The sequence below is a fragment of the Streptomyces sp. SYP-A7185 genome (assembly GCF_046103685.1).
Lineage (GTDB): Bacteria > Actinomycetota > Actinomycetes > Streptomycetales > Streptomycetaceae > Streptomyces.
Genome location: NZ_CP122310.1, coordinates 1,376,852 through 1,434,522, shown reverse-complemented (window position 1 = coordinate 1,434,522; position 57,671 = coordinate 1,376,852). Strand labels below are relative to the sequence as shown.

Below are 57,671 nucleotides of genomic sequence, written 5' to 3'. Positions count from 1 at the left end.
TGGGAGGAGCAGGCACGGGCATTCAGCGGTCCCTCGGTCCTTGATCGCAGGTGAGCAACGAGCCGACCGATGCGCGCATCGGTCGCGGGCCCGGCGAGAACGTCAAAGAGGACGGCGATCTTCCGGGCCACACATGGCGCCATGCTAGCCATCTCGCGCCGCGCGTAGGACACGGAGTCTCAACCGACCTCCCCGAAGGGGTTTTCGTCGTGATCCGGCCCTTCGAACATGACGTCGTGATAGTAGAGTTCGGCCTCCTCATCGGCGCACGTGTCCGAAGTCGCCGACGCGCCGGATCAGTCGACCGCGGACGTCTCGGCGATCTCGTACGCCTCGATGCCCTCGGTCGCGAGGAGATCCGCGACGCAGGCCGCAGAGCCGCCGACGTACGTGCTCACCAGGTCGACGTCGCCGGCCACGCACCAGGCGCGGTCCTCGGGCCACCACAGGTCGGGGAGCTCGGGCGCCGCCTCGTCGGGATCGCCGGCGGGCGACGCGGGCGAGTCGGCGTCGTCCAGCGGTCCGGAGAGCAGGATCTCGTGGCGGCCGGGCGTGTGGAACACCGGGTACCCGTCCCAGTTGTACTGGCCGTACCCCTCCCAGAGTCCGTACCAGCAGCGGTCGGGGGTGCGGGTGTGCCGGGTGAGCGCGGGGATCAGGGTGCGGGCGACGGCGGCGGGGGTCGGGCCCTCGTCGGGGTGCTCGTCCCAGACGCCGGGGACGGCCGGGGTGTCGTCGTTGCGATAGAGAAGACGCTCGCCGAGGCCGATGAGCTCGTGCCAGCGCGTCTGGGCCGACACGGCACGGCCGTAGACGGCCGCCACCTGGTCCCAGCGCACCGGCGTGGTGCCGAGCCAGGCCGGGTGGAGGATCCGCGCGTATGCCTCGAAGCCGGGCGCGCAGACACCGGCGACCGTGCCGAATCCGTCGTCGTGGGGCGGGCGTTGCTCGAGCCAACGGGCGGGCGAGAGGTCGCCGCGCTCGACGCGAAGACGGCCGTAGACGGCGGGGGGCGGGCACTGGTCGACGAGGTACATGCCCCCAGTGTCGCCCGCGGCGGGCGGCCCGTGGGGCCGGGCGCGGGGGCCGGTTGAGGCGGGTGGTGCGGGGAACCCGGACCGTCGCGGGGTGGCCGGACGACGCGGCCGCCCGTTTCCGTGCCGATCGAAGAGGGGCCCCATGAGTGTGAAGAAGACCGCCGTCCTCGTCCTTGACTGCGCGAAGCCGGAGGAGCTCGCGGAGTTCTACGCGCAGCTGCTCGGCGGCACGGCGGGCATGGGCGACGACCCCGACTACTTCGAGGTGTCCGACGGGCAGGGCATCCGCCTCGCCGTCCACCGCGACCACGGCTACGCGCCGCCGAGCTGGCCGCGACCGGACGACTCCCAGCAGGCGCACCTGCGGATCCTGGTGGACCAGGGCGACATCGACGAGGCGGAGCGCGAGGCCATCGGCCTGGGTGCGCGCCCCGTGGACACCAAGGACAACTCGGGGCCCCGGGACACCCGGACCTACAGCGACCCGGCGGGCCACTCGTTCACCCTCGCCGTGTCCGCCCGGCTGGGGGCCACCCGCTGAGCGTGCGCGGGCACGGGCCCCCGGCGCGGGCCCGGGTGAGGGCCGGTCAGCCCGAGGGCTCGTCCGGCACCGGCTGGTCCGGACGGACGCCGCCCGAGTGGGGCGCGCCGCGCCGGCCGGTGCCGGCCTCGTCCGTGTCCGGCACGTCGTCGTCGGCGTCCGGGGCGTTGCCGGTGGTCGCCGCATCGTCGTCCGGCTCCCAGCGGTCCTCCTCGTCCGACGCCTGCTGATCGGGCAGATCCCTCGGTACGGGTGTCTCGTCCTCGCCCCGGGTCTCGGGAAGCTCGTCGCTCACGGTGGTCCCTCCAGTTCTCGTCACGTCGTTCCCGCTCGGTGTCGCCGCGGTTTCCGATGCGCAGGCGCGGCTACCCGCCGTGCTCGCGGCAACACCTCCTACGGGGCCACGGTGGACCGACGGGGCCGTGTCGGCCACAGGAGAGGGGCCGGTTGCCCGGCCGTGGGCAGGACGTCACGGGCGCCAGTACAGGGCGGGGTCGGGATGCCCGACGAAGCCGAGGTCGCGGTAGAGGGGCTCGCCCTCGGGGGAGGCGTACAGGTCCACGCGGGCCACCTGGCGCTCCCGGAACCAGTCGAGCAGGCCTCGCATCAGCGAGCGGCTGTGCCCGCGCCGCCGGTGCGCCGGGTCGGTGACCACGCCGATCACCAGACCGACCCGGCCGTTGCGCAGATGCGGGCCCGGCAGCCGCTGCTCGACCGAGCCGACGGCGCACGCGGCCAGCCCTTGGTCGCCGTCCACCACCAGGACGTGCAGGGCGCCGGCGGCCAGCTGTTCTTCCAGGACGGCGGCCAGGGCGTCCTGCCAGCCGGTGCCGCCCGCGGGCGGGTTGAAGTAGGCGCCGCCGAGGTTTTCGAACAACAGCGCCCGCAGCCGGACGAGTTCGGGGATGTCGTCGTGTGTCGCCGGGCGTACGGGTGCGGTCGCCGGGCGTGGGGCGAGGGGGTGTGCGGTGCGTTGTGGCATGACGATCAGCCTGATGTAATGGTCCTGTGCACCTCAACCCTTACGGCGAGGAGGTCGTGAATCTGGCCGCCGACCTCGCCAACCGACGCCCGCGGACCGCCGACGAACTCGCCGATCGCTGCCGGGAGGCGGGTCTCGTCCTGGAACGCCCCGTCGCACAGGAGGACTTGGACCGCACCCAGGACGCCCTGGACCGATGGGAGAAGGTCGTCGACGCCACCGACGAGGACGAGCGCGCCGCCCTGCTCAACGGCATGCTCGCGGCCTCCGCCGCGTACCCGCGCCTGACCGATCACGCGGGCTCAGGCTGGCATCTCCACTACCGCGACGACTGGCAGTCGCTCGGCCCCCTGCTCTTCCAGCTGATCTCGGTCGGCACGGCGCTGCATCTGGCGGGGCGGGGCATGCACCGCCTCCGGCGGTGTGCCGTGACCGGGTGCGCCACGATCTTCGCCGACACCTCGCGCACCGGACGGCAGCGCTACTGCTCCCAGCGGTGCGCCAACCGTGACGCGGTGCGCCGCCACCGGGCGCGCACCACGGGCCGGGACGACTGAATCAGCTGCGGCCCGCGGGGCCGGGCCCTGTTTTCCGGCCCGACTTCTGGTATTCACTCCTGGGATCGACCACCGTCCGCACGCTCGCGTTCGCTGCCTGTGGACGCGCTTCGGCGCGCCCGGCACCTGTGCCCGCGGGTGCGCCCAGGTGCCCGCAGGTGTCCCTACGCGACCCAGGAGTCCCCGTGGTCCTCGCCCGCCGTCCGTTCCGCGCCGCCGCGAAGGCCTCGGTGGTCACCCTCGCCGCGGCAGGGCTCCTCGCCCCCGGTGTCGCCGCCGACCGCTACGGGGACACCGCGGCCGCCGCCTCGGCGTCCGCAGCCCCCGGGCCGATCGCCGACTGGCGCCACGACCGCCTCGCGTCCGGGGTCGATCTCTACCAGGGGAGCATCTCGGGACGGCCGGGCGCCGACCACTGGACGGTCACGGTGCGCGCGAACGGCGCCCACCTCAGCGCCGAGCGGGACGCGCGGGCCCTGGCCGGGAAGGTGCGCGGGGCCGGTTTCGGCGCACGGACCGAAGCGGTCGCCTGGCCGCGGGGCTCCGACCGGCGCGGGGTGGTCGGGGTGCGCGTCCGCGTGGGGGAGTACGCCGCGCGGGCCGACGCCGACGCCCGGCGCAAGGCCCTCGCCGACGCCGGGTTCGACGCCGTGAGCGAGTGGACCGGCGCCGACGGCCTGCCCGGCACCGGAATCGCCCGGGTCAAGGTCGCGATCGTCGACCCCGGGCGCTACGGCGGCGCGATGAAGGGCACGTACGGCACGGGCGTCGCCGGCCGCGAGACGGTGAGCGCCATGGCATCGGCGGACGGTGCCCTGCTCGGTGTCAACGCGGGCTTCTTCGTCATGGAGGGCAAGGACGGCGTGCCGGGCGCGGCCGCCGGCATCGCCGCGTACGACGGTGAGGTGCAGAGCGCGGCGACCGGTGGCCGGATCGCGGCGGTGCTGCGCGGCGACGGTCTGCGCCCGGAGTTCGCGAAGCTCAGGACGGACCTGCGGGTCCGCGCGGGCGCCGCGTCGGCGGTCGTGGACGGCGTGAACCGGGTGACGGGCCTGATCCGCAACTGCGGCGGTGTCGGCGGCGACGCGCCGACCGAGCGGCCGCGGCACGACGTGACGTGCACCGACCCCGACGAGATCGTGGAGTTCACCGACGAGCTCGGCGCGCCCACCCCGGCGGGCGACGGCGTGGAGGCGGTGCTCGACGCGAGCGGCCGGGTACGCGAGGTGCGTGCGCGGGGCGGCGCGGTGCCCGAAGGCGGCAGCGTCCTGGCGGGCATCGGCTCGGGCGCCACCTGGCTGCGTACGCACGCGAAGCCGGGCGGCGCCCTGAAGGTGAGCCGGCGGATCCTCGACGAACGGGGCAAGGAGCTGAAGCTCGCCCCGGGGGACGACCTCGTCAACGGCGGCCCCGAGCTGGTGCGCGGCGGCAAGGTCGCGGTGAACTACGCCGCCGACGGCATCGAGCGCCCCGGCGACCCCTCCTTCGCGTACACCTGGGGCATCAAGCGCAACCCGCGCACGCTCCTGGGCGTCGACCGGAAGGGCCGCGTGCTCCTGGTGGCCGCGGACGGGCGGCAGCCCGGTCACAGCGACGGCTTCGGCCTCAACGAAGGCGCGGAGCTGATGAAGTCGCTCGGCGCGGTGCGGGCCATGGCCCTGGACGGCGGTGGCTCGGTCACCATGGCCGTGAACGGCAAGGTGATCAACTCCCCGTCGGACGGTGCGGAGCGCCCGGTGGGCGACGCACTCCTGCTCACCCACTGACCCCCGGTCCGGCTCCCGCACTGACCCACGCTCCGGCTCACGGACCGACCCCGTCGCGCAGGCCGACCGGGACCTGGCGCGGGCCGCGGACCAGCAGGCCCGGCCGGTAGGGGAGCTGCGCCGGGTCGGCCGTCAGGCGCAGGCCCGGGAAGGCCGAGAAGAGCCGGGGCAGGGCGATCGCCGCCTCCAGGCGGGCCAGCCGTGAGCCGACGCAGAAGTGCGGTCCGTGGCCGAAGGCGGTGTGCGGTGCCGGACGGGTTCCGTCGGCCTTGGCCAGGTGGCGCTCCGGGCGGAAGGCGTCCGGGTCCGGGAAGTGCCGGGGGTCGCGGTTGGCTGCGGCGAGCACCGCGAGCACGGAGGCGCCCGCGGGTATGACCACGCCGTCGCCGAGGTCCACCTCCTCGGTCGTGTGCCGCCACGTCGTGCCCTCCAGCGGGCTGGCGTGGCGCAGCGTCTCCTCGACGACGGCGGGCCACCGCGCCGGCTCCCTCCGTGCGGCCGCCGGCTCCTCGGGGTGGGTGAGCAGCAGCAGCGACGCCGAGGCCAGCAGGTTCATCGTGGTCTCGTAGCCCGCGAACAGCAGGAGGAAGGCCATGGCGAGCAGTTCCCCGTCGTCGAGCCCGCCCTCCGTCGCGTCCTGCGTGAGCGCGCTGAACAGATCGGGCCCCGGGGCGCGCCGCTTGCGGGCGATCAGCTCGGTGAAATACGCGTACAGGCCGGTCCACGCCTCGTCCACCGCCCCCGGCTCCAGCGCGTCGGCGGGCGAGCCGACCCGGTAGGTCCAGTCCCGCAGGTCCGCCCGGTCGGCCTCCGGCACCCCGAGCACCTCGCCGACCACCAGGACGGGCAGCGGGAAGGCGAAGGCGTCCACGAGGTCCACGGTCCCCTCCCGCCGCAGCCGCCCCGCCATCTCCGCCAGGAGCCCGGCGGTCAGCTCCTCGATCCGCGGCCGCAGGGCGTCGACGCGGCGCGGGGCGAAAGCCGCCGTCGTCAGTCTGCGCAGCCGGGTGTGGTCGGGGGCGTCGGAGTTGAGCATGTGCCGGGCCAGGCAGGCGCGGGCCCGCTGGGCGGGCGAGTCGCCCTTGGGCCGCCCGGCGCCCCGCGGGGGCACGTTCGAGAAGCGCGGGTCGGCCAGGACGGCCCGCGTCCGCTCGTACCCGGTGACGAGCCAGGCGTACGTCCCGTTGGCGAGCGGCACCCGGACGGCGGGGGCCTGGTCGCGAAGGCGCGCGTAGTACGGGTACGGGTCGCGTGCGAAGGCGGGGTCGGCGGGGTCCAGGGAAGCGATCACCCGCTCATCCTCGGGGCGGCGGCCCCGCCGCGGGGACCGGCCCCCTCGCCAGGAACGCCGACCCGGTCCTGTGGGAACCGGACAGCAACCAAGGCCGCGCCCGCGGAGGCCCCCCCGAGCGTATGACCCACAGGAGCAGTCGACGCGAGCGGTCGACGTGAGCAGTCGGCTGGACGAACCCGCCCGGACCGTTGACCGCTTCCAACAACTCCCGACGACTTCCGTCTCACCCGTCTGCCTCTGCCCGGACCTTGCTCGTGGAACCTGCCTCCGTCGTATTGCTCCCGCTCCGCGACGTTCTCCATACTTCATCCATCGGGGGAGGACGGGCCGTCAGGCCTGCTCGTCGAGGCGTCCGCTCCCGACGGGGGGTGGCGGTCATGAGCGTGCGGACCGGGGCACGGGAAACTCTGGGCACGCTGGCCCGCACGGCCGCCGAAGGCGGTGCGAGCGAGCTCGGCGCGACGCTGGACACGGCGGCGGGGCGGCTCGGCGAGCCGATGCGGCTCGCGGTGGCGGGCCAGCTCAAGCGAGGGAAGTCGACTCTGGTCAACGCGCTGCTCGGGGAAGAGATCGTGGCGGTCGGGCAGTTGGAGACCACGTTCAACGTCACCGAGTTCCACCACGCGCGCCAACCGCGGCTGACCGTGCACTACAAGGGGGACCGGCCACCGCGCGACGTGTCCCCGCAAGAGCTGGCGCGGCTGACGGTGCGGGACGCGGAGTCCCTCGACACCCTGCGCGGCATCCGTAAGCTGGAGGCAGGGCAGCCCAACGAACTCCTCAGGTCGTTCCGGCTCGTCGACACGCCCGGTCTGGCCAGCGTGCACCGCACCGACGCCGCCAACGCGGCTGCCTTCCTGGGCATTCAGGACCCCGCGGCGCAGGCCGAGAGCGAGGCCGTCCTCGACGCCATCGGGCGGGACGCACAAGAGGTGCACGACGACAGCGTGGCCGAACTCGACCGTGCGGACGCCGTGCTCTTCCTCTTCACCCGGGCGCTCGGCAGGGCCGACATCCAGGTCGTCGAGGAGTTCGTCGGCGTGCACCAGAGCGCGGTCAACGGACTGCGGGCTTTCGGCGTCCTCACCCGCTGCGACCAGTTCTGGCCGCCGTCCGCGGACCTGCCGGGCAACCCGGACCCGCTGGACTACGACCCGCTCGACGCCGGACGCGAGATCGTGGCCGGATATCTGGAGCGTCCCGCCCTGCGCGGCGCCTTCCACACCGTGCTCCCGGTGGCCGGACTGACCGGGCTCGGGGCGCAGACTTTGACCGACGACGAGCACGTGTCCCTGGTGAAGCTCGCCGACACCGACGGCCGGGTGCTGGTCAACCGACTGCGCAACGAACGCAGGTTCGCCCAGCAGTCCTACGAGGATCTGACCGTCCCGCCCCAGGAGCGCGCCGCCCTGCTGCGCAGACTCGGTGCCTGGGGAGTGCACCGCGCGTGCGTGCTGATCCGGCAGGGCGCGACACTCACCGACCTACGCGGCGCGCTGCTCGTCGACAGCGGCGTGGCGGCGCTGCGTGACCTGATCGTCCAGCACTTCGGCAACCGGTCCGCGCTGATCAAGCTCGACTCAGCCCTGCGCCAGGCCACCACTTCCGTCCACGCCTCCCGTGCCCTGCACCGCGAACGCAACCGAGGGTCCGCGTTCGGCCGGACGGTGGACGAGGTCGGCGCCGCGCTCGAGCGCTTCCGGCTCACCGATCCGGGGCCCGCCGAGATCGCCCTGCTGACCGGCTTGTACCGGGGCGACTTCGACTTCACGCCCGCGGAGAGCGAAGAGGTGCTGCTGGTCACGGGTGAGCGGGGACGGTCCGCCGCGGCCCGGCTCGCACTCCCCGCCGACGCGTCGCTCTCCGTTTTCCGCTCGGTACTCGCCGAGCGGCGCGCGGCCTGGCGCGTGCGGGTGGACGACCCGTTCCACGCACCGGCCACCGTCCTTGCCGCGCGCACCGTGCTGCGTACGTACGACCGGATCGCCGAACGCGTCGCGTCGGCGGAGCGGCTGCTGTTCCACGATGCCGACTGACCCCGACTGACGCCGATCGGGCTCGGCGCCGCAGGTGTTCCAACGGCCCTTGAAGGAGGCCGAGATGACACGGCAGTACTCGCAGTACTCATGGTGGGATCCACGGGCATGGTGGCGCCGCCTGCGCGGGCGCAAGGCGCCGGATGCTCCTGAGGAGCCGGCCCCTGAGAAGGTTGCGCAGCCGGTGGTGCCTCAACCGCTCACGCCGTTGCCGCTCGCGCCGGAATCGTCCGTGCCTCAGCCGTCCGCGCCCGAGCCTACGACCGCCCCGTCGGCCGAACCGGTCACCGTGGCCGAACCCGAAGGCCCCCTCCTCGTCGTCCCCGCGCTCATCGACATGCTCGACCGGGTGTCCGTCCTGCGCGGGCGGCCTCAGGGGACTCCCCTCGATCCCTCCGTACTCGACTGGCTGGAGCAGTCCCTGCTGCGGGTGCTCGCCGACTGCGAGGTGCGGCCGTACGAAGGGGAGGGCGAACTCGACCCGCTGCGGCACCAGTCGGTCCTCTCCGAGCCCGCGCCGCGACCCGAACTGGTCAACCACGTCGCGACGAATCTCCGTCCCGGCTACCTCTGGCGCGCGGAGCCCGTACGGCCCGCGCAGGTCACCGTCTATGTGGCGGTGAAGGAAGGAGCGGGCGATGGATGACGTCGAGCCGCTGCGGGCCCGCGCCCGGGAACTTTTCGGCCGCGCGGAACGGGCTTTGAGCGCCGACCCGGAGGTAGGACGCGAGCCGCCGCGCCAGCTCGGGGAGCACCGCGCCACGATGGAGGGCCTGCAATACCACGTGGTCGTGTGCGGCGAGTACAAGCGGGGCAAGTCCAGTTTGCTCAACGCGTTGATCGGGCGGCCCGGACTGTTCCCCGTCGACGTGCACGTCGCAACCAACACCGTCTCCACCCTGGCCTACGGTGCCGAGGAGCGGGCCACCGCCTACCTCGCCGTGGAGGGCCACGACGAGGGGGAACTGACGCCGGTCGAAGTCCCGTTGGCCGAGCTGCGTGACTACGTCACCGAGCAGAAGAACGAGGAGAACGTACGCAACGTCCGCCTCGTCCGGATCGAGTTGCCTCTGGAGCAGCTGCGCACCGGCCTCGTCCTGGTCGACACCCCGGGCGTCGGCAGCATGAACCTCGCCCACGACGCCGCCACCCACGCCTTCCTCGGCCAGGCCGACGCCCTCATCTTCGTGGGCGACCTCGTCGTCACCTTCAGTACCGACGAACTGGACTTCCTGGGGCGGGCATTGGCCAAGTGCCCGACCGTGATCTCCGTGCTGACGCGGAGCGATCAGGTGGTCGACCCGGCACCCTCGCTCCAGGCGGCCCGCCAGAAGATCGCCCAGGTCACGGGGCGCGCCGAGGACGAGCTCGTGGTGCTGCCGGTCTCCTCGCCGCTGCGTGCCTCGGCCCGCGAGTCCGGCGATGCCGAGCTGCTCGCGGACTCCGGCTTCGTCGAACTGGAGAAGGAGCTGTGGGAAGGGCTCGTCACGCGCGTGGGACGCCGCCGTGTCGCACGCTGTGTGGCGGGCCTGGCCGACGCCCTGGAGGCCGCCCGCGCCCCGATCGACCTGGCCCTGGAGACCCGTTCCGACCGCGAGATGGAGCGGTTCGACCAGGAGCTGGCCCGCCGCGCCGAACTGGCGGCGGACCTCCAGGCGCGCAGCGCCCACTGGCGCACGGAGCTGCCCCGCGTGTTCCACGACGAGACCCTGCGGATCAAGCACGGCCTCGAAGGCATCTTCGAGGCCGCCCGCCAAGACCTGTCCGCCAACGCGGCCCTCGCGAGCGACCCCGGCCAACTCGACGGCACCGTAAGGGAGATAGGCCGGCTCCTCGTGGACGGGGTCGAGGTGGCGATGAGCCACCTGCACGACGCGGCCCGGCAGGTGCAGCAGGCCTTCGCCGCCCAGACCCAGGTGCCCTACCGGCCCGCCAGCTTCACCGTCGGCGGGTTCACCCCGCAGCTGCGGGACGTCTCGGCGCTCGCGCCGGGGCTCGGGGAGGGCGGCGGGCAGCCCGCGCACCATTTGAGCAACACCTGGCGCTCCGCCCTCGCCGGAGCCGGACTCGGCGGAGTCATCGGCGGCATGATCGGCGTGGTCGGCGGACCTCCGGGCATCGCCGTCGGCGCGGCGCTCGGCGGGCTGCTCGGCAAGGTCGTGGGTGCCATCACGGGCTGGTCCGACTCCCGGCGCGCGGAGCGGGAGCGTGCGGAGCGGCAGCGCAAAGAGTGGACCAAGGAGGCGATCAGCTCCCTGACCTCCAGCACGCTGGCCCAGATCCGCGCGAACGAGGCGCGTGCCCTGGCGGCCTTCGACGACGCGGCCAGGGAGATTGCGCGCCTTCTCGTCGCCGATATCGAGCGGGGCATCGAGGAGGCCCGGGAGACCTTGGAGCGCTCCCGCAGGGAAGTGGAGGAGGAGCGCAGGCGCAGCGAGACGGAGCAGCGCGCACGACGGGCGGAACTGACCGAGCGCAGGGACCGCTACAACCAGCTCATCGCGGCGGCGCGGGAGCTGACCGAACAGGCGGGTGGCACGTGAACGGCTCCACTGCGGGACTGGTGCACGGGATCGACTTCGGCACCTCTACCTCCGCACTCCTGATCGGCCGGCAGGACGGCACGGTGACCGGGGTCAAGGACCCGGCGGCCCCGCACGCCGGCCTGTCGATCCGGACGGCGGTGTGTCCCACGCCGCGCGGTGAACTGGCGGTCGGGCAGGCGGCGTTCGCGATCCGGATGGCCAATCCGGTTGAGTACCACGCAGAGTTCAAACGGCACTTCGGCGAGCCGGTGCCGCTCATGGTGGCAGGCCGCGCGCGGCAGCCGCACGAGCTGACGGCCGACATGCTGTCGTTCCTGCGGGTCCGCGCGCTCGAGCAGGTCCCCGAGGAGCCGCAGGCCGTGGTGATCACGGTGCCGGCGAGCTGGGAGGCGGGCAACCGTGAGCTGATGCTGGAGGTCGCGGAGAGCGCCGGCTACCGGCGCTCGGCCGTGCGCCTGGTCACCGAGCCGGTCGCGGCCCTCGCGCACGCCTTCGCCGAGCACCGGCCCGAGGACGGCCGCGCCTTCCTGGTGTACGACCTGGGCGGCGGCACCTTCGACGTGGCGGTGGCGCACAGCGCGGGGGAGCGGTTCGAACTGGCCGGAGCGCCGGGCGGCCTCGCGGACGTCGGCGGAGGGGCGTTCGACCGGGAGATCCTTCGCTGGCTCGCCGCCCACTTCCCCGAGGTGGTGCGGAGCGCTCTGGACGCCCCGGCGCAGAACGGGTTCGCACTCCTGGAGCGGCTTCAGATGCTGGCCCAGTGCCAGACGCTCAAGCACCAGCTCTCCGTGGTGAACGATCACACCGAGTACTTCACCACGGACGGCGGCTTCGTGCCGGTGACCATGGACAGCAATGAGCTCGCGGGGCTTCTCGGCCCTTTTCTCGCCCGCACCCTCGCCGAGTGCGAGCGCACGCTCGCCGCGGCCGGGCTCGACTGGCCGGACGTCGACGCGGTCGTGCCCGTCGGCGGGAGCAGCCGGCTGCGCTCGGTGGGCGAGGCCCTGGCGGAACGGTCGAAGCGGACCGTAAGGGTCGTAGCTGACCCGGATCTGGCGGTGGCCGGCGGCGCTGTCCTCTTGGCCCGGCGCGTCCTGGCCGAGGGCGATCTCCCGCCGGGGCTTGCCCCCGGCGATCCGGTGGCGCGGCAGCTGCGGGCCGGACTCAACCATGACCTCATCGCGCGGGTGCGCAGGCACGCGCGGTGACCGTGGGTCCGCGGAGCGGACCCACCCAGCGGATCCAAGGACCGGGTCCGTGGAGCGGAACCCATCGAGAGGGAATGTGCCCATGGCCACTTTTAGCGACTCCTGGCGCCAGCTGCTGCATGACTACGCGCGGGAGAAGGACTACCGGTATCAGGTCAGCGGTGACACGCGCCTGCTTCAGTTCGCCGTCGACACCCCCGGCCGCGACAGCGTCACGCTCTTCATCGCGGACATCGGCGAGATGGTGCACTTCTCCATGACCGACAGCGGCTTCATTGCCAAGGACGAGGTGCCCCTGGCCGTAGCCGCGGTGAACCAGTACAACCAGGAACACCTGCTTCCGAAGGCGTACGTCTACGAGAACGAAGAGGGACGCAGCGACCTGCACGGCGCGTGGACGCTGCCGGGAAAGCTGGAACTGGACCGGGAGCAGTTCGCCGAGGTCATGGACTGGGCGCTCAGCTGCTGCCTGGAACTGTTCGGCTGGCTGAACGAGCACTACGGTCTGTGACCGATGTTGCAGGCCGTGACGGCCGGGAAGCGGGGCCGCTTCGTGGGGGGAGGCGATCAGGAGATATCTTGATGTCGAGCAATGTTGCAGACGTGGAGCGGAGCACCCGGTGACTGACTCGACCATCATCTACACCCAGACTGACGAGGCCCCGGCCCTCGCGACGTATTCGTTCTTGCCGGTGGTCAGGGCCTACGCCTCGACGGCGGGGGTCGCCGTGGAGAGCCGTGACATCTCCCTGGCGGGGCGCATCATCGCTCTCTTCCCCGAGTTCCTCGAGGAGAGCCAGCGCATCGACGACGCCCTCGCCGAGCTCGGCGACCTGGCCAAGACGCCCGGCGCGAACATCATCAAGCTGCCGAACATCTCGGCCTCGATCCCGCAGCTGAAGGCGGCCGTCGCCGAGCTCCAGTCGCAGGGCTACGCGCTGCCGAACTACCCGGACGACCCGAAGACCGACGCGGAGAAGGACATCCGCGCGCGGTACGACAAGGTCAAGGGCAGTGCCGTCAACCCGGTCCTGCGCGAGGGCAACTCCGACCGCCGCGCCCCCGCCTCGGTGAAGAACTACGCCAAGGCCCACCCGCACCGCATGGGCGCCTGGACGGCCGACTCGAAGACGAACGTCGCCACCATGGGCGTCGACGACTTCCGCTCCACGGAGAAGTCCACCGTCATCGCCGAGGCCGACACCCTGCGCATCGAGTTCACCGGCGCGGACGGCAGCACCACCGTGCTGCGCGAGTCCGTACCGGTCCTCGCGGGCGAGGTCGTCGACGCCTCCGTGCTGCGCGTGGGTCCGCTGCGTGAATTCCTCACCGCGCAGATCGCCAAGGCCAAGGCCGAGGGCGTGCTGTTCTCCGTGCACCTCAAGGCCACCATGATGAAGGTCTCCGACCCGATCATCTTCGGCCACGTCGTGCGCGCCTTCTTCCCCAAGACGTTCGCCGCGTACGGCGAGGTGCTGGCCGGCGCGGGCCTGAGCCCGAACGACGGTCTGGGCGGCATCCTCAACGGCCTCGGCGCGCTGCCCGAGGGCGAGCAGATCAAGGCGTCCTTCGAGGCCGAGCTCGCCGAGGGCCCGGAGCTCGCGATGGTCGACTCCGACAAGGGCATCACCAACCTGCACGTACCGTCGGACGTCATCGTCGACGCCTCGATGCCCGCGATGATCCGCACCTCCGGCCACATGTGGGGCCCGGACGGCGGCGAGCACGACACCCTCGCGGTCCTGCCGGACTCCAGCTACTCCGGCGTGTACCAGGTCGTCATCGACGACTGCCGCGCCAACGGCGCCTTCGACCCGGCCACGATGGGCTCGGTGCCCAACGTCGGCCTCATGGCGCAGAAGGCCGAGGAGTACGGCAGCCACGACAAGACCTTCGAGATCGCCGCGCCCGGTACCGTGCGCGCGCTCGACAAGGCCGGCAACGTCGTCCTGGAGCAGACCGTCTCCACCGGCGACATCTTCCGGATGTGCCAGGCCAAGGACGCCCCGATCCGCGACTGGGTCAAGCTGGCCGTCAACCGCGCCCGCGCGACCGGTTCGCCGGCCGTGTTCTGGCTCGACGAGACCCGCGCGCACGACGCGCAGCTCATCGAGAAGGTCAAGGCGTACCTGCCCGAGCACGACACCGAGGGCCTGCAGATCGAGATCATGTCGCCGGTGGACGCGACCGCGTTCTCCCTGGAGCGCATCCGCCGCGGCGAGGACACCATCTCGGTCACCGGCAACGTGCTCCGTGACTACCTCACGGACCTGTTCCCGATCCTCGAGCTCGGCACCAGCGCCAAGATGCTCTCGATCGTCCCGCTCATGAACGGCGGCGGCCTCTTCGAGACGGGCGCGGGCGGCTCGGCCCCCAAGCACGTCCAGCAGCTGGTCCGTGAGAACTACCTGCGCTGGGACAGCCTGGGCGAGTTCCTCGCGCTCGCGTCCAGCTTCGAGCACCTCGCGCAGACCACGGACAACGCCAGCGCCCAGGTCCTGGCCGACACCCTCGACCGCGCCACGGCGACCTTCCTGGAGAAGGACAAGTCGCCGACCCGCCGCGTCGGCGGCATCGACAACCGCGGCAGCCACTTCTACCTGGCCATGTACTGGGCCCAGGAGCTGGCCAAGCAGACCGCGGACGCCCAGCTCGCCGAGGCGTTCGCGCCGCTCGCCAAGACCCTGGTCGAGCAGGAGCAGACGATCGTCGACGAACTGAACGCCGTCCAGGGCTCGCCCGCCGACATCGGCGGCTACTACCGGCCCGACGAGGCCAAGGCGGCAGCGGTGATGCGCCCGTCGGCCACCCTGAACAAGGCGCTGGCCCTCCTCGGCTGACCCGCCAGGACCCGACGAAGGCCCGCCCCCGGCAGCACGACGCTGCCGGGGGCGGGCCTTTGCCCGGCCGGGCCCGGGTTCTAGCCGAACGTCACCGAGCTGATCCTGTTGTCGAAGCCGAGGGTCGACAGGTCCGCCACGTCGCCGTTGATGACCTTTGACGTGCCCTTGCAGTCGGGGGACGACCAGAGCTTCATCGAGCCGCTCACGGAGATGGACGACGTCACCTTGGGGCGGGCGACGTTCTGGCAGCCCTCGCCCGCGACGCCCTGCGCGGGTTCGTCGTCCGAGAAGCCCGCCCCGTCGAAGAGGATGGCGCTGCTCGCGGGCGCGGCCTGGGCCTGGTCCGGGGCCTCGGCCGGCTCGTCCTCGGCCGGCGCGCCCGCCTTCTGGCCGTCGGGCCGCACGCCGAACCAGGTGCCGCCCACGCCCTGGCCGTTGGTGTCGCCGGGCTTGAGGTCCTTGCTGAAGCGGTAGACCGGCCAGCCGCCGACGGTCACCTGGCGGGTGCCGTCGTCCCGTCGCACCACGCCGACGTCCGACGCGTTCACGCCGTCGACGAAGATTTTGCTCCCCTTGTCCACCAGGACCGGCGGCCAGGTGGTGGCGCAGGCGTCGTTGCAGGTCGACTTGGAGGGCGATGCCGTGTCCTTGTCGAAGCGGTAGAGGGTGAAGCCGGAGCCGTTGACGACGACCGGATCCAGCTCGCCCGCCCGGGCCGCCGACAGCTGGACCCACTTGCGCTGCACCGGTCGTGACGCCGCCTCGCCGGGCTGATTGGCCCAGTCCCCGGTCCTCGCGGGCGCGTTGTTCTGCCGCGCGGTGCCGGACTTCAGCGCGAGGTCCATGGAGCCGTCGGCGCCCGGCGTGGCGGAGGACGGCGCGGAGTCCGGGGTCCTCGCGGCGCCGACGCCGTCCTCACCGCCGCAGGCGGAGAGCAGCAGGGCCCCCGCCGCGGCGAAGGAGGCGAAGTAGGCGATGTGCTTGCGGAGGGTCGCGGTGCCGCTCGCGCGGCGGTCGGTGCTGAACATCGGAGATCTCCCTATGTCGGCGTACAGATCAGTTCGGATCAGTTCGGATGGCTTCGGATCAATTCGAGTTGCTTTGGTGCGTTCGAAGAGTCCATACGGACGCCGCTCAGCCCGGCACTCATCGATTTGGCGACCGAAACCAAACCGAGACAATGTCTAAACTGGGATCACTTCCGAAGGGCGCGCACGCGCACCTGCGTCACTGCCATTCCCTATTTCTGAAACGCGTTCTACTGTGTGCGCCGTCAAGCCCAAGCCCGGAGAGCCAGCGAAAGCAGGAGGGGCCGTGCACCTCGAATACACGCCTGAGCAGCGGCAGTTGCGCACCGAACTGCGCACGTACTTCGCCGAGCTGGTGCCCGACAACGCGTACGCCCGCTACGCCGACCCCGCCGCGCAGAAGCGGTTCTACCGGGAGACCATCCGCCGCCTCGGCGGTGACGGCTGGCTCGGCGTCGGCTGGCCCAAGGAGTTCGGCGGGCGCGGGCTCTCCCCGATGGAGCAGTTCATCTTCTTCGACGAGGCCGCGCAGGCCAACGTCCCGCTGCCCCTGATGGCCCTGAACACCGTCGGCCCCACCCTGATGCAGTTCGGCACGGACGAGCAGAAGGCGTACTTCCTGCCGAAGATCCTCTCCGGCGAACTCGACTTCGCGATCGGCTACAGCGAGCCGGACGCGGGCACCGACCTCGCGGCGCTGAAGACCAAGGCGGTCAGGGACGGCGACGACTACGTCGTCAACGGGCAGAAGATCTGGACAACCAACGGCGACACCGCCGACTGGGTCTGGCTGGCCGTGCGCACCGACCCGGACGCCCCGCCCCACAAGGGCATCACCATGCTCCTGGTGCCGACGACCGACCCCGGCTACTCCTGCACCCTCATCAACACCCTCGCCTCGCACGACACCACGGCGAGCTACTACGAGAACATCCGCGTCCCGGTCTCGCGCCGCGTGGGCGAGGAGAACAAGGGCTGGCGGCTCATCACCAACCAGCTCAACCACGAACGCGTCACGCTCGCCGCCCACGGCACCATGGCCATCCGCGCCTTCCACAACGTGCAGCGCTGGGCGGCCGACACCAAGCTCGCCGACGGTCGCCGCGTCATCGACCTCGGCTGGGTCCGCCAGCGCCTGGCCCGCACCCACACCCGGCTGGACGCGATGAAGCTCCTCAACTGGCAGATGGTCAACGCCGTCCAGGAGGGCACCCTCACCCCCCAGGACGCCTCCGCCGTGAAGGTCTACGGCTCCGAGGCGCGCAGGGACGCGTACGCCTGGCTCATGGAGGTGGTCGGCTCGGCGGGCTCCCTCAAGGAGGGCTCCGCGGGCGCGGTCCTCCACGGGGAGCTGGAGCGCGGCTACCGCAGCGCCGTCATCTTCACCTTCGGCGGCGGCAACAACGAGATCCAGCGCGAGATCATCTCCTGGATCGGCCTGGGAATGCCACGGGTGCGCCGCTGAGGGCCCACAGGACGGGGCTGAGGGCCCACAGGACGGGGCCTTACCCTGCGGTCATGAATCTGGCCGACAGGCACGGCACGCACGCCCCCGACACTCCGCTGGGCCGCATCGCCGCCGCGTTCCACGGAGTCGTCGTCCGGGACGGGAACGGCCCCGGCGGCGGTGAGATCAGGGACGTGGTCATCGCCGAGCCGGGGGAGACCCTCTCGGACGCCCGCGGGGCGCTCGTGCTCGCCGTCGGGGCGCGCGGTGCCGGGGCGGCCGACGTCGTGGCGGCGGCCGGTGCGGCCGGCGCCGCCGCCGTCGCCGTGAAACTGGGCGGCGACGAAGACGGGCCGTCCGAGGCGATACGGGCCGCCGCCGAGGAGGTGGGCATCGCCGTCTGCGCCGTACCGGCCCGTACGCGCTGGCGCGAGGTCGAGGGCGCCGCACGCGCGGTGTCGCGGCACCCGGGCGCGGGATCGGACACGCGGGGCGACCTGTTCTCCCTCGCGCAGACCGTGGCCACGCTCACCCAGGGCGTGGTCAGCATCGAGGACAGCGCGCACCGCGTCATGGCGTACTCGGACTCCGGCGACCAGGCCGACGAACTGCGCCGCAGGTCGATCCTGGGCCGCAACTGCCCCGAGGCCTATCTCGCGCTGCTGCGCGAAGGAGGCGTCTACCGCCGGGTGCGCTCGGGCGAGGAGATCGTCGAGGTCGAGGCGCGCCCCGACATGGGCACCCGGCGCCGCCTGGTCGTCGGCATCAACGCGGGCACCCGGCCCCTCGGCACGATCTGGGTGCAGGAGGGCGAGCGGCCCCTGGCCGAGCGTTCCGGCGAGGCGATGCGCGGCGCCGCAAGGCTGGCCGCGTCCCAACTGGTCGACCACTACTACCAGGGGGACTCCGCGGCCCGCCTCCCCTCTCGGGCCGACCTCGCCCACGGACTGCTCACGGGGCGCTTCAACTCGGCGGCCGTCGCGGTCCACCTGGGCATCCCGTCCTCCGCGGGCGTCCGTGTCGTCGCCCTCGACCTGCGCGAGCCCACGGACGGCGGCGGCGATCCCATCGGGGAGGACGCGCGCCGGGCCGAAGCCGCCGACATCGTCTCGGTGCACGCCGCCGCCCACTGCGGAAACGCGCTGGTCTCCCAGGCGTGCGGGCAGATCTACGTCATGCTTCCCGAGCCGCATCCCGCGCCCGCGGCGGACGGTGCCGGCGACGACGGGCCGCTGGTGCGCTGGGCCTCCGAGCTGGTGACCGCGCTGCGCCGGCACACCAGGACCCCGGTCCAGGCCGCCGTCGCGGGCACCGCCGAGCGCCTGGACGACATTCCCGCGGTCAAGCTCCGCGGCCACCACGCCCTGCGGCTCATGGCCCGCACGCCCGAGCGGACCGTGGACACCCACCGCCGGCTCACGGCCTCCCTCATGGTGCGTGACCTCGTCGAACTCCTCGGCCGGCACGGGGAGATCCGCCACCCCGCCCTGGCCTCGCTCGCCGCCCGTGACGCCGAGCAGGGCACCGAGCTCGCCCGCTCGCTGCTCCTCTACCTGGACGCCTTCGGCGACGTCACCCAGGTCGCCAAGAACCTGAACGTGCACCCCAACACCCTGCGCTACCGGGTGCGCAGGGCCGCCGCCCTGACCGGACTCGACCTGGAGGACCCGGAGCACCGCCTCGCCGCCATGCTCCAACTGCGCCTGAGCTGCGGGACTCCGGGCGCCGACGCCTTTCCCACGGGCTGAACCGCCGCCGGACCATCGCTGAACCGCCGCCGGACCGCCGTCGAACCACCGCTGAACGGCCGCTGAACCGGGCGTTGTCGGGGCGGACAGCGGGGCGTGGTCAAAGCTGTCCGGACGGACAACTCGGGGGTGCCGGGCACGGGCTTACGTTCACAGCCCGTTCGCGTTCTGCGACGGACGCCCTTCTCCCACTCCCCGGAGCAGACCATGGACACCCCTGCCCGAAACACCCCGGACGAGGCCACGCAGGCCGAAGCCGAGGCGTCCCCGCGCGGCATGCGCCGCATCGCCTCGGCGAGCTTCATCGGGACGGCCATCGAGTTCTACGACTACTACATCTACGGGACCGCGGCCGCCCTCGTCCTGAACGAGGCCTTCTTCCCCGACCTCTCGCCGGCCGCGGGCACGCTGGCCACCCTGTCGACCTTCGCGGTCGGCTTCGCGGCCCGTCCGCTGGGCGCCGCGATCTTCGGTCACTACGGGGACCGGGTCGGCCGCAAGACGGTCCTGGTGGTCTCGCTCCTGATGATGGGCCTGTCCACCGGCCTCATCGGCCTGCTGCCCGGCTACGACACCCTCGGTGTGGCCGCCCCGGTCCTGCTGGTGCTCCTGCGCATCGTGCAGGGTCTCGGCCTCGGCGGCGAGTGGGGCGGCGCGGCGCTGCTGGCCGTCGAACACGCCCCGAAGAACAAGCGCGGTCTGTACGCGGCGGCGCCCCAGATGGGCTCCCCGGTGGGCTACTTCGCGGCGACCGTGACCTTCCTCCTGATGTCCTCGGTGCTCGACGACGACGCGTTCGAGAGCTGGGGCTGGCGCATCCCCTTCCTGCTCTCGTTCGCCCTGGCCGCGTTCGGTCTCGCCATCCGTCTGAAGATCGCCGAGACACCGGCGTTCGCGAAGGTCATGGAGCAGCGCGAGACCGCGAAGGCTCCGCTCGTGGAGGCCTTTCGCCGCCATCCCCGGGAGATGCTGCTCGGCGCCGGGATGATCACCGTCGTGTACGTGATGTTCTACACGGCGGCCACGTACTGCATGACGTACACGACCGGCACCCTCGACATCCCCAAGAACGACATGCTCGCCCTCACGCTCGTCGCCGTGGCCGTGCTCGGCCTGTCGACCTTCTTCGTCGCCCGCTGGTCCGACCGCGTCGGGCGCCGCAAGCTGATCATCGCGGGTGCGGCGTTCGGCGTGGTCTGGGGCGCGGTCCTCTTCCCGCTCCTGGACACCGGCAACTACGTCCTCATCGCCGTCGCCCTGAGCGGCGCGCTGCTGTGCATGGGCATCATCTACGGCCCGGCGGGCGCCTATCTGCCCGAGCTCTTCGGCACGCGGATGCGCTACTCCGGCGCCGGATTCTCCTACAACCTCGGGGGAGTGCTCGGCGGTGCGGCCGCCCCGCTGATCGTGACCGCGCTGGCGGAGCACCACAGTCCGCAGGCGGGCGGCTGGTTCATGAGCGCGATGGCCCTGCTGTCCCTGGGGTGTGTCCTGGCGCTGCCCGAGACCCGGGAGCGCGACCTCGATCTCGTCTGACGGGCGGCCGCGCCCGGCGGGGGCGCGTCCATCACGGCAGATGTATTGACACGGCGCGAGGGGCGGGGCCAGCATCTCCCTCAGATTAATTAACTATCTAGTGCGTTAACTGCTGTACGCGCCGGGTGCGGCACCGCAACTGCCGCACGCGCCGGGCGCCCACCGCGACCGCCGCACGTGCCCGGCGCGCACCGCTCGCACCCGCCGCGGCGCTTCCCCCGCGGCAGCGTCGGCCCCCGTCCCCTCGCAGCCGCCCCGCCACCGGGTGCGCTGTCCTCCCCGAGGAGTTCCCGTGTCCGCTCACCCGCAGGCCGACCCGCCACCGGCCGCGCCACCCCAGGGCAGGCCGCGCAAGGCGGCCTTCGCCGCCTGGATCGGCAGCGCGCTGGAGTACTACGACTTCTTCATCTACGGCAGCGCGGCGGCCCTCGTCTTCCCCAAGGTCTTCTTCGACCCCGACGACCCGGCCACCGCCACCCTGATCTCCCTGGCGACCTTCGGCGTCGCCTACGCCGCACGGCCCCTCGGCGCCCTCGTCCTCGGCCACTTCGGCGACCGGCTCGGCCGCCGCAGGATCATGGTCTGGACGCTGATCCTCATGGGGCTCTCCACCTTCCTCATCGGCTGCCTGCCCACGTACGCCCAGGTCGGCACCCTCGCTCCGGTGCTGCTCGTGCTGATGCGGGTGTTCCAGGGCCTGTCCGCGGCCGGCGAGCAGGCCAGCGCCAACGCGATGACGCTGGAGCACGCACCCGAGGGCCGGCGCGGGTACTACACGAGCTTCACCCTCAACGGCACCCAGGCCGGCCAGCTCCTGGCGACCCTGGTGTTCCTGCCGGTCGCCGCCCTGCCGGACGAGCAGCTGTACAGCTGGGGCTGGCGCATCCCGTTCCTGCTGAGCGCCCTGGTCGCGGTCGCCGGGTACGTCATCCGCCGCACCCTCGACGAGACCCCGGTCTTCCGCCAGGTCGCCGCCGACCGGAACGTGGCCACGATGCCGCTCGCGGAGCTGCTCAGGGACCACTGGGCCGACGTGCTGCGGGTGGTCGCCGCCGCGCTCATCGCGACGGTCAGCACGATCTTCTCCGTCTGGGCCCTGTCGTACGCCACGAGCGACGCGGTCGGCCTCGACAAGACGGGCATGCTCTGGGTCGCCGGCAGCGCCAACGCGGTGGCCCTGCTCGCCATCCCGCTCTGGGCCAGGCTCTCGGACCGCATCGGCCGCAAGCCCGTCTTCCTCGTCGGAGCACTGGGCAGCGGAGTCATGATCTTCGTCTACCTGTGGGCGATCTCCACCGGCAGCTACCCGCTGGTCCTGGCGACCGGGGTGCTGCTCTTCGGCGTCGTCTACAGCGCGGCCAACGGCATCTGGCCCTCGTTCTACGGCGAGATGTTCCCCGCCCGGGTCCGTCTCTCCGGCATGGCCATCGGCACCCAGATCGGCTTCGCCGTCGCCGGTTTCGCGGTCACCTTCGCGGCACAGATCGACGGCCCGGACGGCGACGGCTGGGTCGGCGTCGCCGTCTTCACCGCCGCGTTCTGCGCCCTCTGCGCGATCGCCGTGGCCACCGGCCGCGAGACGCACCGGGTGCCCACGGCCGAACTGGGGCTGCGCGGCGGCGACGTGAAGACGCGGGCCACGGCGCCCGAGGCCGCCGCCCTCTGAGCCGCCGCCCCTGCCAAGACCGCCTGACCGACCCCGCCAAGCCGACCCCCGGGAACCCTCGATGACCTCGTACCTCACCGGCCTGATCGGCGCCGGTATCGGCCCGTCCCTGAGCCCCGCCCTGCACGAACGCGAGGCGGACCGGCACGGCGTGCGCCTCGTCTACCGCACCCTCGACATCGACGTCCTCGGCGTCCCGCCCGAGGCCGTGGGCGAATTGGTGCACGCCGCCCGCCGCCTCGGCTTCGACGGACTGAACATCACCCACCCCTGCAAACAGCTGGTCATCGAGCACCTGGACGAACTGGCCCCCGAGGCCGCCGAACTCGGCGCCGTGAACACCGTCGTCTTCCGGGACGGACGCGCCGTGGGACACAACACCGACGCCACCGGCTTCGCCCGGTCCTTCGCCCGCGGCCTGGCCGACGCGCCGACCGGTGACGTCGTCCAGCTCGGCGCGGGCGGGGCCGGCGCCGCGGTGGCGCACGCCCTGCTCAACCTCGGCGTGGACCGGGTCACCCTGATCGACACCGACCCGTCCCGCGCCGCCGCCCTGGCCGCCGCCCTGGTCACACGCTTCGGGGCGGGCCGCGCGGTGTCCGCGCCCGCCGGGGCGACGGCCGAGAGCGTCGGCGCAGCGGACGGCCTCGTCCACGCCACGCCGACCGGCATGGTCGCGCACCCGGGGCTGCCGCTGCCGGCCGCGCTGCTCAGGCCCGGCCTCTGGGTCGCCGAAGTCGTCTACCGGCCGCTGGAGACCGAACTGCTGCGCGAGGCACGCGCCCTGGGCTGCCGCACCCTCGACGGCGGCGGCATGGCCGTCTTCCAGGCCGCCGACGCCTTCCGGCTCTTCACCGGCCTCGAACCGCACACCGGACCGATGTTCGCCGACCTCGGCGACCTGGCCGCGTTCCCGGCCTGACAGGAGACCAGAGACCATGCGCACGTCGATCGCCACCGTCTCGCTCAGCGGCCCGCTGTCCGAGAAGCTCACCGCCGTCGCCACCGCCGGATTCGACGGCGTGGAGATCTTCGAGAACGATCTGCTCGGCGCCCCGCTCAGCCCCGAGGACGTCCGCCTGCGCTGCGCGGACCTGGGGCTCGGCATCGACCTCTACCAGCCGTTCCGCGACTTCGAGGCCGTCCCCGCCGAGCTGCTCGCCCGCAATCTGCGGCGCGCTGAACGCAAGTTCGACGTAATGGAGCGCCTGGGCGCGGACCTGCTCCTCGTCTGCTCCAGCGTCGCCCCCGAGTCGGTCGACGACGACGCGCTCGCCGCCGAGCAGCTGCGGCTGCTCGCCGACCGGGCGGCGGCCCACGGCATCCGCATCGCCTACGAGGCCCTGGCCTGGGGCCGGCACGTCAGTACGTACGACCATGCCTGGCGGATCGTCGAGCAGGCGGACCACCCGGCCCTCGGCACCTGCCTCGACAGCTTCCACATCCTCTCCCGGGGCTCCGACCCCAAGGGCATCGAGTCCATCCCCGGCGAGAAGATCTTCTTCCTGCAACTGGCGGACGCGCCCCTGATGGCGATGGACGTCCTCCAGTGGAGCAGGCACTACCGCTGCTTCCCCGGCCAGGGCGGCTTCGACGTCGCCTCGCTGGTGGCCGCCGCGGTACGCGCCGGATACCAGGGGCCGCTGTCGCTCGAAGTGTTCAACGACGTCTTCCGGCAGGCCGGGGCGGCCTCCACCGCCGTCGACGCGCTCCGCTCGCTGCTCCTGCTCGAAGAGGCGGCCGGGCTGTCCACGCTGCCCGCCGCGGCCGTGCCCTCCGGTTTCGCCTTCGCCGAGCTGACGGCGGCCGACACCGAACCGCTGCGCACCCTCCTGGACTCCCTCGGCTTCGCCCCCACCGCACGGCACACCTGGAAGCCGGTGGAACTGTGGGAGCAGGGACAGGCCCGCATCCTGCTCAACACCGGTGTCAGCGGCCGCCGTCAGGAACCCGCGCTGACCGCGGTCGGCGTGGAGACCGCCGCCCCCGAGCGGGCCGCACGGCGCGCCGAAGCGCTGCTCGCCCCCGTCGTGCCCCGGCGAAGGGCGCCGCGGGACGCACCCCTGGACGCGGTCGCCGCACCCGACGGCACGGAGTTCTTCTTCTGCCGCACCCGGCAGCCCGACCACCCCAGCTGGACCGGCGACTTCACCGCCCTGCCGCCGCGCGCCCGGCCCGCGGAGGAGCCCCCCGGACAGAGCGCGGCCGTCCGGCACATCGACCACATCGCCCTCACCCAGCCCTGGCACCAGTTCGACGAGGCCTCGCTGTTCCACCGGGGTGTGCTGGGTCTGGAGGCGGACGGCAGCCTGGAGCTCGCCGACCCCTACGGCCTCGTGCGCAGCCGGGCCGTCGCGTCCCCCGACGGCGGGGTGCGCCTGGTCCTCAACATCGCGCCGGCGCCGGACGCCCAGGGGGGCCGCCTCCAGCACATCGCGCTGGCCACCGGCGACATCGTCGCCGCCGCCCGGCGCGTCCGGGAGCGGGGCGCGGGCCTGCTCCCGATCCCCGCCAACTACTACGACGACCTCGACGCCCGCCACGCGTTCGATCCGGAGCGCCTGGCCACCCTGGCGGATCTCGGCATCCTCTACGACCGGGACGAGAACGGGGAGTTCTTGCACTGCTACACCGCCACGGTCGGGCGCGTCTTCTTCGAGCTGGTGCAGCGCACGGGCGGCTACCAGGGGTACGGGGCACAGAACGCGGCCGTGCGGCTGGCGGCCCAGCACCTCAACCAGCACCAGCCGGGACCATCGCCGGCCTGAGCCGCTCTCCTCACCAGCACTAGACTGGCCGGCGCCGATGAGTCCGCCCCGAGGAGCCGCATGGCCGCCGCAGCCCCCCCGCCCCCGCCCGTCAAGCGCACCCGGGACGCGGCCCGTACGCAGGGGGAGATCCTCGACGTGGCCACCGAGGAGTTCGCCCGCATGGGCTATGCGGGGGCCAGGGTGGACGAGATCGCCGCCCGCATGCGCACCACGAAGCGGATGATCTACTACTACTTCGGCAGCAAGGACCGGCTGTTCACCGCGGTCCTGGAGCGGGCGTACAAGGTCATCCGGCATGAGGAGCAGCAGCTCGACGTCGGGCACCTGGACCCGGTCTCGGCCATCCGCCGGCTGGCCGAGCTCACCTTCGACCACCACGAGGCGCACCCGGACTTCATCCGCCTCGTCAGCATCGAGAACATCCACGAGGCACAGCACATCGGCGCCTCGCCGAGTCTGGCCTCCCTCAGCTCACCGGCGATCGACGTCATCGCCTCGATCCTGGAAACCGGGCGCGCGCAGGGCGTGTTCACCGCCGAGGTGGACGCCGTCGACCTGCACGCGATGATCAGCTCGTTCTGCTTCTTCCGCGTCTCCAACCGGCACACCTTCCGCGCGCTCTTCGACCGCGACCTCACCGAAGCCTCCCGCCGCGAGCACTACCGGACGATGCTGGGGGACATGGTCATCTCCTATCTGACCTCGGACCAATCCCGAAGCGCACACGGCGGGTTGAGGCCCGGCCCGGCGGCGTAGCCTGCGCCCAGGAGGTGGTTGTATGCGCGAGACATCCGCGTCGGGAAGCGGCACATCCTCGTCGAAGGGCCCGGCGGCGGCCGACCCGGGGCTCTTCGGCCCCTCGTCCGTGACCTGGCAGATGCACGGCGACCCGATGATGTGGATCGCCGGGATCCGCGCCCTGTACCTACAGGCCCTGCACCCCCGCGCGGTGCGCGGCGTCATGCAGAACTCCGACTTCCGCAAGGACGCCTGGGGCCGCCTCATGCGGACGGCGAACTTCGTGGGCACCACCACGTACGGCGCCACCGACGTCGCCGAACACGCGGGCGCCCGCGTGCGGAAGATCCACACCATGATCAAGGCGACCGATCCCGACACGGGGGAGCGGTACGGCGTCGACGAACCCGGGCTGCTGCTGTGGGTGCACTGCGCCGAGATCGACTCCTATCTGCACGTCGCACGCCGGTCGGGGTTCCGCCTCACCGACGAGCTGGCCGACCGCTATGTCGCCGAGCACCGCGAGAGCGCCCGGCTCGTCGGCCTCGACCCCGCGGACGTACCGGCGTCGACCGCCGAACTCGCCGCCTACTTCGAGCGGGTGCGGCCCGAACTGGCCGCCGGGCCCGAGGCGCGCGACGTCGACGACTTCCTCCGGCGCCCGCCGACGCACGTCCTCTTGATCCCGGCGCGTGCCCTGCTGTGGCGGCGCGTGGCGAATCTGGCGTACGCCTCGCTGCCGCCGTACGCCCACGCGCTGTACGGCAGGACGGCCCCGCCGCCCGCCGTCGTGACCCGGCGGCTCGTCACCACCGGCACCATCCTGCGCACCATTCCCGCACGTCTGCGCTGGCAACTTCCGCCGAAGCACATTCTGCGGGCCATGGCCAGGCTGGGGCCCGGCGCCCGGCCTGCCCCGTACAAACTCGACAGGCGGCCAGCCATACTGGACGGGCCGGGGAGGGCGAAGCGAGTCAACGGGGGCGACGGCGGGAGATGGCGGACACCAGGCTGATCCAGGGCCGGTACCGGCTGCTGGACCTGATCGGGCGCGGCGGCATGGGCGAGGTGTGGCGTGCCCGCGACGAGTCACTCGGGCGCAGGGTCGCCGTGAAGTGCCTCAAGCCGATGGGGCCGCAGCACGACCAGTCCTTCACGCGCGTGCTGCGCGAGCGGTTCCGGCGCGAGGCGCGCGTGGCGGCGGCGCTCCAGCACCGCGGCGTCACCGTCGTCCATGACTTCGGCGAGCACGACGGCGTCCTGTACCTGGTCATGGAACTGCTCGAAGGACGCAATCTCAGTCAGCTCCTGGAGGACAACAAACAGCATCCGCTGCCCGTCGAGGACGTCGTGGAGATCGCCGACCAGGTCTCCGCCGCGCTCGCCTACACCCATGAACAGGGCATCGTGCACCGGGACCTGAAGCCCGCCAACATCATGCGGCTCACGGACGGCACGGTGAAGATCTGCGACTTCGGGATCGCCAGGCTCGGCCACGACATCGGCTTCACCTCGCGCCTGACCGGCACGGGCATCGCCATGGGCACACCCCACTACATGTCCCCGGAGCAGATCAGCGGCACCCAGGTCGACCAGCGCAGCGACCTGTACTCCTTCGGATGCGTGCTGTACGAGATCGCGACCGGGGCGCCGCCGTTCGACCTGGAGGACGCCTGGGCGGTGCTCGTCGGCCACCGCGACACACCGCCCGAACCGCCGCGCAGGCACCGCGACGAACTGCCCGAGTACTTCGAGAGGATCGTCCTCGACCTGCTCGCCAAGGAACCGGACGAGCGGCCCAGCGACGCGCGCGAGCTGGGGCGCCGCATCGCCACCGCCCGGACCGTCCCCTCGTACGTGCCGACCGTCGTCACCCCCTCCGTGCGCCGCCCCGAGCAGCCGCCCTCGCGCGAACCGCGGCTGCCCTCCTGGACCCGGGGCATGACGACCGGGCACAAGGCGAACGGCACGTCCGAGCTGCGGACGACGCCGCCGGACGCGGCGGCGGGCCTGACCGGCGAGTGGATCCCGCGCACCGACGCGCGCCGGGCCGCGGCCCCGCGCAGGCCCGAACGGCCCACCCCGTCCCCCGAGGTGGTCGCCACCCTCGTCAGCCGCCACAACGCGGGCCTGAGCCTGGGCCGCCTGGGCCGCTGGGCCGAGGCGGGCGAGGTGCACCGCGCGGTCGCCGCCGAGCGGGAGCACGCGCTGGGTCCCGACCACCCCGACACGCTCGCCAGCCGCTACGAGGTGGGCTTCACGCTCAGCCGCACCGGAAGGGCCGCCGACGCCCTGCGCGAGTACGGCCGCGTCGCCCAGGGCCGGGAGCGCACCCTGGGCCCCGAGCACCCGGACACGCTGGCCGCGCGGCAGGAGATGGCCTACGTCATGGGGCAGTTGGGGCGGCACTTCGAGGCCCACCAGATATACACCTCGGTGCTCGCCGTCCGGGAGCGGACCGCGGGCCCCGACCACCCCGACACCCTGCGCTGCCGGCACAACCTCGCGTACAACCTCAGCAGGCTCGGCCGCCTGGAGGACTCCTACCGGCTGGCCCGTGACGTGGCCCTGGCCCGCGCGCGCGTCCTGGGCGAGACACATCCCGACACGCTCGTCACCCGCTATGAAGTCGCTTACGCGCTCGGCCAGTTGGGGCGCTGGCCGGAGGCGCTCCAGACCTACCGCGAAGTCGCCGACGCACGGGTGCGGGCGCTGGGCGCCGACCACCCCGACACCCTGGCCGCCCGCTACGAGGTGGGCATCAGCCTCGGCAGGCTCGGCCGCAGCGGCGAGGCCCTTGAGCTGTACCGCGACCTGATCGACGACCGTACCCGCGTGCACGGCCCCGCCCACCCCGAGACCCTGCGCGCCCGGCACGGCCTCGGCGTCAACCTCGGCCGCCAGGGCCGCTGGGAGGAGGCCCTCGCCGAGGCCCGCGACGTCTGCGCGATCCGCGAGCGCGTCCTGGGCGGCGACCACCCCGACACCCTGGTCAGCCGCCGCGAGGTGGCCGTGGGCCTGGGCTGGCTGGGCCGCTGGGCCGACGCCCTCACCGAGTACCGCCGGGTGGCCGCCGCCCGCGAGCAGGTCCTCGGCGCCGACCACCCCGACGCCCTGGCCAGCCGCAACGACGAGGCGCACTGCCTGGAACAGCTGGGCCGCGGCACCGAGGCGGTCGAGCTCTACCGGCGGGTGGCGGCCCTGCGCCAGCAGCGGGCCTCCGGCGGACACTGACGCGCCAGGCCCCGCGCCCCTTCGGGGCCTGGCGCGCCCCGCCCGTGTTACCAAGGGGCCATGCCTCCTCGCGATCGATACGACGCCGTCATCGTCGGCGGCGGTCACAACGGACTCGTGGCCGCCGCCTACCTCGCCCGCGCCGGACGCTCCGTCCTGCTCCTGGAGCGACTCTCGGGCACCGGCGGGGCCGCCGTGTCCAGCCGTCCCTTCGCCGGTGTCGACGCCCGGCTCTCGCGCTACTCGTACCTGGTCAGCCTGTTGCCGCGGAAGATCGTGCGCGACCTCGACCTGGACTTCCGGGTGCGCACCCGGACCGTCTCCTCCTACACGCCCACCGAGCGCGACGGGCGCCCTGGCGGACTCCTGGTCGGCGGGGGAGAGGCCCGCACCAGGGACGCCTTCGAGCGGCTCACCGGCGGCCCGCGCGAGTACGAGGCCTGGCGGGAGTTCTACGCCATGACGGGCCAGGTCGCCCAGCAGGTGTTCCCCACGCTCACCGAGCCGCTGCCCACCCGCGAGGCCCTGCGCGAGCGCATCGGGGACGAGACCGCCTGGCACGCGCTCTTCGAGGAGCCCATCGGCGCCGCCATCGAGGAGCGGTTCGCCGACGACCTGGTGCGCGGCGTGGTCCTGACCGACGCCCTCATCGGCACGTTCGCCGACGCCCACGACCCGTCCCTGCGCCAGAACCGCTGCTTCCTCTACCACGTCATCGGCGGCGGCACCGGCGACTGGAACGTGCCGGTCGGCGGCATGGGCGCGCTCACCGGGGCCCTCGCGGCCTCGGCCCGGGCGGCGGGCGCCGAACTGGCCACCGGCCACGAGGTCACCCGCGTCGCCTCGGACGGCCGGTCCGCCGAGGTCACCTACCGCACCCCCGAGCGCGAGGGCACCGTCGCCGCCCGGCACGTCCTGGTCAACGCCTCGCCGCAGGAACTCGCCGCCCTCGTCGGCGACGCGCCGCCCACCCCGGCCGAGGGTGCCCAGCTCAAGGTCAACATGCTGCTCGAACGGCTGCCGAGGCTGCGCGACACCTCGGTCGACCCGCACGAGGCCTTCGCCGGGACCTTCCACATCGGTGAGGGATACGGGGAGTTGGCGACCGCGTACGCCCAGGCCGCCGCCGGTGAGCTGCCCGCCGCGCCGCCCTCCGAGATCTACTGCCACTCCCTGACCGACCCCGGCATCCTCGCCCCCGACCTCGTGGAGCGCGGCTGCCAGACCCTCACCCTCTTCGGGCTCCACACGCCGGCCCGGCTCTTCGCCCACGACAACGACGCCGTACGGGCCGACCTGCTGAAGTCGACCCTGGCGCAGCTGGACGCACACCTGGCCGAGCCGATCGCCGACTGTCTGGCCACCGACGCCGAGGGCCGTCCCTGCGTCGAGGCCAAGACGCCTCTCGACCTGGAGCACGACCTGCGCCTGCCCGGCGGCAACATCTTCCACCGCGATCTCGCCTTCCCCTACGCCCAGGAGGACACCGGCCGCTGGGGCGTGGAGACACGGCACGCGAACGTCCTGCTGTGCGGGGCGGGCGCCGTGCGCGGCGGCGGGGTCAGCGGCATCCCCGGGCACAACGCCGCCATGGCCGCGCTGGGCGAATGAGCCCCCGGGCGGGGGGCGCCGCCGTACCGGCGTCCCCGCCCGCGCAGGGCGTGGCGGCCTCAGTCCGCCGACGTGGTCCAGCCCACCGCTTCGATGCGCGCGGCGTCGGCGGGCCGGGCCTCGTCGAAGACCGTGCGGCGCCCGTCCTCGACCCGCAGCCCGTCGGCGTACGCACCGCGCCCCACGTAGAGCTGGTCCGTCGCGTACCGCCAGCGCAGGCGCACCTGGTCGCCGCGCCACTGCGCGAGGTCCGCCGTCAGGCGGCGCCAGACGCGGCCCGACCAGCCCGACGCGGTCCCGTCGGGGTGCTGCCGGGGGGCCGAACCCCGGTGTTCCGTGGTGAACGGCACCGGCTGCCAGGTCGAGCCGTCGTCGCGGGAGGCCTCCAGGCGCAGTTGGTCCGAGCCGGGCTCGGTGTCCCACCACAGGGAGCAGCGCAGTCGTCCCCGGTCCGTGGTGAGGGTCAGCGCCGGCAGGGTCAGGGTGGCCGAGGCCGCGTTCGCCATGCCGGAGAACCACGCGGTGCGTCCGTGCGCCGGGCGGACCGGGACGGCGCGTGCCATGTTGTTCGCGGCCGCCACCCTGGGAGCCGATCCGGAACGCCAACTGCGCACCGGGTGCACGGAGTTGCCGAGGACGACGAGGAACGAGTCGGTGGTCGGGTCCAGGACCAGGGACGTGCCGGTGAAACCCGTGTGGCCCGCGGTGCGCGGGGTGGCCATCGCGCCCATGTACCAGTGCTGGTAGAGCTCGAAGCCCAGGCCGTGCTCGTCGCCGGGGAAGTCGGTGTTGAAGTCGGTGAACATGAGCTTCACGGACTCGGCGGAGAGGATGCGGGAGCGGCCGTAGACCCCGCCGTTCAAAAGCGTGCGGCCGAGGACCGCCAGGTCCCATGCGCAGGAGAACACCCCCGCGTGTCCCGCGACGCCGCCGAAGCCGAAGGCGTTCTCGTCGTGGACCTCGCCCCACACCATGCCCCGCTCCAGGCCCGACCAGGGCAGCCGGGCGTCCTCGGTGGCGGCGATCTTCGGCTGCCAGGACGCGGGCGGGTTGTAGCGGGTGCGGTGCATCCCGAGGGGTGCGGTGATCTCCTCGCGGAGCAGCACGTCGAGGGGTCGTCCGGTGATCTCCTCGAGGACCAGCTGGAGCGAGATCAGGTTCAGGTCCGAGTAGAGGTACTTGGTGCCCGGCGGGTTGAGCGGCTTCTCCTGCCAGATGAGGCGCAGCCGCCCCTCGCGCGTGGGCTCCTTGAAGAGGGGGATCCAGGAGCGGAAGCCCGAGGTGTGGGTGAGGAGCTGGCGGACGGTGATGTCCTGCTTGCCCGCGCCGCCGAAGTCGGGGAGGTAGGAGGTGACCTTCGCCTCCAGCTCAAGGCGGCCCCGCTCGATCTGCTGCACCGCGAGCAGCGAGGTGAACAGCTTGGAGACGGAGGCCAGGTCGAAGACCGTGTCCTTGGCCATCGCGATCTGCCGGTCGGCGGGCAGCTCGACGCCGGTGTCGGTCTTCTCGTCGTACGCCGAGTAGCGCACCGCCTTGCCGATGGGCTGGTGCAGGGCGACCGTGCCCCCGCGGCCCGCGAGCAGCACGGCGCCCGCGTACCAGGGGTGCTTGGGGGAGGGGCCGAGGAACTGCTCGGCGTCGGCGACCAGCTGGCGCAGGTGCCCGGCGAGCAGTCCGGCGCGCTCGGGGGAGCCGGGCCGCAGGGTCGGACGCCCGGCGCCGCCTTCGGACGCGGCCGCCGCCGCGGGGCCCGCGGGGAACGGCACCAGGGCGAGCGCCCCGCCCAGTGCCACGACCCGTGCGCCCAGCTGGCGTCTGCTGAGCCCGCTGCCCGCTCTGTCCGCCGCCCCGTTGTCCTCGGCCATGGCCGTGCCCCCTCCTGGAACTCTTCGGACTCTTCTCGGCTGAAATTATCTTTCGGGATCACAAGAGACTGCTGAAACTTTCATGTCAGTGTCCGGCCCTGTCAACCGCGGGCGCCGGGCAAAGATCTGACACTGCATCAGAAAATCTCTTCCGTCGTCCGGACGGCTGCGGCATCCTGCGCCCATGCAGACAGAGCTGAGCAGGAAACTGGGGATCGAGCACGCCATCTTCGGCTTCACGCCCTTCCCGGCGGTCGCGGCCGCCATCAGCAGGGCGGGCGGATTCGGTGTGCTCGGCGCGGTCCGCTACACGGCACCCGACGAGCTGGCCCGGGACCTCGACTGGATGCAGGAGCACGTCGACGACCGGCCCTACGGCCTCGACGTCGTGATGCCCGCGAAGAAGGTCGAGGGGGTGAGCGAGGCCGACGTCGAGGCGATGATCCCCGAAGGCCACCGGCAGTTCGTCAAGGACACCCTCGGCAAGTACGGCGTACCCGAACTCGCCGAAGGCGAGGCCTCCGGCTGGCGCATCACCGGGTGGATGGAACAGGTCGCCCGCAATCAGCTCGACGTGGCCTTCGACTATCCGATCAAGCTGCTCGCCAACGCGCTCGGGTCACCGCCCGCCGACGTCATCCGGCGCGCCCACGACCACGACGTCCTGGTCGCCGCTCTCGCGGGCAGCGCCCGCCACGCGCGCAAGCACGCCGACGCGGGCATCGACGTCGTCGTCGCCCAGGGCTACGAGGCCGGCGGCCACACCGGCGAGATCGCCTCCATGGTGCTCACGCCGGAAGCCGTCGAGGCCGTCGCGCCGCTGCCGGTCCTCGCGGCGGGCGGCATCGGCAGCGGGGAGCAGATCGCCGCCGCCTTCGCGCTCGGCGCGCAGGGCGTGTGGCTCGGCTCCCTGTGGCTCACCACCACCGAGGCCGACATGCACTCGCGGGCCCTCACCGAGAAGCTGCTTGCCGCGGGGTCGGGCGACACGGTCCGCTCGCGCGCCCTGACGGGCAAGCCCGCACGGCAGCTGCGCACCGAATGGACCGACGCCTGGGACGACCCGGACGGGCCGGGCACGCTGCCCATGCCGCTCCAGGGGCTGCTGGTCGCCGAGGCGGTCTCGCGCATCCAGAAGTACGAGGTCCAGGCGCTGCTCGGCACGCCCGTCGGGCAGATCGTCGGCCGGATGAACAGCGAACGCGGCGTCCAGGCGGTCTTCGACGACCTGACCCGCGGTTTCGAACGGGCCATCGACCGTGTGAACCGCATCGCCGGACGCGACTGACCAGACGGAGGAGAGGTCCCTATGAGCAGCACGCCCCCCAACGGGTTCTGGGCACAGGCCGAGGCGGACCCGGACCGCGTGGTCCTGACCGCGCCCGACGGTGAGGAGTGGACCGCGCGGCGCCTGCACGCGGCGACCAACCAACTCGTCCACGGGCTGCGCGCCGCGGGCCTGGAGCGCGGCGACGCCTTCGCCGTCGTGCTGCCCAACGGCGTCGAGTTCCTCACCGCGTATCTCGCCGCCTCCCAGGCCGGCTTCTATCTCGTCCCGGTCAACCACCACCTGGTCGGACCCGAGATCGCCTGGATCGTCGCCGACTCCGGCGCGAAGGTCCTGATCGCGCACGAACGGTTCGCCGAGGCGGCCACGCACGCCGCCGACGAGGCGAGGCTCCCGGCCACCCACCGGTACGCCGTGGGCGAGGTGCCGGGCTTCCGCCCGTACGCCGAACTCCTCGAAGGACAGCCGGAGTCGGCGCCGGACGCCCGCACGCTCGGCTGGGTCATGAACTACACCTCGGGCACCACGGGACGCCCGCGCGGCATCCGGCGCCCCCTGTCCGGCAAGCTCCCCGAGGAGTCCTACCTCGGCGGCTTCCTCGGCATCTTCGGCATCAAGCCCTTCGACGGCAACGTGCACCTGGTCTGCTCGCCGCTCTACCACACGGCGGTCCTCCAGTTCGCGGGCGCGGCGCTGCACATCGGCCACCCGCTGGTCCTGATGGACAAGTGGACGCCCCAGGAGATGCTGCGCCTCATCGACGCCCACAAGTCCACCCACACCCACATGGTGCCGACCCAGTTCCACCGCCTCCTCGCGCTGCCGGACGAGACGAAGGCGGCGTACGACGTGTCCTCGATGCGCCACGCCATCCACGGCGCCGCGCCCTGCCCCGACCACGTGAAGCGGGCGATGATCGAATGGTGGGGCGAGTGCGTCGAGGAGTACTACGCGGCCAGCGAGGGCGGCGGCGCCTTCGCCACCGCGCAGGACTGGCTCAAGCGGCCGGGCACCGTCGGCAAGGCCTGGCCCATCAGCGAACTCGCGGTCTTCGACGACGACGGGAACCCGCTGCCGCCGGGTGAACTGGGCACCGTCTACATGAAGATGAGCACCGGCGGCTTCTCGTACCACAAGGACGAGTCCAAGACGAAGAAGAACCGCATCGGCGACTTCTTCACCGTCGGCGACCTCGGCCTCCTGGACGAGGACGGCTATCTCTTCCTGCGCGACCGCAAGATCGACATGATCATCTCGGGCGGGGTCAACATCTACCCGGCCGAGATCGAGTCCGCGCTGCTCACCCACCCCGCCGTCGCGGACGCGGCCGCCTTCGGCATCCCGCACGACGAGTGGGGCGAGCAGGTCAAGGCGGTCGTCGAGGTGGCGGACGGCCACACGGCCGGCGACGCGCTCGCGGCGGAGATCCTCGACCACTGCGAGCGGCAACTGGCGGGCTACAAACGGCCCAAGAGCGTCGACTTCATCGAGGTCATGCCCCGCGACCCGAACGGCAAGCTCTACAAGCGCAGGCTGCGCGAGCCGTACTGGGAGGGACGGGAGCGGGCGGTCTGATCCCTGCCTGCCCTGCCCCGGACAGGTCCGCCCCGCCCCGAACAGGCCCGCCCCGCACCCGACAGGTACGCCCCGCACCGGAGATGGCGCGGGGCGGACCTGTTCCGGTCACCTCGGTACGGCAGCTCCCCGCACCTTGACCACCTTCAGCTTCGGGTCGCGCAGGATGTCCTTCTCGCAGAACCGCGACGTCACCCAGCGCTCCTCGGCGTACAGCCGTGTCTGGTCGCTGTAGTGCGGCGAGTTCGGGTTCGACGACTGCGAGTAGGTCAGGAGCGTGCGCGCCTTCGGGCAGCCGCTCTTGTCCCAGCCGACCGCCTGGATGTGGCTGGAGCCATGGGCGACCTCGGTGTAGCCGCCGCCCTTGGCGTCCCACACCGGCTCGACCTTGTTCCACACGCCGATCGACTCCGTGCCGCCGTGCACCGGAAGCCGCTTCGAGCCGCGGACGACGAACTGGTTCTCGCCCAGCGGCGCGTCCAGCGCGATGCCCGCACCGCGCAGCTCGCTCACCGCGTCGGCGAGCGCGGTCGCGAAGCCCGGCGCGCCCGTGTCGAGGGTGTTCGGGGTGCGCACCGGGTCGGCGGCGGAGAACGGCACCTTCCACAGCTGGGTGCCCGGCACGGCGGCGACCAGCTTGCGCCAGAACCGGTCGAAGAGCAGGGCGCCCCTGCTGTCCGTGTCCATGCTGTGGTCCCAGGCCTTGAGCGCCGCGCACGCCTCGCGCACGTCGACCGCCTTGCCGTCGCTGCCCGTCGCGGATCCGCCGGGCAGTGCGGCACACGCCCGTGCCGCGTCGTCGGCGGCCAGGTCACCCGCGGGGGCACGGTTGGCGAACTGCTGCTTCTGGAGGTCCTCCACCGTCAGGCGGCCCTTCCCGGCCATCGCCGCGACATCCTCGATCGCGCCGCGCGTCCGCATGGAGCGCTGCGTGCCGATCGTCCCGAAGACCCGCTCGTAACCGGTGATCGGCCGGTCGGCGTTGGTGAGCCAGGCGCTGTCGTTGGAGTTCTCCGCGTACGGGGCGTCCTTCAGGGTGGGCATCTTCGACGGGCCGAAGATGCCCGGCTGGAGGGCGTCCTTGTCCGAGCCGAGCCCGCAGTCACCGCGCGAACCGTCGAGCACGGCCACGCCCGACGCCGGATAGGTCACCTTGCCCAGATCCGTGGAGCAGCGCCGGGCCAGGTCGTCGGTGATGCGGGGCAGCACCTGCGACTGGGTCAGGAGCGAGTGGCCCTTGCGGTCCGCGGCGACGGTGTTGACCCAGGGCAGCCCCTGCGTGTCGCGCAGCGCCTTCAGGACGCCCTCGGTGGAGCGCGCCTTGCCGAAGCCCAGATCGGTGTCGCTGCCGCGCAGGTTCGCCGCGTTGGGGTCGTTCAGGGCGTACGCCGTCTTCGCCGACCACGGCAGCGGAAGCTGCGCGCCGAGGCCGGTGGTGACCGGCCCGTACCGCGTCCACCACTGGGTGCGGGTCACCGGAGCACCGTCCTTGACCGGCACCTCGACCGTGCGCTTGGTCATCTTCTCCGGCTTGCCGTCCACCAGATAGGTGGTCGGATCGGCCGGGTCCAGCGCGAGCTGATGCAGGTTGAGGGTCACCCCGGTCGCCACCGTGTGGCTCCACGCCACGTCGCCGTTGAAGCCGATGTTGACCACGCTCGTGCCGAGCAGCGAACCGCCCGAGACGTTCAGCTCGCCGGGGATGGTCTGCTGCGACTGCCAGAAGCGCCGGCCGCCCTGCCAGGGGTAGTGCGGATTGCCGAGCAGCAGGCCCTTGCCGTTCGCCGTGGTCTTCCCGCTGAACGCGACGGCGTTGGAGCCCATCACGGCCTCGTCGGGCGAGAACAGCTCCCGGGCGGCCTTCGCGGTGCGCCGCGGGTCGGCCGTGCGGTCGGCGGCCGTCGCGCCCGGCGGGCGCGCGTCGGTGATGCCGTCGATGCCGCGCCCCTGGCCGCCGAGGATCTGGACGGCGAAGCCCTGCCGGGCCACGTCCAGGGCCGAGATCGGGCGAAGCCACCGGGCGCCCTTGCAGGCGGGATCGGTCACGCGGTTCTGCTTCAGCCAGGCGTTGTAGCCCGCCGCGAAGCCGCGCATCAGCTTCTTGGACGTGGCGCTCGGTCCCGCGGGGGCCGGCTGGTCGAGCAGCTTCTCCACCGTGCGCGCGTCGCGGACCCCGCGGAAGTACAGGTCGCTGGAGAGGTTCGTGGTCGCCGAGGACAGCGAACCGTCGGGCTTGCCGTCAGGGCCGAAGTGACGTGACCGCTCCCCGCGCACGGTCACATAGCCCTCGGCGAGGGTGCAGACCTGATCGGCGGCCTGGGCCCAGCCCGTGCCGAAGCCGAGGTTCTCGTAGTCCTTGGCGAGAATGTGCGGAATGCCGTACTGGGTGTAGCGGACGGTCGCCGACAGGCCGTGGCCCGACGCGCGGACGTCGCGTGCCTCGGCCGCGCCGGCGGTGGCGGCGGACGAGGGCAAGAAAGCCGCGGCGGTCAGCAGGCTGATGCCGAGGGCCGTCAGGCGTCTGATACGGGTACGCATGGAGCCTCCCAACTGCTCTGAGGAAGAGGGCGGTTGAGCGTACCAACCGGTATGTCGGTTGATCGAGTACCGGGACCGGTCGGGTTCGTGACCCGTCCGGAGCCTTGACCACCGTGACGCGCGCGGCACAGGATCACGCCATGACGGGTGTACGCAGCAACACGGTCGACGACGTCCTGACCCGCAGCGCCCGGCGCGTGCCGGGGCGGGTGGCCCTGCGCTACGGCGAGCGGGCCTGGACGTACGCGGAGCTGGACACGGCCGTCTCGGCCGCCGCCCAGGTGCTGCGCGAGCAGGGCCTTGGCCCCGGGGAGCGCGTCGGCGCCTACGCCCACAACTCGGACGCGTATCTGATCGGCTTCCTGGCCTGCTCGCGGGCGGGGCTCGTCCATGTGCCGGTCAACCAGAACCTCGTCGGCGACGACCTGGCGTACATCGTGGGCCAGTCGGGCAGCTCCCTGGTCCTCGCCGACCCGGACCTCGTCCCGCGCCTGCCCGGCGACGTCCGCGTCCTGGCCCTGCGCGACACCGGCGACTCGCTGCTCGCGCGGCTCGCCTCGGCACGGGCGTACGACGGGGAGGGGCCCGGAGCCGAGGAACTGGCCCAGCTGCTCTACACCTCCGGCACCACCGCCCTGCCAAAAGGCGCCATGATGACCCACCGGGCCCTCGTCCACGAGTACGTCAGCGCCATCACCGCCCTGGACCTCAAGGAGACGGACAAGCCCGTCCACGCGCTGCCGCTGTACCACTCGGCGCAGATGCACGTCTTCCTGCTGCCCTATCTGGCGGTCGGCGCCGAGAACACCGTCATCGACGCGCCCGCCGCCGAGCGGATCTTCGAGCTGGTCGAGGCGGGCCGGGCCGACAGCCTCTTCGCGCCGCCCACCGTCTGGATCGGCCTCGCGAACCACCCCGGTTTCGCCACCCGCGACCTCGGTGCCCTGCGCAAGGCCTACTACGGGGCGTCGATCATGCCCGTGCCCGTCCTGGAGCGGCTGCGCGCACGGCTGCCGTCGCTCGCCTTCTACAACTGCTTCGGGCAGAGCGAGATCGGCCCGCTGGCCACGGTCCTTCGGCCCGACGAGCACGAGGGGCGGATGGATTCCTGCGGGCGGCCCGTCCTCTTCGTGGAGGCGCGGATCGTGGACGAGGACGGTCACGAGGTGCCCGACGGCACCCAGGGGGAAGTCGTCTACCACTCGCCGCAGCTGTGCGAGGGCTACTGGGACAAGCCCGAGGAGACCAAGGAGGCGTTCCGCGACGGATGGTTCCACTCCGGCGACCTCGCCGTGCGGGACGAGGAGGGCTACTTCACCGTCGTCGACCGGGTGAAGGACGTCATCAACTCCGGCGGCGTCCTGGTCGCCTCGCGCCAGGTCGAGGACGCGCTCTACACCCACGCCCGGGTCGCGGAGACCGCCGTGATCGGGCTGCCGGACGAGCGCTGGATCGAGGCGGTCACCGCCGTCGTCGTACGCAGCGGAGAGGTCACCGAGGCCGAACTCATCGACCACGCGCGCGAGAAGCTCGCCCACTTCAAGGCGCCCAAACGGGTCCTGTTCGTGGACGAGCTGCCGCGCAACGCCAGCGGGAAGATCCTCAAGCGGGAGCTGCGGGACCGCTTCAGCGCGTCGTAGAAGTCGCGTGTCCCGCGGCTACTTGTCGCGCAGGTCCACGATCCGCTTGAACTTGCCCACCGACCGCTCGATGGTCTCCGGGTCCACGATCTCGACCGCCACCGAGACGCCGATGCCGTCCTTCACCGCCGACGCGATCTCCCGGGCCGCCGCCTCGCGCCGCTCTGGGGTCGTGTCCGCGCGGGACTCGGCCCGGACCGTCAGCGCGTCCATGCGGCCCTCGCGGGACAGCCGCAGCTGGAAGTACGGGGCGACGCCCGGCGTGCGCAGGACGATCTCCTCCACCTGCGTGGGGAAGAGGTTCACGCCGCGCAGGATCACCATGTCGTCCGACCGGCCGGTGACCTTCTCCATCCGGCGGAAGACCCGTGCGGTGCCGGGCAGGAGGCGGGTCAGATCGCGGGTGCGGTAGCGGATGATCGGCATGGCCTCCTTGGTGAGCGACGTGAAGACCAGCTCGCCGCGCTCGCCGTCCGGCAGCACCTCACCGGTGACCGGGTCCACCACCTCGGGATAGAAGTGGTCCTCCCAGATGTGCAGGCCGTCCTTGGTCTCCACGCACTCCTGGGCCACACCGGGGCCGATGACCTCCGAGAGCCCGTATATGTCGACCGCGTCGATCGCGAACCGCTCCTCGATCTCGCGGCGCATCTCCTCCGTCCACGGCTCAGCGCCGAAGATGCCGACCTTGAGGGAGGTCGTGCGCGGGTCGACGCCCTGGCGCTCGAACTCCTCCAGGAGCGTGAGCATGTACGAGGGCGTGACCATGATGATCTCGGGGCGGAAGTCCTGGATCAGCTGGACCTGGCGCGCCGTCATGCCGCCGGACGCGGGGATGACCGTACAGCCGAGGCGCTCGGCGCCGTAGTGCGCGCCGAGGCCGCCGGTGAACAGGCCGTAGCCGTACGCCACATGGACCTTGTGTCCCGGACGGCCGCCCGCCGCGCGGATCGAGCGGGCCACCACGTCCGCCCACATCGACAGGTCCTGCTCGGTGTAGCCGACGACGGTGGGCCGCCCGGTGGTGCCGCTGGACGCGTGCAGGCGTCTCACCTCGGACTGCTCGACCGCGAACATCCCGAAGGGGTAGTTGTCCCGCAGGTCGGACTTGGCCGTGAGCGGGAAGCGGGCCAGGTCCGACAGGGCGCGGCAGTCGTCGGGGCGCAGGCCGGCCTTGTCGAACGCCGCCCGGTAGAAGGGAACGTTCTCGTACGCGTGCAGCAAGGTGTCCTGGAGGCGCTCCAGTTGCAGTGCCTCCAGCTCCTCGCGTCCGAGGCGCTCCGCCGCGTCCAGCATGGCCGTCATATGCCGTTTCTCCCGTCTCAAACGGGCGACCGATCATTCGGTCGTCGATCTTCCGTCAAGGTCAGTAATCCAGCCCCGGGGGCGGCCGTCAAGAGATCGCACAGGGCGGCCTTGAGCTGGGGCGCTCCGGCGGAACGGCATTGTCCGGGTGCGGCGTGAGATGTGATGATCACCCTCATGCCGACCTTCACCGCGTACGACGGGACCCCGCTCGCCTACCACGAGAAGGGCGAGGGCGAGCCGCTGCTCTGCGTGCCGGGCGGCCCTCTGCGCGCATCGGCCTACTTGGGCGATCTCGGCGGCCTGACGGCACACCGCAGGCTGATCCTGCTCGACCTGCGCGGTACGGGCGACTCCGCGACCCCGGCCGATCCGGCGACCTACCGCTGCGACCGGCACGTGGAGGACGTCGAGGCGCTGCGCGAGCACCTGGGGCTCGGCGAGGTCGACCTGCTGGGCCACTCGGCGGCGGGCAACATCGCCACGCTGTACGCGGCGCGCCACCCCAAGCGGGTCCGCCGCCTCGTCCTGATCGCCCCGGCCACGCAGTCGCTCGGCCTCACCCTGGGCCCCCGGGACCACCTCGACGCGGCGTCGGCCCACCGGGGCGAGCCGTGGTACCCGGCGGCCGAGGCCGCACTGTACGAGATCGCGGCGGGACGCAGCCCGCTGGAGGTGTGGGACGCGATCGTGCCCCTCGCCTACGGACGCTGGGACGAGGCGGCGCGGGCGCACCAGGCGGCGAGCGCGCGGGAGAAGAACGCGGAGGCCGCCGCCCTGTTCTACGGCGACGGCGCCTTCGACCCGCCCGCCACGCGTGCGGCACTGGCCGAGCTGAGCGCTCCCGTCCTCGTCCTCGCGGGGGAGTACGACGCTGCCCCGAACCCCGCGCACGCGCAGGAACTCGCCGGTCTCTTCCCCGGTGGCGTACGCCACGTGCAGCCCGGCGGCGGCCACTTCCCGTGGCTGGACGACCCGGAGTGGTTCGCGCGGCGGGTGGCGGGGTTCCTCGCACAGGACTAGGGCTGCGGGGACGTCGAGTTCGGGGACGTCGAGGTCGGAGAAGTCGAGTTCGGGAACATCGAGGAGGACACCGTGCTGTCTGTTTCTTCCGCGGGGCGTTGGCTCACCGCCGGGGCCCTGAGCGTGGCCCTGCTGGTCGGCGGCGGAGGCGTCGTGGCCGCCGCCCCGGCGCAGGGGGCCGCGGCTGCTGCGGCCGCCGACCCCGCGGGGCCGTACGGCCGGCTTCGTCTGCTGGCCGATCTCGCGGCCCAGCGGCTGGGCACCGCCGATCTGGTCGCCGCCGCGAAGTACGGGACGGACAGCCCGATCGACGATCCGGCGCGCGAGCGGCAGGTGCTCGACGACGTCGCGCGGCAGGCGCGGGAGCTGGGCGCCGATCCGGAGGCGACCGTGCGGATCTTCCGGGACCAGATCGAGGCCAACAAGGTGGTGCAGCGGGAGTTGCACCGGCGGTGGGACGCCGATCCCGCGCAGGCGCCGGACCCGGATCGGCGGCCTGATCTCGCGGAGGTCCGGCAGGAGATCAATCGGGTGAACGGGGCGTTGGTGCGGGGGATCGCCGACTCTCCGTCCGCGCTCTCTCTGCCTTCTTGCCGGGGGCTCGTGGCCGCGGGGGTGGTGCGCGTGTGGCACGAGCGGCACCTCGACCTGCTGCACGGGGTGGCCCTGGGGCGGGCGATGCGGTCCGTGTGCGCGGGGTGATGTCCGCACCGCCGCTGCGCGGCGGATCCGCTCCCGCCCACCCGCCCGATGCTCGCGCGGCGACACCGTACGGGCAGCTCCGACGCCACCGTGCCCGCGTCCTCAGACGTCCGTCCCCGCCGCCACCGCCTTCGCCCAGCGGTAGTCCGCCTTGCCGCTCGGGGAGCGTTGGATCTCCTCGGTGAAGACCACCGCGCGGGGGATCTTGTATCCGGCCAGGCGGGTGCGGCAGTGGGTCTGGACCGCCTCCAGGTCCAGCGGCGGCGCCCCGTCCCGCAGCTGGACGACCGCGGCGACGCGGTTGCCCCAGCGCTCGTCGGGGACGCCGGCGACCAGCGCGTCGTACACGTCCGGATGCGACTTCAGCGCCTGCTCGACCTCCTCCGGATAGACCTTCTCGCCACCGGTGTTGATGCACTGCGAGCCCCGGCCCAGGACGGTGACGATGCCGTCCTCGTCGACGGTCGCCATGTCGCCGAGCAGCACCCAGCGCTCCTGGCCCTTCTGGAAGAACGTCTCGGCCGTCTTCGCCGGGTCGTTGTAGTAGCCGAGCGGCACATGGCCCCGCTGCGCCAGGCGGCCGACCACGCCCACCGGGACCGGCTCGTGCGTGACCAGGTCCACCACCTGGGTGCGGTCGTTGACCTCCAGGCGGAAGCCCTTCTCGGGGCCGGAGTCGTCCGTCGCCTTGCCGTTGGAACCGGACTCCGAGGAGCCGAAGTTGTTCAGGAGCAGGACGTTGGGGGCCAGTTCCTGGAACTGGGCCCGCACGGTCTCCGACATGATCGCCCCGGAGGAGGAGACGCTGAAGAGCGAGGACAGGTCGGTGCCCTTGAGGGGTCCGTGCAGGGCGTCGATGAGCGGCCTGAGCATCGCGTCGCCCACCAGCGACACGCTGGAGACCTTCTCCCGTTCGATGGTGCGCAGCACCTCTTCGGGGACGTACTTGCGGTGGATGGCCACCCGCTGCCCGTAGTTGAAGGCGATGAACGACGTGAGGGTGGAGGTGCCGTGCATCAGCGGGGGAGCGGGGAAGAACGTGATGCCGGGGCCGCCCGCCGCGACGCGCTCCGCCAGCTCCTCGGGCCGCTTCACCGGTTCTCCCGCGGGCTCGCCGCCGAAGAGCCCGGCGAAGAACAGGTCCTCCTGGCGCCACATCACGCCCTTGGGCATACCGGTGGTGCCGCCGGTGTAGATGATGAACAGGTCGTCGGCCGAGCGGGCCGCGAAGCCGCGCTCCGGCGAACCCGCCGCCTCCGCGTCGGCGAAGGCGACCACGTCGAGCGCGGGTGCGTCGGCAGGCGGGGTCCCCACCCGCACCAGGTGCCGCAGCTTCTCCGTACGCGGCAGCGCGGCCGCGACCCGCTCGGTGAACTCCGCGTCGAAGACGAGCGCGGCGAGGTCCGCGTCGCGGTAGAGGTAGACCAACTCCTCTTCCACGTAGCGGTAGTTGACGTTGACCGGGACCAGGCGCGCCTTGAGGCAGGCCAGTACGGTCTGGAGGTACTCGACGCCGTTGTAGAGATGGAGCCCCAGATGCTCGCCCGGCTTCAGGCCGCTGTCGACGAGGTGATGGGCGATGCGGTTGGCGGCCCGGTCGAGCTCGGCGTACGTCAGCCTGCGTTCCGTCCCGGTGCCGGGGTGATCGATGTACACGAGCGCCTCGCGGTCGGGGACCACGTCGACGACCGACTCGAACAGGTCGGCAAGGTTGTACTCCACCGCTCCTCCTGACCCCGGCGTCATCTCTTCTGGCGGTCATCAGAGCAGAGGCACCCACAAGTGTGAAGGGTCCTCGTGCAAGAAATCTGACTGACTGTCAGAAAACTATTGAACTGGCTCCCCGCCTACTGCAACCTGTTCCAGGTCCGAAGCCGCAGCAGGTGGTCGACGCAGGCCGGCCGTCGATGAGGCGTCAGTCGATGAGGCGTTATGAGAGGGAGCACGGCTATGGGTGGGACGGAACATCTCGCTGTGCAGCGCGAAGGCGCCACACTGATACTCACGCTCAACCGGCCGGAGGCGAAGAACGCGCTCTCGCTGCCGATGCTGGTGGGCCTCTACGACGGATGGATCGCCGCCGACGAGGACGACGCGATCCGCTCCGTCGTGCTCACCGGGGCGGGCGGCGCGTTCTGCGCCGGAATGGACCTCAAGGCCCTCGCGGGCAAGGGCATGGACGGCGAGCGGTACCGGGACCGGATGAAGGCCGACCCCGATCTGCACTGGAAGGCCATGCTGCGCCACCACCGCCCCCGCAAACCGGTCATCGCCGCGGTCGAGGGCCACTGCGTCGCGGGCGGCACGGAGATCCTCCAGGGCACGGACATCCGCGTCGCGGGCGAGTCCGCGACCTTCGGCCTCTTCGAGGTCAAGCGCGGCCTGTTCCCCATCGGCGGCTCCACCGTGCGCCTCCCGCGCCAGATCCCCCGTACGCACGCCCTGGAGATGCTGCTCACCGGGCGGCCCTACTCGGCGGCCGAAGCCGCCTCGATCGGCCTCATCGGGCACGTCGTGCCCGACGGCACCGCCCTGGAGAAGGCCCTCTCCGTCGCCGAGCAGATCAACGCGTGCGGGCCGCTGGCCGTCGAGGCGGTCAAGGCGTCCGTGTACGAGGCCGCGGAGATGTCCGAGACGGACGGGCTCGCGGCGGAGCTGAAGCGGGGGTGGCCGGTGTTCGACACCGCCGACGCGAAGGAGGGCTCCAGAGCCTTCGCGGAGAAACGCGCACCGGAGTTTCGCCGGGCGTAGGCCGTGTCCCGACTGCGGGCCCCTCGTGGCTGGTCCCGCAGTTCCCCGCGCCCCTGTCGGGGCGCCCCGTCCCCTCGCTGAGAAACGGAGCCCTGGTCATGACATCCGCCTCCTCACCCGAAGTGCTGCGTGCCCCGCTCGTCGTCGAGTTTCCCTTCACCCGCTCCCTCGGGCCCGTGCAGAGCGCCTTTCTCACCGGGCTGCGCGAGCGCACCGTGCTCGGGGTGAAGACCACCGACGGGCGCACGCTCGTCCCGCCCGTCGAGTACGACCCGGTGACCGCCGACGAGATCCGCGACCTGGTCGAGGTCGCCACCACCGGCACCGTGACCACCTGGGCCTGGAACCACGAGCCCCGCAGAGGACAGCCCCTGGAGCGGCCCTTCGCCTGGGTCCTGGTGAAACTCGACGGCGCCGACACCGCCCTCCTCCACGCCCTGGACGCGCCGGGCCCCGAAGCGGTCACCACCGGCATGCGCGTCCGCATCCGCTGGGCCGCCGAACGCACCGGCGCCATCACCGACATCGCCTGCTTCGAGGCGTACGAAGGGGCCCCGGGCGGTGCAGCCGCCCCGCACTCCGGGCAGTTCACCGATCCCGTCACCGGCATCGTCGCCGCCGCGCGCCTCGACTACACCTACGCCCCCGGCCGCGCCCAGACCGCGTACATCAAGGCCCTCTCCGAGCAGCGGACCGTCGGCGAGCGCTGCCCCTCCTGCCGCAAGGTCTATGTCCCGCCCCGCGGCGCCTGCCCCACCTGCGGCGTCGCCACGACCGACCGGATCGAGGTCGGCCCCCGCGGCACCGTCACCACGTACTGCATCGTCAACATCAAGGCGAAGAACCTCGACATCGAAGTGCCCTACGTCTACGCGCACATCGCCCTCGACGGCGCCGACCTCGCCCTGCACTCCCGCATCGCCGGCATCCCCTACGACCAGGTGCGGATGGGCCTGCGCGTCGAACCGGTGTGGACCGAGGGCGCCCGCTTCCCCGACCACTACCGGCCCACGGGCGAGCCGGACGCCGACTACGACACGTACAAGGAGCTGGTGTAGATGCCGTCCGCGAAGCCGTCGGTGATGCGGCCCGTCCGGGACATCGCCATCGTGGCCTTCGGGCAGACCGACCATCTGCGCTCCACCGACGAGCTCTCCGAGGTGGAGATGCTCATGCCGGTCCTGCACGAGGTGCTCGCCGCCACCGGCCTGAAGACCAGCGACATCGGCTTCACCTGCTCCGGGTCCTCGGACTATCTCGCGGGGCGCGCCTTCTCCTTCACGATGGCGCTCGACGGGGTGGGTGCCTGGCCGCCGATCTCCGAATCGCACGTCGAGATGGACGGCGCCTGGGCACTGTACGAGGCGTGGACCAAACTGCTCACCGGCGACGCCGACACCGCGCTCGTGTACTCCTACGGCAAGTCGTCCCCCGGCTCGGTGCGCGACGTGCTGACCCGGCAGCTCGACCCGTACTACGTGGCGCCCCTGTGGCCGGACTCCGTCGCCCTCGCCGCCCTCCAGGCGCAGGCCCTCATCGACGCGGGGGACACCGACGAGCCCGCGCTCGCCGGAGTCGCCGCCCGCAGCCGCGCGGACGCCGCCGCCAACCCGCACGCCCAGCTCAGCGGCGCCGTGCCGCAGGGCGACTACGCCGTACGCCCCCTGCGCACCGGCGACTGCCCGCCCATCGGGGACGGCGCCGCCGCCGTCATCCTCGCGGCGGGCGACCGGGCCCGTGAGCTGTGCGAGCGACCCGCGTGGATCCGGGGCATCGACCACCGCATCGAGGCGCACTCCCTGGGCGTGCGCGACCTCACCGACTCACCCTCCAGCCGCTTGGCCGCCGAGCGGGCCGGTGCCTTCGAACGGCCGGTGGACACCGCCGAGTTGCACGCCCCGTTCACCTCCCAGGAGATCGTCCTGCGCAAGGCCCTGCGGCTGGGCGACGACGTCGCGGTGAACCCCTCCGGCGGCGCGCTCGCCGCCAACCCCGTCATGGCCGCGGGGCTGATCCGCCTCGGCGAGGCCGCCGCCCGCATCCACCGGGGCGAGTCCCGGCGTGCCCTCGCGCACGCCACGTCCGGCCCCTGCCTCCAGCAGAACCTGGTCGCCGTCCTCGAAGGAGATTCGTGATGAGTGGGGTGGGCAAGGAGCCCGTGGCCGTCGTCGGGATCGGCCAGACCAAGCACGTCGCCGCCCGGCAGGACGTCTCGATCGCCGGCCTGGTCCGGGAGGCCGCCCAGCAGGCCCTGACCGACGCCGAGTTGACGTGGGCCGACATCGACGCCGTGGTCATCGGCAAGGCGCCGGACTTCTTCGAGGGCGTCATGATGCCCGAGCTGTACCTGGCCGACGCGCTGGGCGCCGTGGGCAAACCGATGCTGCGCGTGCACACGGCGGGCTCCGTCGGCGGCTCCACGGCCCTGGTCGCCGCGAACCTCGTCGCGGGCCGCGTCCACGGCACCGTGCTGACCCTCGCCTTCGAAAAGCAGTCGGAATCCAACGCGATGTGGGGGCTCTCGCTGCCCATCCCCTTCCAGCAGCCGCTCCTCGCGGGCGCGGGCGGCTTCTTCGCCCCGCACGTACGCGCCTACATGCGGCGCACCGGCGCCCCCGACACGGTCGGCTCGCTCGTCGCCTACAAGGACCGTCGCAACGCCCTGAAGAACCCCTACGCCCACCTGCACGAACACGACATCACCCTGGAGAAGGTCCAGGCGTCGCCGATGCTCTGGGACCCGATCCGCTACTCCGAGACCTGCCCCTCCTCCGACGGGGCCTGCGCGATGATCCTCACCGACCGGGCGGGCGCGGCCCGTTCGCCCCGGCCGCCCGCCTGGATGCACGGCGGCGCGATGCGCAGCGAGCCGACCCTGCACGCGGGCAAGGACTTCGTCTCCCCGCAGGCGGGCAAGGACTGCGCGGCCGACGTCTACCGGCAGGCGGGGGTCACGGACCCGCGGCGCGAGATCGACGCCGTGGAGATGTACGTGCCGTTCTCCTGGTACGAGCCGATGTGGCTGGAGAACCTGGGCTTCGCCGCGGAGGGCGAGGGCTGGAAGCTGACCGAGTCGGGCGTGACGGAGCTGGACGGGGATCTGCCCGTCAACATGTCGGGCGGGGTGCTCTCCACCAATCCCATCGGCGCCTCGGGCATGATCCGCTTCGCCGAAGCGGCACTTCAGGTGCGCGGCCAGGCCGGCGAGCACCAGATCGACGGGGCCCGCAGGGCGCTCGGACACGCCTACGGAGGCGGTTCGCAGTTCTTCTCCATGTGGCTGGTCGGCGCGGAGCGGCCCAGCACGTGACGGGTGCGCCGGACCGGACGGGCGGGCGTCCTCCTTCCGCGGCCTGTCCGGCGCCGGAACCGAAAGCTAGGCTGGCGGGCGGACGACGCATCGGGAGGAGCACGGACGTGGCCGAAGGCACCATTCAGCAGCATCCGCTCGCAGGTCAGCAGCGCCCGCTCACGGGCTGGGACAAGCCGGAGCTCGACCTCAGCACAGCGGACTGGCAATCGAGCAGCGACGGGCGGGGTGATGTGGAGATCGCCTTCGTCGAGGGCTTCATCGCGATGCGCAACGCCGGCCGTCCCGAGAGCCCGTCCCTCATCTTCACCCCGGCGGAGTGGGGAGCGTTCGTGCACGGCGCGCGAGCGGGGGAGTTCGACCTGACGTAGGCCGTGCGGGGCGTTGTGGCCCCTCGTCTCCGGCTGTCGCGACCGTTCGCGGCGCGGACCGTGCTGACCTGGTGACCGTGGTCTGCGCCGACCGGCCCGCCTCCTGGCGGAGGCTGGGACCGGAGGCGGAGACGGTCGACCTTGGCCTTGCGCCGGAGACGAGGAAGCCATGAGTGACGCATCGCCCGTCCGGTCCGCCCCGGCCGGCGAGGAACCCGTGGTCGTGGCCGTCGACGGGTCGGCCGGCAGCGACCACGCCCTGGAATGGGCGCTGTCCGCGGCCCGGCTGAGGAACGCGCCGCTGCGGGTCGTGCACGTGCGCCAGTACGCGATGCCGCTGGCCGACGGTCCGTACATGCCGGCCATCGACCACCGCACGGACGCCGACCCGGTGGCCGACCGGGTGCGCGGCGCCCTGGAGGGGCGGCCGGATCTGCCGCCGCTGACCGTCGAGGTCGTGGAGGGCACCCCGGGCCGGGACATCCCGCGGCTCGGCGACGGGGCGCGGCTGCTGGTCCTCGGCTCGCGCGGGCGCGGCGGTTTCACCAGCCTGCTGCTCGGCTCGAACGGCCTTGCGGCCGCGCGGGACGCCCTGTGCCCCGTGGTCGTGGTGCGGCCGGACGAGGAGCCCGCGGCGCAGGCGCCGCCGCGCGTGGTGCTGGGGCTCGACGCGCTCTCCCCGCACGAGACCACGATCGGCTTCGCCTTCGCGGAGGCGGAGCTGCGGGGCGCGGCGCTCCGGGTGGTCTGCGCCTATCCCGGGCCCGTCCTGGTCTACACGGCCACCGGTGACTTCGTGACCTCGGCGGAGGCGGACGCGGCGTCCGCCGCCCGGTACACGGAGTTGGCGGGCGAGCAGCTGGCCCCCTTCCAGCAGCGCCATCCGCAGGTGCGTGTCGAGAGGGACGTCCTGCCGGGGGATGCCGCCGGGCTGCTGGTGGAGGCGTCGCGGGCGGCGGACCTGGTGGTGGTGGGCAGGCACAAGCACCGCAAGGCGCTGGGCCGCCTGATGGGCTCGGTGACCAACGCGGTGCTGCTGCACGCCAAGGGCGCGGTGGCCGTCGTGCCCCCGGATCCCCGCTAGCACCCCGCAGCCGCACGACCCGGCGGCCTCGCCTCACCGCAGCACCACGCACCCCTTTTCCTCCAGTCCGCGCAGCAGCCCCTGCGGCACGGTGACCTCGTTCCAGCGCAGGTCGAGCTTCTCCAGCGAGGGCAGGTCGCCGATCCAGGGCGGCAGAGCGCGCAGGCGGTTGGACCGCAGGTCGAGCCGGCGCAGCATCGGCAGTTCCCGCAGGGCCGGCGGCACCACCGCGAACGCGTTCTCGCGCAGCTCCAGTTCACGCAGTGCGCCCAGGCGGGCGAGCGACGCGGGCAGCGACGTGAGGCGGTTGCCGCGCAGCCACAGTTCGCGCAGCGACCTCAGGCCGCCGAGCGACGCGGGGAGCGACGTCAGCTGGTTGTGCTGGGCGCGCAGCTCCACCAGGGCGCCGAGCGATCCCAAGGTGTCGGGCAGCGCCGTCAGCCGGTTCTCGCCCACGTTGAGGTAGGCCAGCCGCTTCAGGTCGCCCAGGGAGTCCGGCAGTGACGTGAGGCGGTTGTCGTGGACGTAGAGGAAGCGGCTCAGGGCCGTGAGGCCGCCCAGCTCCGGGGGCAGCTCCGTCAGGCGGTTGTGCCCCAGGTCCAGCGTGTGCAGCGAGGTCAGGGTGCCGATCCGCGCCGGAAGCCGGGTGAGCGCGTTGTCCGGCAGGAGCAGTACCTCCAGGCCCGGCGTGCGCCACACCTCCTCGGGCACGTCACCGAGACCGGCGTGCCAGTAATCGAGCACGTTTGCGGCGGTGGCCGTCACATGGGGTCCTTTCGTCCGGAGCGGCTGCACCCGTCGCCGCCGCACCGCTGTGGCCGAACCGGCTCCCGGCGGGCCCCGCGGGCGTAACCTGAAGGGCCGGTAGGCCACGGCACGCGCCGCGGGAGGTGCTCGGCGCCGCACCGTGGCGGGGGGTGTCCCATGGTGCATCACGTCACCCACGGAAAGCGGCTCCTTCTGGAGCGCGAGAGTGAACTCGGCTTGGTGGACGAGGCGTTGAGCGAGCTGTGTGATCTGTCGAGGGACGGATCGGAGCCCGCCGACCGGCCTCGGGGCGCCCTCATCGCCTTCGCCGGGCCCGCGGGCCTCGGCAAGACCTCGCTGCTTGCCGAGGCGCGGCGCCGCGCCGTCGCCAAGGGCTGCACCGTGGCACCGGCCCGAGGCGGCGACCAGGAGCAGCGGGTCGCCTTCCACGTGGCACGGCAGCTGGTGCAGCCGCTGCTCGCCTCCGTCTCCGACGCGGAACTGCGGGACGTCCTGGGCAGTTGGTACGCGATCGTGGGGCCCGCCCTCGGCCTGTGCGCACCGCCGGACGGCGCGCCGCCCGACCCCCAGGGGCTGCGGGACGGTCTCGACTGGGTGCTCACCCATCTCGCCGTGCAGCGCGCTCCCCTGGTGGTCGTGATCGACGACGCGCACTGGGCGGACGCCGAGTCCCTGAGCTGGCTCACCGCCTTCGCGCCCCGCGCCGAGGCCCTGCCGCTGCTGCTCTTCGTCGCCTACCGTCCCGAGGAACTGCCCGCACACGCCGCTGAGTTCAGAGGCCTGCCCGGACGGGCCGGACAGCGGCCGATCGGGCTCGAACCGCTCAGCGCCACCGCCGTCGCCCGTCTCGTGCGCGACACGCTCGGCGCCCGCGCCGACGACGCGTTCTGCCGCGAGTGCTGGGCGGTCACCGCGGGCAATCCGTTCGAGGCCGTGGAGCTGACCGCGAAGGTGCGCGACCGCGGGCTGACCCCGGACGAGGCCGGCGCGCGTCTGCTGCGTGACCTCGCCGCCGCCGTGAAGGGCAACGGCCTCGTCGCCGGCCTGGAGCGGCTGGGCACCTCCACCGTCCGGTTCGCCTGGGCCTGCGCCGTCCTGGGCACCTCGATCTCCCCGGCGCTCGCCGCGGCCGTCGCGGGCATCGGCGAGCGGGAGTCCGCCGACTGCGCCGACCGGCTGCGCGGGGCCCGCGTCCTGACCGGCGCCGACGTCCTGGAGTTCGTGCACCCGCTGATCGCCACCGCGGTCTACCGCGCCATCCCCGCCGGCGTGCGCGTCGCCCTGCACGGCCAGGCCGCCTGGGCCGTGGTCAACGCCGGGCTCGGGGCGCCCGCCGCCGCACGCCATCTCCTGGAGGTCCACCCCGACGGCGACACGTGGGTCGTGCAGCAGCTGCGGGCCGCCGCCCGCGAGACCGTCCGCGCCGGCGCCCCGGACGCCGCCCGCCGCTATCTCGCCCGCGCCCTGCGCGAGCCCCCGCCCTGGGAGGACCGGGCGGCCGTCCTGTACGAACTGGGCTGCGCCTCCCTCCTGACCGAACCGGCGACGACCGTCAACCACCTGCGTGCCGCGCTCGAAGAGCCCATCACCGACCCCGCCCTGCGCCAGGGCATCGTCTACCGCCTCTCCCAGGTCCTGGCCCACTCCGACCGCCTGGGCGAGGCCTCCGACACCCTGGCCCGCGAGGTCCGCCTGACCACCGAGCCGCGCGTGCGGATCCGGATGCGGGCCGAGCAGTTCATGTGGGACGCCTTCCGGGCCGACGAACCGGACTCGCCGGCCCGCTCGCGGCGCCTTGCCCGCCTGGCCGACCGGCTGCCGGGCCGCGATCTCACCGAGCGGTACGTCATCGGGCTGCGGGCCTGGGACGCCATGCTGCGCGCCGAACCCGCCGCGACCGCCGTGCGGCACGCCGAGCGCGCCCTGGTCGGCGGCCTGGGCTGGGCCGAGGAGGACCGGGGCTTCGAGGTGCCGGTCCTGGTCGCCCTCACCTTCCTGTACGCCGACCGGCCCGGGCGCGCCGAGGAACTGTTCGCCGCCGGGATCTCCGATTTCGAGCGCCAGGGCTGGCGCGGCGCCCATCTGTCGTTCGCGTACACCCTTCTCGGGTATGTGCGCTTCCGGCGCGGGCGCCTGGCCGAGGCCGAGGACTTCGTGCGCGCCGGGCTGCGGATCGCCGAGCGGGTCGGCTCGGGGACGCCCGCCCACTGGTACGCCGTCGGCATCCTCGTGGAGATCCTGCTGGCCAGGGGCCGTGTCGCCGAGGCCACGCGCACCGCCGACGCGTACGGCTTCGGGGAGCCGTTCCCCGCGGCCGTCGTCTTCCCCGACGCGCAGGCCGTGCACGGCGAACTGCTCCTGGCCCGCGGCCTCGCCAAGGACGCGGCGGCCGAACTCGCCGCCGCGGGCCGCCGCCTCGACCCGCGGGGCATGCGCAACCCCGCCTGGTGCCCCTGGCAGCTCCACCTCGCGCTCGCCGAGGCCGACGACGCCCCCGAGCGCGCGCTCGCCACCGCGTACGAGGCCGTCCGGCGCGCCCGCAGGTTCGCCACCGCCTCGGCGGTCGGGCAGGCGCTGCGGATCACCGCGGGCGTCGCGTCGGGCTCCGCGCGCGTCAAGCTCCTGGAGGAGTCCGTCGGCCACCTGGAGCGGTCACCCGCCGCGTACGAACTGGCCTGTGCGCTGGTCGCCCTGGGCGGTGAACTGCGCCGCGCGGGCCGCCCCAAGGATGCCGCCGACCCTCTGTACCGCGGTCTGGAGGCAGCCGTCCTGTGCGGCGCCGACGGCCTGGTCGGGCAGGCCCGCGACGAGCTCGCGGCGGCCGGACTGCGCCCCCGCCTGCTGCACGGCACCGAGACCGACACCCTCACGGCACGCGAGCGCACCGCCGCCGCGCTCACCGTCCGCGGCGCGTCCGCCGCCCGCATCGCCGAGGAGCTGCACACCGACGAGCCGGCCGTCGTCCGGCTGCTGTCCGCCGTGTACCGGAAAGTGGGAACGGACCGCTCCGGTCTTGCCGCCGCACTCGCGCCCCACCACCCCCGCTGACCTCGCCCCGAACACCGCCCCCACCCCGTCGCCGCCCCGCGCGGGCCGGCGCCGCCCCCGCGCCGAGAAGCACCGCGGGCCACGTACCATTGGCGCATGTCCTTCCTCCGCCGCCGCAGCTCCGCCACTCCCGCTGGCCCGGACTTCGATGTCCTCGCCATGGACCCGGGTGACTGGCCCGGCAACCTCGGCGCGGGCCTGCTGCCCGCCCCCGACGGCAGCTGCCAGGGCGTCTTCCTGCGCTACGACCTCTTCGGCGGGCGCGGCCCCGCGATGATCATCGGCAATCTGCCCGAAGGCTCCCCGGCGCGCGAGACGGCCGACGACGAGGTGCCCTTCGAGGTGGCCCAGCTGCTCCAGGCGCTGGAGAACGACGAGGAGGTCACCGTCGTCACCACCGAGGACATGCCGGTGATGCAGGGCGACAACCTCCTCATCGTGCGCCGCCTCAAGCTCTCCGAAAGCCGTATCTCCTGCGTGCAGTTCGACCGCAGCGACGGCGTCCTGGTCACGATCGCCGCCTGGGACCGGCCGATCACCGACGATCTGTACGCCCTCCTGAAGCCGCTGCCCGCGGAGCTCTTCCAGCAGGGCTGACCCAGCCCGCGCGGGACACGGACCGCCTGCCCACCCCTTCTGCCGGAGGGGTGGGTTTTGTCATGTGCCTTGCCAGGCCAGTCATCGGACTTTTAACGTGACCGGTCATGACTCCCGGGATCTCGCGAAGAACCACGATGAAGTCCGCCGTAGGTGTGTCTGCCGCTCTGGCGGCGGGCGTGGGGACACCCGCCGACACCGCGATCGCAGCCGAGGGCCGACAAGGCGGGCGCGATACATCCGATGAATCCGTGCTCTGGTATGCGAAACCCGCCGAGGACTGGGAGCGCGAGGCCCTCCCCGTCGGCAACGGCGCACTCGGCGCCATGATCTTCGGCACCCTCGCCTCCGAGCGGCTCCAATTCAACGAGAAGACCCTGTGGACCGGCGGCCCCGGCTCCCGCGAGGGCTACGACCACGGCAACTGGCGCACGCCCCGGCCCGGCGCCCTCGACGCCGTGCGCGAGCAGCTGGACGAGCAGGGCGCCCTCGCGCCCAACGCCGTGGCGGCCGACCTCGGCCAGTCCCGCCGCGGCTACGGCGCCCACCAGACCTTCGGCGACCTGCACCTGGACCTGCCGGGCGCCCCGGACGCGCCCGACGCCACCTACCGCCGCGCCCTCGATCTGCGTACGGGCCTGGCGACCGTCACGTACACCCACCAAAAGGCGCGCCACCAGCGGGAGTTCTTCGTCTCCCACCCCGACGGCGTGCTCGTGGGGCGGCTCTCCGCCGACCGCCCCGCGAGCGTCACCTGCACCCTGCGCCACACCTCGCCCCGCGCCGACTTCACCGCCAAGGCCGCCGACGACCGGATCGCCGTACGCGGCGAACTCGCCGACAACGGCCTCAGGTTCGAGGCGCAGCTGCGCGTCGCGCACCGGGGCGGCACCCGCACGGCGAACGCGGACGGCAGCATCACCGTCACCGGGGCCGATCACCTCTGGTTCGTCCTCGCCGCCGGGACCGACTACGCCGACACCTACCCCCACTACCGCGGGGACGACCCGCACGCGCGCGTCACCCGTACCGTCGACCGGGCACTCGCCCGCGGCCATGGCGACCTGCGCGCACGCCATCTGCGCGACCACGGCGGCCTGTTCGACCGTGTCGCCCTCGACATCGGCCAGGGCGCCCCGGCCGACATACCCACCGACCAGCTGCTCAAGGGCTACGGGACGGGAGCGCACGCGGCCGACCGGGCCCTCGAAGCCCTGTTCTTCCAGTACGGGCGCTACCTCCTCATCGCCTCCTCCCGGCCCGGCTCGCTGCCCGCGAACCTCCAGGGCGTGTGGAACAACAGCACCTCCCCGCCCTGGTCGGCCGACTACCACACCAACATCAACCTCCAGATGAACTACTGGCCGGCCGAGGCCGCCAACCTCGCCGAGACCACCGCCCCCTACGACCGCTTCGTCCAGGCGCTGCGCGCGCCCGGCCGGCGGACGGCCAAGGAGATGTTCGGCTCCCGGGGCTGGGTGGTGCACAACGAGACCAACCCCTACGGCTTCACCGGCGTCCACGACTGGTCCACCGCCTTCTGGTTCCCCGAGGCCGCCGCCTGGCTCACCGCGCAGCTCTACGAGCACTACCGCTTCGGCGGCTCCACGGAGTACCTGCGCACCACCGCCTATCCGGTGATGAAGGAGGCCGCCGAGTTCTGGCTCGACAACCTGCGCACCGACCCCCGCGACGGCACCCTCGTCGTCACCCCCAGCTACTCGCCCGAGCACGGCGACTTCACCGCGGGCGACTCCATGGCCCAGCAGATCGTCCACGACCTGCTCACCAACACCCTGGAAGCCGCCCGCGTGCTCGGTGACCCGCCCGCCTTCCGCGCCGAGCTTGAGCGGACGCTCGCCGCGCTCGACCCGGGCCTGCGCGTCGGCTCCTGGGGCCAGCTCCAGGAGTGGAAGGCCGACCTGGACTCCCGGTCCGACGACCACCGCCACGTCTCCCACCTCTACGCCCTGCACCCCGGACGCCAGATCCGGCCGGGCGGCGCGTGGGCCGAGGCCGCGAAGGTCTCGCTCACCGCGCGCGGCGACGGCGGCACGGGCTGGTCCAAGGCGTGGAAGATCAACTTCTGGGCGCGGCTGCGCGACGGCGACCACGCGCACAAGATGCTCGGCGAACAGCTCAGGTCCTCCACGCTGCCGAACCTCTGGGACACCCACCCGCCGTTCCAGATCGACGGCAACTTCGGGGCGACCGCGGGCATCGTGGAGATGCTTCTGCAGAGCCAGTTCGACGTCATCGAGGTGCTGCCCGCGCTGCCCGCGGACTGGCCCGAGGGATCCGTGCGCGGCCTGCGGGCCCGTGGCGGGGCAGGCGTCGACGTCGAGTGGTCGGGCGGCCGGGCCACACGCATCGTGCTCACCGCCTCGCGCACCCGCGAACTCACCGTGCGCAGCAGCCTGTTGCCGGGCGGCGAGCAGACCTTCAAGGCGCGGGCCGGGCAGCGGTACGTCTTCGACTGAGCCGCCGCCCGCGCGCCGGTGCGCGCGCTCACACGGCGGGGCCGGGCCCGCTCCCGCGCGGACCCGGCCCCGCCGTCCCGACGGCTCTAGGAGCCCGAGCGCACCACCTTCACGTCGGCAGCCCTGACGTACGCCACGCGGTGCCCGAACTGGATCTCGTAGTACGTGTCCTTGCCGCGCACCACCTTGTGCGGGGCCGTGTCGAACGTCGGCGCGTAGAAGTACTCGCCCGGCACCTTGTCGCCGATCGCGTACTTCTGTCCCGCGAGGAGCTTGTACGGCAGCGGGGTGACCGGCTGCACCGGGACGCCCGCCGGGTAGGCCTCCTTCTCCGGGTAGGCGCGCCCGTACACCGGGATGTCCTTGGCGTCGCCCTTCGGCGTCACCACGAGCCCCTTCGCGTCGACGGCGGTGGGCTGCTTCTTCGGGTTCTTGAACCAGGCCTTCTGGCCCAGGTACCAGACGGCGGTCCAGTCGCCCTCGCGGTCGGCGACCGCGTACTGCTGGCCGGTGGACAGGCGCGCGCCGGTGTCGTTCACCCCGGTCGTCGAGTCGCCGCCGCCGGGCCGCAGCCCGATGTCCTTGACGAGCGGCGCGTCGTCGCGCGGCTCGGTGTGGACGCGCACCGCTGCCGAGCCGTGCACCGGGCACTTCTCGCCCGCCTTGGCGCAGCCCGTGTACTCCGGCCGGTTCTTGGCGTAGTCCGGGGCCACCGTCACCAGGCCGCCGTCCGGGCC

General features: G+C 72.7%; 45 protein-coding genes (2 of these 45 running past the window's edge). 33 read left to right on the top strand and 12 right to left on the bottom strand.

Annotation, left to right across the window (positions count from 1 at the left end):
• Both QBL25_RS06075 and QBL25_RS06070 read right to left on the bottom strand, forming a co-directional pair.
• A protein-coding gene (locus tag QBL25_RS06075; RefSeq protein WP_409055951.1) for an ATP-binding protein crosses the window boundary here: on the bottom strand, nucleotides 1-22 show its 5' portion. It extends 1,841 nt beyond the left edge of the window; only the first 22 of its 1,863 coding nucleotides appear in the window; the start codon lies at nucleotides 20-22; the stop codon falls past the left edge of the window.
• A gap of 274 nt (nucleotides 23-296) precedes the next feature.
• Complete coding sequence (locus QBL25_RS06070) at nucleotides 297-1,037, bottom strand: hypothetical protein (RefSeq protein WP_409055950.1); 741 nt, start codon at nucleotides 1,035-1,037, stop codon at nucleotides 297-299.
• A 142-nt stretch (nucleotides 1,038-1,179) separates the two neighbouring features.
• On the opposite strand from QBL25_RS06070, the gene QBL25_RS06065 reads away from it, so the two are divergent.
• Complete coding sequence (locus QBL25_RS06065; RefSeq protein ID WP_409055949.1) at nucleotides 1,180-1,578, top strand: VOC family protein; 399 nt, start codon at nucleotides 1,180-1,182, stop codon at nucleotides 1,576-1,578.
• A 46-nt stretch (nucleotides 1,579-1,624) separates the two neighbouring features.
• Here the strand turns inward: QBL25_RS06065 and QBL25_RS06060 are convergent, their stop codons facing one another.
• Nucleotides 1,625-1,873 (bottom strand): hypothetical protein, encoded by a 249-nt coding sequence (locus QBL25_RS06060; RefSeq protein ID WP_409055948.1) that lies wholly within the window; start codon nucleotides 1,871-1,873, stop codon nucleotides 1,625-1,627.
• Between the two features lie 174 nt (nucleotides 1,874-2,047).
• Nucleotides 2,048-2,560: a GNAT family N-acetyltransferase gene (locus QBL25_RS06055; RefSeq protein ID WP_409055947.1), complete on the bottom strand. Its 513-nt coding sequence runs from the start codon at nucleotides 2,558-2,560 to the stop codon at nucleotides 2,048-2,050.
• A 26-nt stretch (nucleotides 2,561-2,586) separates the two neighbouring features.
• On the opposite strand from QBL25_RS06055, the gene QBL25_RS06050 reads away from it, so the two are divergent.
• Both QBL25_RS06050 and QBL25_RS06045 read left to right on the top strand, forming a co-directional pair.
• On the top strand, nucleotides 2,587-3,117 hold the full coding sequence (locus QBL25_RS06050) for a CGNR zinc finger domain-containing protein (RefSeq protein WP_409055946.1): 531 nt from the start codon (nucleotides 2,587-2,589) through the stop codon (nucleotides 3,115-3,117).
• Between the two features lie 185 nt (nucleotides 3,118-3,302).
• Nucleotides 3,303-4,883 carry a phosphodiester glycosidase family protein gene (locus QBL25_RS06045; protein WP_409055945.1) on the top strand — a complete coding sequence of 527 codons (1,581 nt, stop codon included), beginning with the start codon at nucleotides 3,303-3,305 and terminating at the stop codon, nucleotides 4,881-4,883.
• 37 nt (nucleotides 4,884-4,920) lie between these two features.
• On the opposite strand, the gene QBL25_RS06040 is transcribed toward QBL25_RS06045, so the two are convergent.
• Nucleotides 4,921-6,174, bottom strand: a complete 1,254-nt coding sequence (locus tag QBL25_RS06040) for a cytochrome P450 (RefSeq protein ID WP_409055944.1) — start codon at nucleotides 6,172-6,174, stop codon at nucleotides 4,921-4,923.
• A 380-nt stretch (nucleotides 6,175-6,554) separates the two neighbouring features.
• On the opposite strand from QBL25_RS06040, the gene QBL25_RS06035 reads away from it, so the two are divergent.
• The 6 genes from QBL25_RS06035 (at nucleotide 6,555) to QBL25_RS06010 (ending at nucleotide 14,807) form a co-directional block, all read left to right on the top strand.
• Nucleotides 6,555-8,213, top strand: a complete 1,659-nt coding sequence (locus QBL25_RS06035) for a dynamin family protein (protein ID WP_409055943.1) — start codon at nucleotides 6,555-6,557, stop codon at nucleotides 8,211-8,213.
• Between the two features lie 232 nt (nucleotides 8,214-8,445).
• The gene (locus tag QBL25_RS06030; protein WP_409055942.1) at nucleotides 8,446-8,859 is read left to right on the top strand and encodes a hypothetical protein; all 414 of its coding nucleotides are present in this window, start codon (nucleotides 8,446-8,448) and stop codon (nucleotides 8,857-8,859) included.
• A complete protein-coding gene (locus tag QBL25_RS06025; RefSeq protein WP_409055941.1) occupies nucleotides 8,852-10,756 on the top strand; it encodes a dynamin family protein in 1,905 nt (634 codons plus the stop codon). Before QBL25_RS06030 ends, QBL25_RS06025 begins: the two co-directional genes overlap by 8 nt.
• The gene (locus QBL25_RS06020) at nucleotides 10,753-11,967 is read left to right on the top strand and encodes an Hsp70 family protein (protein ID WP_409055940.1); all 1,215 of its coding nucleotides are present in this window, start codon (nucleotides 10,753-10,755) and stop codon (nucleotides 11,965-11,967) included. Before QBL25_RS06025 ends, QBL25_RS06020 begins: the two co-directional genes overlap by 4 nt.
• Before the next feature lie 82 nt (nucleotides 11,968-12,049).
• The gene (locus QBL25_RS06015; RefSeq protein ID WP_409055939.1) at nucleotides 12,050-12,478 is read left to right on the top strand and encodes a YbjN domain-containing protein; all 429 of its coding nucleotides are present in this window, start codon (nucleotides 12,050-12,052) and stop codon (nucleotides 12,476-12,478) included.
• A gap of 109 nt (nucleotides 12,479-12,587) precedes the next feature.
• Complete coding sequence (locus QBL25_RS06010; RefSeq protein WP_409055938.1) at nucleotides 12,588-14,807, top strand: NADP-dependent isocitrate dehydrogenase; 2,220 nt, start codon at nucleotides 12,588-12,590, stop codon at nucleotides 14,805-14,807.
• A gap of 80 nt (nucleotides 14,808-14,887) precedes the next feature.
• Here the strand turns inward: QBL25_RS06010 and QBL25_RS06005 are convergent, their stop codons facing one another.
• On the bottom strand, nucleotides 14,888-15,838 hold the full coding sequence (locus QBL25_RS06005; RefSeq protein ID WP_409055937.1) for a hypothetical protein: 951 nt from the start codon (nucleotides 15,836-15,838) through the stop codon (nucleotides 14,888-14,890).
• A 286-nt stretch (nucleotides 15,839-16,124) separates the two neighbouring features.
• Here QBL25_RS06005 and QBL25_RS06000 point away from each other — a divergent pair, with 286 nt between their 5' ends.
• From QBL25_RS06000 to QBL25_RS05955, 10 genes are all read left to right on the top strand, one after another.
• The gene (locus tag QBL25_RS06000; RefSeq protein WP_409055936.1) at nucleotides 16,125-17,303 is read left to right on the top strand and encodes an acyl-CoA dehydrogenase family protein; all 1,179 of its coding nucleotides are present in this window, start codon (nucleotides 16,125-16,127) and stop codon (nucleotides 17,301-17,303) included.
• A 53-nt stretch (nucleotides 17,304-17,356) separates the two neighbouring features.
• The gene (locus QBL25_RS05995) at nucleotides 17,357-19,033 is read left to right on the top strand and encodes a PucR family transcriptional regulator (RefSeq protein WP_409055935.1); all 1,677 of its coding nucleotides are present in this window, start codon (nucleotides 17,357-17,359) and stop codon (nucleotides 19,031-19,033) included.
• A gap of 207 nt (nucleotides 19,034-19,240) precedes the next feature.
• Complete coding sequence (locus QBL25_RS05990) at nucleotides 19,241-20,569, top strand: MFS transporter (RefSeq protein WP_409055934.1); 1,329 nt, start codon at nucleotides 19,241-19,243, stop codon at nucleotides 20,567-20,569.
• 292 nt (nucleotides 20,570-20,861) lie between these two features.
• Complete coding sequence (locus QBL25_RS05985) at nucleotides 20,862-22,235, top strand: MFS transporter (RefSeq protein ID WP_409055933.1); 1,374 nt, start codon at nucleotides 20,862-20,864, stop codon at nucleotides 22,233-22,235.
• 61 nt (nucleotides 22,236-22,296) lie between these two features.
• A complete protein-coding gene (locus QBL25_RS05980; RefSeq protein WP_409055932.1) occupies nucleotides 22,297-23,157 on the top strand; it encodes a shikimate dehydrogenase in 861 nt (286 codons plus the stop codon).
• A gap of 16 nt (nucleotides 23,158-23,173) precedes the next feature.
• A complete protein-coding gene (locus tag QBL25_RS05975; protein ID WP_409055931.1) occupies nucleotides 23,174-25,003 on the top strand; it encodes a bifunctional sugar phosphate isomerase/epimerase/4-hydroxyphenylpyruvate dioxygenase family protein in 1,830 nt (609 codons plus the stop codon).
• Between the two features lie 60 nt (nucleotides 25,004-25,063).
• On the top strand, nucleotides 25,064-25,762 hold the full coding sequence (locus tag QBL25_RS05970; RefSeq protein WP_409055930.1) for a TetR family transcriptional regulator: 699 nt from the start codon (nucleotides 25,064-25,066) through the stop codon (nucleotides 25,760-25,762).
• A gap of 22 nt (nucleotides 25,763-25,784) precedes the next feature.
• Nucleotides 25,785-26,759, top strand: a complete 975-nt coding sequence (locus QBL25_RS05965) for an oxygenase MpaB family protein (protein ID WP_409055929.1) — start codon at nucleotides 25,785-25,787, stop codon at nucleotides 26,757-26,759.
• Entirely contained in the window at nucleotides 26,741-28,978 is a 2,238-nt protein-coding gene (locus tag QBL25_RS05960) for a tetratricopeptide repeat protein (protein ID WP_409055928.1), read from the top strand. Before QBL25_RS05965 ends, QBL25_RS05960 begins: the two co-directional genes overlap by 19 nt.
• Before the next feature lie 60 nt (nucleotides 28,979-29,038).
• Nucleotides 29,039-30,589 (top strand): phytoene desaturase family protein, encoded by a 1,551-nt coding sequence (locus QBL25_RS05955; RefSeq protein ID WP_409055927.1) that lies wholly within the window; start codon nucleotides 29,039-29,041, stop codon nucleotides 30,587-30,589.
• A 59-nt stretch (nucleotides 30,590-30,648) separates the two neighbouring features.
• Here QBL25_RS05955 and QBL25_RS05950 read toward each other — a convergent pair whose 3' ends face one another.
• Nucleotides 30,649-32,454, bottom strand: a complete 1,806-nt coding sequence (locus tag QBL25_RS05950; protein WP_409055926.1) for a serine hydrolase — start codon at nucleotides 32,452-32,454, stop codon at nucleotides 30,649-30,651.
• Between the two features lie 184 nt (nucleotides 32,455-32,638).
• On the opposite strand from QBL25_RS05950, the gene QBL25_RS05945 reads away from it, so the two are divergent.
• Both QBL25_RS05945 and QBL25_RS05940 read left to right on the top strand, forming a co-directional pair.
• Nucleotides 32,639-33,742 carry a nitronate monooxygenase gene (locus QBL25_RS05945; protein ID WP_409055925.1) on the top strand — a complete coding sequence of 368 codons (1,104 nt, stop codon included), beginning with the start codon at nucleotides 32,639-32,641 and terminating at the stop codon, nucleotides 33,740-33,742.
• Nucleotides 33,743-33,763: 21 nt separating this feature from the next.
• Nucleotides 33,764-35,317, top strand: coding sequence for an acyl-CoA synthetase (locus tag QBL25_RS05940; RefSeq protein WP_409055924.1), 1,554 nt, complete (start codon nucleotides 33,764-33,766; stop codon nucleotides 35,315-35,317).
• A gap of 108 nt (nucleotides 35,318-35,425) precedes the next feature.
• On the opposite strand, the gene QBL25_RS05935 is transcribed toward QBL25_RS05940, so the two are convergent.
• Nucleotides 35,426-37,855 (bottom strand): penicillin acylase family protein, encoded by a 2,430-nt coding sequence (locus tag QBL25_RS05935; RefSeq protein ID WP_409055923.1) that lies wholly within the window; start codon nucleotides 37,853-37,855, stop codon nucleotides 35,426-35,428.
• Nucleotides 37,856-37,995: 140 nt separating this feature from the next.
• Between QBL25_RS05935 and QBL25_RS05930 the strand changes: the two genes are divergently transcribed.
• Nucleotides 37,996-39,495: an acyl-CoA synthetase gene (locus QBL25_RS05930; protein WP_409055922.1), complete on the top strand. Its 1,500-nt coding sequence runs from the start codon at nucleotides 37,996-37,998 to the stop codon at nucleotides 39,493-39,495.
• 18 nt (nucleotides 39,496-39,513) lie between these two features.
• On the opposite strand, the gene paaK is transcribed toward QBL25_RS05930, so the two are convergent.
• Nucleotides 39,514-40,800, bottom strand: a complete 1,287-nt coding sequence (gene paaK / locus QBL25_RS05925; RefSeq protein WP_409055921.1) for a phenylacetate--CoA ligase PaaK — start codon at nucleotides 40,798-40,800, stop codon at nucleotides 39,514-39,516.
• Nucleotides 40,801-40,977: 177 nt separating this feature from the next.
• Between paaK and QBL25_RS05920 the strand changes: the two genes are divergently transcribed.
• A complete protein-coding gene (locus QBL25_RS05920) occupies nucleotides 40,978-41,823 on the top strand; it encodes an alpha/beta fold hydrolase (RefSeq protein ID WP_409055920.1) in 846 nt (281 codons plus the stop codon).
• 72 nt (nucleotides 41,824-41,895) lie between these two features.
• A complete protein-coding gene (aroQ, locus tag QBL25_RS05915) occupies nucleotides 41,896-42,525 on the top strand; it encodes a gamma subclass chorismate mutase AroQ (RefSeq protein ID WP_409055919.1) in 630 nt (209 codons plus the stop codon).
• 102 nt (nucleotides 42,526-42,627) lie between these two features.
• Here aroQ and QBL25_RS05910 read toward each other — a convergent pair whose 3' ends face one another.
• Complete coding sequence (locus QBL25_RS05910; protein ID WP_409055918.1) at nucleotides 42,628-44,247, bottom strand: acyl-CoA synthetase; 1,620 nt, start codon at nucleotides 44,245-44,247, stop codon at nucleotides 42,628-42,630.
• A gap of 228 nt (nucleotides 44,248-44,475) precedes the next feature.
• On the opposite strand from QBL25_RS05910, the gene QBL25_RS05905 reads away from it, so the two are divergent.
• The 6 genes from QBL25_RS05905 to QBL25_RS05880 all read left to right on the top strand — a co-directional run bounded on the left by QBL25_RS05905 (nucleotide 44,476) and on the right by QBL25_RS05880 (nucleotide 50,041).
• Nucleotides 44,476-45,276, top strand: a complete 801-nt coding sequence (locus QBL25_RS05905) for a crotonase/enoyl-CoA hydratase family protein (protein ID WP_409055917.1) — start codon at nucleotides 44,476-44,478, stop codon at nucleotides 45,274-45,276.
• A gap of 98 nt (nucleotides 45,277-45,374) precedes the next feature.
• Complete coding sequence (locus QBL25_RS05900; RefSeq protein ID WP_409055916.1) at nucleotides 45,375-46,334, top strand: Zn-ribbon domain-containing OB-fold protein; 960 nt, start codon at nucleotides 45,375-45,377, stop codon at nucleotides 46,332-46,334.
• Nucleotides 46,335-47,411: a thiolase domain-containing protein gene (locus QBL25_RS05895; protein WP_409055915.1), complete on the top strand. Its 1,077-nt coding sequence runs from the start codon at nucleotides 46,335-46,337 to the stop codon at nucleotides 47,409-47,411. It abuts the gene before it with no gap.
• Between the two features lie 8 nt (nucleotides 47,412-47,419).
• The gene (locus QBL25_RS05890; RefSeq protein WP_409062563.1) at nucleotides 47,420-48,586 is read left to right on the top strand and encodes a thiolase domain-containing protein; all 1,167 of its coding nucleotides are present in this window, start codon (nucleotides 47,420-47,422) and stop codon (nucleotides 48,584-48,586) included.
• Nucleotides 48,587-48,693: 107 nt separating this feature from the next.
• On the top strand, nucleotides 48,694-48,957 hold the full coding sequence (locus QBL25_RS05885) for a DUF397 domain-containing protein (RefSeq protein ID WP_409055914.1): 264 nt from the start codon (nucleotides 48,694-48,696) through the stop codon (nucleotides 48,955-48,957).
• Between the two features lie 169 nt (nucleotides 48,958-49,126).
• The gene (locus QBL25_RS05880; protein WP_409055913.1) at nucleotides 49,127-50,041 is read left to right on the top strand and encodes a universal stress protein; all 915 of its coding nucleotides are present in this window, start codon (nucleotides 49,127-49,129) and stop codon (nucleotides 50,039-50,041) included.
• A gap of 33 nt (nucleotides 50,042-50,074) precedes the next feature.
• On the opposite strand, the gene QBL25_RS05875 is transcribed toward QBL25_RS05880, so the two are convergent.
• Complete coding sequence (locus QBL25_RS05875) at nucleotides 50,075-50,806, bottom strand: leucine-rich repeat domain-containing protein (RefSeq protein ID WP_409055912.1); 732 nt, start codon at nucleotides 50,804-50,806, stop codon at nucleotides 50,075-50,077.
• Nucleotides 50,807-50,965: 159 nt separating this feature from the next.
• Here QBL25_RS05875 and QBL25_RS05870 point away from each other — a divergent pair, with 159 nt between their 5' ends.
• The 3 genes from QBL25_RS05870 to QBL25_RS05860 all read left to right on the top strand — a co-directional run bounded on the left by QBL25_RS05870 (nucleotide 50,966) and on the right by QBL25_RS05860 (nucleotide 56,934).
• Nucleotides 50,966-53,857, top strand: a complete 2,892-nt coding sequence (locus QBL25_RS05870; protein WP_409055911.1) for an ATP-binding protein — start codon at nucleotides 50,966-50,968, stop codon at nucleotides 53,855-53,857.
• A 96-nt stretch (nucleotides 53,858-53,953) separates the two neighbouring features.
• Nucleotides 53,954-54,454: a hypothetical protein gene (locus QBL25_RS05865; protein ID WP_409055910.1), complete on the top strand. Its 501-nt coding sequence runs from the start codon at nucleotides 53,954-53,956 to the stop codon at nucleotides 54,452-54,454.
• Between the two features lie 251 nt (nucleotides 54,455-54,705).
• Complete coding sequence (locus tag QBL25_RS05860; RefSeq protein WP_409055909.1) at nucleotides 54,706-56,934, top strand: glycosyl hydrolase family 95 catalytic domain-containing protein; 2,229 nt, start codon at nucleotides 54,706-54,708, stop codon at nucleotides 56,932-56,934.
• Between the two features lie 86 nt (nucleotides 56,935-57,020).
• Here QBL25_RS05860 and QBL25_RS05855 read toward each other — a convergent pair whose 3' ends face one another.
• On the bottom strand, nucleotides 57,021-57,671 hold the final stretch of the coding sequence (locus QBL25_RS05855) for an N-acetylmuramoyl-L-alanine amidase (protein ID WP_409055908.1). It continues 1,359 nt past the right edge of the window; only the last 651 of its 2,010 coding nucleotides appear in the window; its start codon lies off the right edge, out of view; its stop codon occupies nucleotides 57,021-57,023.

What these genes read in the sequence shown, in the direction of transcription:
- QBL25_RS05965 (WP_409055929.1), top strand. Translation starts at nt 25,785, where the DNA reads ATGCGCGAGACATCCGCGTCGGGAAGCGGCACATCCTCGTCGAAGGGC.
- QBL25_RS05870 (WP_409055911.1), top strand. Translation starts at nt 50,966, where the DNA reads ATGGTGCATCACGTCACCCACGGAAAGCGGCTCCTTCTGGAGCGCGAG.
- QBL25_RS05980 (WP_409055932.1), top strand. Translation starts at nt 22,297, where the DNA reads ATGACCTCGTACCTCACCGGCCTGATCGGCGCCGGTATCGGCCCGTCC.
- QBL25_RS05900 (WP_409055916.1), top strand. Translation starts at nt 45,375, where the DNA reads ATGACATCCGCCTCCTCACCCGAAGTGCTGCGTGCCCCGCTCGTCGTC.
- QBL25_RS05940 (WP_409055924.1), top strand. Translation starts at nt 33,764, where the DNA reads ATGAGCAGCACGCCCCCCAACGGGTTCTGGGCACAGGCCGAGGCGGAC.
- QBL25_RS05950 (WP_409055926.1), bottom strand. Translation starts at nt 32,454, where the DNA reads ATGGCCGAGGACAACGGGGCGGCGGACAGAGCGGGCAGCGGGCTCAGC.
- QBL25_RS05905 (WP_409055917.1), top strand. Translation starts at nt 44,476, where the DNA reads ATGGGTGGGACGGAACATCTCGCTGTGCAGCGCGAAGGCGCCACACTG.
- QBL25_RS06015 (WP_409055939.1), top strand. Translation starts at nt 12,050, where the DNA reads ATGGCCACTTTTAGCGACTCCTGGCGCCAGCTGCTGCATGACTACGCG.
- paaK (WP_409055921.1), bottom strand. Translation starts at nt 40,800, where the DNA reads ATGACGGCCATGCTGGACGCGGCGGAGCGCCTCGGACGCGAGGAGCTG.
- QBL25_RS05920 (WP_409055920.1), top strand. Translation starts at nt 40,978, where the DNA reads ATGCCGACCTTCACCGCGTACGACGGGACCCCGCTCGCCTACCACGAG.
- QBL25_RS05865 (WP_409055910.1), top strand. Translation starts at nt 53,954, where the DNA reads ATGTCCTTCCTCCGCCGCCGCAGCTCCGCCACTCCCGCTGGCCCGGAC.
- QBL25_RS05935 (WP_409055923.1), bottom strand. Translation starts at nt 37,855, where the DNA reads ATGCGTACCCGTATCAGACGCCTGACGGCCCTCGGCATCAGCCTGCTG.
- QBL25_RS05945 (WP_409055925.1), top strand. Translation starts at nt 32,639, where the DNA reads ATGCAGACAGAGCTGAGCAGGAAACTGGGGATCGAGCACGCCATCTTC.
- QBL25_RS05930 (WP_409055922.1), top strand. Translation starts at nt 37,996, where the DNA reads ATGACGGGTGTACGCAGCAACACGGTCGACGACGTCCTGACCCGCAGC.
- QBL25_RS05970 (WP_409055930.1), top strand. Translation starts at nt 25,064, where the DNA reads ATGGCCGCCGCAGCCCCCCCGCCCCCGCCCGTCAAGCGCACCCGGGAC.
- QBL25_RS06025 (WP_409055941.1), top strand. Translation starts at nt 8,852, where the DNA reads ATGGATGACGTCGAGCCGCTGCGGGCCCGCGCCCGGGAACTTTTCGGC.
- QBL25_RS05995 (WP_409055935.1), top strand. Translation starts at nt 17,357, where the DNA reads ATGAATCTGGCCGACAGGCACGGCACGCACGCCCCCGACACTCCGCTG.
- QBL25_RS06035 (WP_409055943.1), top strand. Translation starts at nt 6,555, where the DNA reads ATGAGCGTGCGGACCGGGGCACGGGAAACTCTGGGCACGCTGGCCCGC.
- QBL25_RS06065 (WP_409055949.1), top strand. Translation starts at nt 1,180, where the DNA reads ATGAGTGTGAAGAAGACCGCCGTCCTCGTCCTTGACTGCGCGAAGCCG.
- QBL25_RS05895 (WP_409055915.1), top strand. Translation starts at nt 46,335, where the DNA reads ATGCCGTCCGCGAAGCCGTCGGTGATGCGGCCCGTCCGGGACATCGCC.
- QBL25_RS05975 (WP_409055931.1), top strand. Translation starts at nt 23,174, where the DNA reads ATGCGCACGTCGATCGCCACCGTCTCGCTCAGCGGCCCGCTGTCCGAG.
- QBL25_RS05880 (WP_409055913.1), top strand. Translation starts at nt 49,127, where the DNA reads ATGAGTGACGCATCGCCCGTCCGGTCCGCCCCGGCCGGCGAGGAACCC.
- QBL25_RS06005 (WP_409055937.1), bottom strand. Translation starts at nt 15,838, where the DNA reads ATGTTCAGCACCGACCGCCGCGCGAGCGGCACCGCGACCCTCCGCAAG.
- QBL25_RS06070 (WP_409055950.1), bottom strand. Translation starts at nt 1,037, where the DNA reads ATGTACCTCGTCGACCAGTGCCCGCCCCCCGCCGTCTACGGCCGTCTT.
- QBL25_RS05955 (WP_409055927.1), top strand. Translation starts at nt 29,039, where the DNA reads ATGCCTCCTCGCGATCGATACGACGCCGTCATCGTCGGCGGCGGTCAC.
- QBL25_RS06055 (WP_409055947.1), bottom strand. Translation starts at nt 2,560, where the DNA reads ATGCCACAACGCACCGCACACCCCCTCGCCCCACGCCCGGCGACCGCA.
- QBL25_RS05960 (WP_409055928.1), top strand. Translation starts at nt 26,741, where the DNA reads ATGGCGGACACCAGGCTGATCCAGGGCCGGTACCGGCTGCTGGACCTG.
- QBL25_RS05990 (WP_409055934.1), top strand. Translation starts at nt 19,241, where the DNA reads ATGGACACCCCTGCCCGAAACACCCCGGACGAGGCCACGCAGGCCGAA.